This window comes from Myceligenerans pegani (assembly GCF_014892515.1).
GTDB classification, from domain to species: domain Bacteria; phylum Actinomycetota; class Actinomycetes; order Actinomycetales; family Cellulomonadaceae; genus Myceligenerans; species Myceligenerans pegani.
Genome location: NZ_JADBGR010000109.1, coordinates 1 through 57,671, shown reverse-complemented (window position 1 = coordinate 57,671; position 57,671 = coordinate 1). Strand labels below are relative to the sequence as shown.

The window sequence follows — 57,671 nt, the reverse complement described above, 5'->3', positions numbered from 1 at the left end:
CGCGCTCCGCGCCTCCGCCGCCGCGACCCACAAGCGCCTCGGCGGTCCCGGCCGCTGGTTCCTCGCGCTGCCCGCCACCCATGTCGCGGGTCTCCAGGTGATCTCGCGGTCCGTCGTCGCCGGCACGCGCGTCGGCGGGGGAGCGGCCGGGTCGTTCACCGCGGACGGCTTCGCCGCCACGGCCGGGGCGTTCCTGTCCGACGACGGCGGCAGCCGCGCCTACGTGTCCCTCGTGCCCACCCAGGCCCACCGCCTCGTCGAGGCGGCCGACGACGGCGCACCCGCCGGCCTGGACACGCTCGCCCGCTTCGACGCCGTCCTGCTCGGCGGTGCCGCCACCCCGCTCCCGCTCCTGGCCCGCCTCCGCGACGCCGGCGTCCGCGCCGTCACCACCTACGGGATGTCCGAGACCTGCGGCGGCTGCGTGTACGACGGCGTTCCCCTGGCGGACGTGCGCGTCCGCCTCGCACGCGACGACGCCGGGCGTGACGCCGGACGCAACGACACCGCACGCAACACCGCACGCGACGCTGGACGGGACGACGGACGCGACAGCGCCGGCCGCGACGCCGTCGGACGCGACGCGGACGACACGGGAGACACCGGGGCCGCGACCGGCGGGCCGGGCGACCCCCAAGGCTCGGTGCCCGGCGTCGTCGAGATCTCCGGTCCGGTGCTCGCCACGGGCTACCTCGGGGAGGCGGCCGCCACGGCCGCCGTCTTCCGCACCGACCCGGACGGCACCCGCTGGTTCCGCACCTCCGACCTCGGCGCCGTCGACGCCGACGGTCGCCTCACGATCCTCGGCCGCGCCGACGACGTCATCGTCACCGGCGGCGTCAACGTCGCCCCCGCGGCGGTGGAAGCGGCGCTGGCGGAGCTCGGCGAGGTGTGCGTGGTGGGAGTCCCGGACCCGGAATGGGGCCAGGTGGTGACGGCGGTCCTGGCCCGCCCGTCGGCAGAACGTCGAGTGGTCGGCCCGACGTCGAGCGGTCGGTCGCCCGAGCGACCGACCGCACCGACCTCCGACCGACCACTCGACATCCGGCCGACCACGACGCCGACCCGGGTGGCGCCCGCTCCGGCGGAGCTGGCCGAGCGAGTGCGGTTGCTGGTGGCGGACCGGCTGGGCCGGGCGGCGGTCCCGCGCCGGGTCTTCGTCACGGACGCCATCCCGCTCCGCGGCCCGGGAAAACCGGACCGCCGAGTTCTGACCGAGGCCCTGACGGCAGCTGTGGGGTGACTCAGCAGGGCCTCGCAGATCTTTCGAGGCCGTTCGGATGGATTCGAAACCCTGACGAACCCGAGTCGGTAGTGGTGGGCAGCGCCGGGTGTGTCCGGTCGAAGTCCCGGGCGTGTCCCGTCGGAGTCAGAAGTAGTACGGGAACCGGCTCCAGTCCGGGTCGCGGCGCTCCAGGAAGGCGTCGCGGCCCTCGACCGCCTCGTCCGTCATGTACGCCAGGCGGGTCGCCTCGCCGGCGAAGACCTGCTGGCCGTTGATGCCGTCGTCGGGCAGGTTGAACGCGAACTTGAGCATGCGGATCGCCTGCGGAGACTTCGTCGCGATGGTGCGCGCGTAGTCGATCGCCAGATCCTCCACGCCGGCGTGGTCCGCGACCTCGTTCACCGCGCCCCAGCGCTCGGCGTCGTCGGCGGAGTACTCCCGGGCCAGGAAGAAGATCTCCCGCGCCCGCTTCTGCCCCACCTGGCGGGCCAGGTACGCCGAGCCGTAGCCTCCGTCGAACGAGCCGACGTTCGCGTCGGTCTGCTTGAACTTCCCGTGCTCCCGGCACGCGATCGTCAGGTCGCACACGACGTGCAGCGAGTGGCCTCCCCCGGCGGCCCAGCCGTCCACGACGGCGATCACGACCTTCGGCATCGTCCGGATGAGCCGCTGCACCTCGAGGATGTGCAGGCGGCCGGCACGGGCCGGGTCGACGGCGTCGGCCGTGGCGATCTCGCCGCCGCCGTCGGGCGCGGTCGTGTACCGGTACCCGGACCGGCCGCGGATGCGCTGGTCGCCGCCGGAGCAGAACGCCCACCCGCCGTCCTTGGGCGAGGGACCGTTGCCCGTGAGGAGGACGGTGCCGACGTCGGACGTCATGCGCGCGTGGTCCAGCACGCGGTACAGCTCGTCCACGGTGTGCGGGCGGAACGCGTTGCGGACGTCCGCGCGATCGAACGCGACGCGCACCACGGGCAGGTCACGCCCCGTCGCGTGGTCGTGCCCGCGGTGGTACGTCATGTCGGTGAGGTCCCCGAACCCGGTGACCTCCCGCCACCGCCGTGGATCGAAGGTCTGGGAGACCTGGCGGGGGAGCTGCGGCTGCGCGGACGGGGTGTCGGCTCGGTCGGTGCTACTCACGAGGGAAGCGTAGTTCGTGCGCGCCGGCCTCTCCGATCGGCTGGTCGGTCGCCGACGCCCGACGAGTCGCACACGAACGGCTGCAAGAGAACGACACGGACCATGCCGTCACCTCGTGCTCGGCGCCGGCGGGTGCCGCACCGCCCGGGCCGGGCTCGCGACCGCCTCGGGCGCGGTGTGCGGCGTGGCGGCGACGGCGCCGCTAGCCTGGCCGTATGCCTGACAACCCCGCCTCGGTCTGCGCCGCGCGCGGCCTGATCTCCGAGCTCGTCGCGCACGGGGTGCGCGACGTCGTGCTGGCGCCCGGGTCGCGGTCCGCGCCCCTCGCCTACGCCGCCGCCGAGGCCGCGGAGGCCGGCCGGCTCACCCTGCACGTACGGATCGACGAGCGCACGGCGGGATTCCTCGCCCTGGGACTCTCCCGCGGCAGCGCGTTGACCAGGGACGGCGACCCCGCGGCGGATCGAGGCCACGAGGAGCCCGATCGCGGGTCACCGGACCAGGCGGGGGCGCCGACCGGGTTCCTCACACCCCTCGTCGGGCACCCCGTCGCCGTGATCACCACGTCCGGGACCGCCGTCGCCAACCTGCACCCGGCCGTGCTCGAGGCGCACCACACCGGCGTCCCACTGATCCTGCTCACCGCCGACCGCCCGCACGAACTGCGCGGCACGGGCGCGTCGCAGACCACCCACCAGCCCGGCATCTTCGCCGGGGCCGTGCGGTACGAGGCCGACGTCCCCGCGCCGTCGGGCACGGACCTCGCGACCCGCGCGACGGAGACGCGCGACCTCGCCGCCCTCGCGGCCCGGGCCGCCTCCGCCGCCCTCGGCCTGCGCGACGGCACGCCCGGCCCGGTTCACCTGAACCTCTCCTACCGCGACCCCCTCCACCCCGCCGCGCCTCCGCCGGACCCCGAGCTCGCCGCGACCACCCCCGCGCCCGACGCCGCCGTTTCCACCACCGCACCCCGTGCCGAGGCCGAACCCCGCCATCCGGCCGCCCCGGACGGCTCCGGCGGCGCAGCCGAACCCGGTTCCGACCCCGTGGCCCCGGAACCGGGCCGGCCGTCCGCCGGCCTCCGCCAGGACCCGGGCGTGAGCCGGCCCGTGACCGTCGTCGTCCCCGGCACCGTCCGGCACCTCGCCTCCCCGGCACTCCCCGGGCATCCCGGCCGCACCGTGGTCGTCGCCGGTGACGGCGCCGGGCCCGCGGCCCGGCGGCTCGCCGAGGCCCAGGGCTGGCCGCTGCTGGCCGAACCGTCGTCGGGCGCCTGCGGGGGAGCGAACGCGATCCCCGCGTACCGCCTGGTGCTCGGCGAGGACGGACTCGCCGGGGAGATCCAGCAGGCCGTCGTGCTCGGCCGCCCCACGCTCTCCCGCCCCGTGCAACGCATGCTGTCCCGGCCCGACGTCGTCGTCACCGTCGTCGCACCCGGCGGCCTGCCCTGGCCCGACGCCGCCCGCAACGCCGCCCAGGTGGTGCCGGGCCTCGCCCCGGAATGGTACGAGCCGCGGGACGAGGCGGACGGCGACTGGCTGCGGCGCTGGCAGGCAGCCGGCCGCGCCGCAGCCACGGTGATCGACGAGGTGACCCGCGACGACGCGGTCGCCGACGGCCCGACGGCGCTGTCCGTCGCCCGCGCCGTCGCCACGGTCCTCGGGGACGACGACGTGCTCGTCGTCGGCTCGTCGAATCCGGTGCGCGACCTCGACCTCGTGCTCGGCACGGACGACCTCGGCAGCGTCCCCGCCGTGATCGCCAACCGCGGGCTCGCCGGGATCGACGGCAGCGTCTCGACCGCGACCGGGGTGGCGCTCGCCGCCGCGCGCGCGGGCCGGCGCACCCGCGCGCTGCTGGGCGACCTGACGCTCCTGCACGACGTCGGCGGCCTGCTGCGCGGCCCCGGCGAGCCCGCCGTCGACCTGGAGATCGTCGTGGTGAACGACGACGGCGGATCGATCTTCGCCACCCTCGAGCACGGCGAGCTGGCGGCGACGTCGGACGCGGCGGGCGCCCGGTTCGAGCGGGTGTTCGGCACGCCGCACGGCGCGAATCTCGCGCAGCTCTGCGCGGGCTACGGCGTCGACCACCAGCTCGTGAAGGACGTGCCCAGCCTGCGGCACGCGCTCCAGGCACCCAGCCGTGGCGTGCAGGTCATCGAGGTGCAGGTGCCGCGCGCCGCGCGCCACGCCGAGGCACGAGACCTGGCCCACCGCGTGGCCGACGTCGTCCGCGGCGTCGTGTGACCACCGCCGCGCGCAGGGAACTCACAGGCACGGTCAAGGGTCGCTTGAGAGAACGGGTGTGTAGTGGTTCACGGATGAAGGAGGGCACCGTGAACACCGAGCAGAACCCCACCACCCCGCAGGGCCAGGAGCCGGAGGCAGCCGACGCCGTCGCGCCGCACCGGCCGGAGCAGCCGGAGACTCCCGCCCCGACCCCCGCCGCGGAGGCTCGGGCGGCGCAGGTCCCGGCCGCCGGGGCGCCGACGACGCAACTGCCGGCCACTCCCGCCCCGGGCGGGCCCGCGCCCGTGGCACACGCACCGGCGCCGACCCCGGACGTGACCGGCGGAGCCGAGGTCACGCCCGCGGCGCACGCGCCGGCCGGCTTCGGACCGCAGGCGACACACTCGTCCGGCGACGGTCCGTCGTCGGACATCGGGACGGCGTTCGGCAACCCCTACGCCGCCCCGGCGAGCGCGACGACGCCGCCCCGCAAGGACCGCCGCTGGGTCCCCGTGGTGAGCGCCGCGGCGGTGGCCGCGCTCCTCGCGAGCGCGGGCACGGCGGGCGCGATCGCGCTGCTGGACGACGACACGCAGTCGGCGTCGCTGGCGGACGTCGGCCGGTCGGAGCAGCAGGCGGTGCCGGTCTCGTCGAACGGTGACGCCCCCGACTGGCAGGCCGTCACGGCCGCGGTCTCGGAATCGGTGGTGTCGATCCAGGTGGCCACGCAGCAGGGTGAGGGCGAGGGCTCCGGCGTGATCATCGACTCCGACGGCCACATCCTCACCAACAACCATGTCGTCTCGGGTGCCGAGCAGGTCCAGGTCACCCTCGCCGACGGGCGCCTCTTCGAGGCGGACGTCGTGGGCACGGACCCGACGACGGACCTCGCCGTCGTGCAGCTCACGGACGCCCCGGACGACCTGTCCCCCGCGACGCTCGGCGACTCGAACGCGGTCGACGTGGGGGACCCCGTGATGGCGGTCGGCAACCCGCTGGGCCTCGCGGGCACCGCCACGACGGGGATCGTCTCGGCGCTCGACCGCCCGGTGTCGGCGTCGTCGCGCTCCGGGGGCGACGTCGTGGTCACGAACGCCGTGCAGACCGACGCCGCCGTGAACCCGGGGAACTCGGGCGGCCCGCTGTTCAACGCCTCGGGCGAGGTCATCGGGATCAACTCGTCCATCCTGACGCTGTCGAGCGCGACGCAGCAGTCCGGATCGATCGGTCTCGGGTTCGCGATCCCGTCGAACCTGGCGTCCAGCGTCAGCGAGCAGCTGATCGACGACGGCTCGGCCGACCACGCGTTCCTCGGGGTGTCCCTCTCGGACGGCACGGCGACGGCCGACGGCGTGACCCGCCTCGGCGCGCAGGTCGAGCAGGTCGTGGCGGGTTCGCCGGCCGAGGAGGCCGGGCTCGAGCCGGGGGACGTGATCGTCGCGATCGGCGACGACCCGGTCAACGGCTCCGAGTCGCTCACCGCCTTCGTGCGGGAGCACGCCGTCGGCGAGGAGGTCACCCTGACCGTGGTGCGCGACGGCGAGACGCGGCAGGTGAACACGAGCCTCGCCATGCGCGACGACGAGGAGCTCGCCCAGGAGCAGCAGGGACAGGGCCAGCAGGGTCTGCCCGGACAGGGGGAGTCGGGTGACTCCGGCTCGAACGGCTCCGACCCGACCGACCCGGGCAACATCCCGGACTGGCTGCAGGAGCTGTTCGGGAACTGAGCCGTCCTGTCGACGGTCGCCGGAGCGCCGAACCGCAGCCCCGTCGGGTTGCGGTTCGGCCGCGGCTGTCGGCCCTGTGCCGGCCTGCTGTGTCGGCTCCGTGAGTGCCGGCCCTGTGGCCGACTCCGCGCGCGCGGGCTCTTCAGGATGCCGCGGAAGACGCTCAACGGGTCGCAAAGGGGCAAAAGTGTCTTTAGGGAATTACCACTAACGCGCATAGTAAATAGCCCGATCGAGTACTACCTTGAGGCGCGTGATTGGGACCTATGACGTTGTGCGGACGCGCGGCCGATCAGATGCTGCCCATGACATTCTCGGCGAACTGCCCGAATGGTTCGGGCTCGAGAAGTTCACCGACGAATATGAGGAAGCCGCCCGGAAGTTTCCCAACTATCTCGCCGTGAACACCCGCTTCACGGGCGACGCGGGGCCCGGCGAGGGCGTCGTCGACGGCACGCGGGTACCCATCGACGACGTGACGGGCATCCTTCTCCTCGACCCGCGGTACGACAGCACGGCCGAGGTCCACCTGCTCGCCGTGCGGCGCAAGCTGCACCGCACGGGAATCGGGCGGGCCCTCCTGCGGCGTGCCGAGGACGACATGCGTGCCCGCGGCGTGCGCCTCCTCACGGTCAAGACCTTCGGACCGTCCAGCCCGGACCCGGGATACGAGCAGACGCGGGCCTTCTACGAGGCGGTCGGATTCCTCCCGGTCGAGGAATTCCCCGACATGTGGGTCGAGAATCCTTGTCTGCTGATGGCCAAGGTGCTCTGAGCCCGCCGTCGCCGCCCGTCGCCGTCAGGTCGTCGCCGCCAGCGGCCCCGCGTCGAGCTGCGCCCCCGTGGCGCTGACCACGCCGAACATGCTGCTTTCCAGGTAGGCGATGAGCTCCTCCGCCGGGATGTCGGTGTTGAGGCCGCCGTCGACCAGCGCCTGCTCGGCCAGCGCCACCCACGACCGCAGCGCCATGCGCAGCATGGGCGTGTCCTCGACACCCATCTCGGTGACGGCGACGACGGCGCGCTCGGTCTGCTCGCGTCGCGCGCTCTCGATGAGCTCCCGCACCTCCTCGTCACCGCTCGCCGCGCCCCGCACCAGGGAGTAGAACGTCGGCCCGTGCTCGCGGACGTAGTTCACCAGCCGTTCGAGCGTGTCGTGCAGGCGGTCGAGCGGGGGGAGGTCCGGCCTGGGCTCGCTCGCGTGCAGCATCGAGTCGCGGGCCCGCAGCACGATCTCGTGGTGCAGCCCGTTCTTCGAGCCGAAGTAGTAGTACACGAGGCCCGTCGAGACGTCGGCTTCGGCGGCGATCTCCTCGACGGTGACCTCGGAGAGCGGGCGGTTGGCCAGGGTGGCCACTCCGAGGGCCACGAGCTGGTCCCTGCGTTCCTCCGGGCGGAGACGGGTTCTGCGGCTGGTTGCCATGTCGTGAGCATATCTACCCACCTGGGCGATGCCTGGGTGAATCGTCCGGGGTTCGGGCTGCTCGCACCAGGTACCGGGCCGTTGTCGGGGCGTGGGGGTCCGGTTACCACGTCGAGACAATTGACTGTCACTCAGTAGTCCGCTACGGTCGCGCTCGACGACGAAGGAGTCGCCTCGATCTGTGTCCAAAGGGGAATCACATGAAGCTCAGCAACCTGACGAAGACGCGCAAGGGGCGCGTCGCGCTCGCCGCCGTCCCGGTGGCGGCGGCGGCCAGCCTGCTCCTCGGTGGCGTGGCACAGGGTGCGGTCCCGGTTTCGTTCGCCATCGCCGGCGGTGAGTTCAAGATCGCGGCCGACCGGCTCGAGGGCGTCGGGTTCTCGCAGTACGCCGGGCAGGCGACGGCCGCCGACGGCACGCATCACCCCGCCGCCATCGCGAACATCAAGGACGCCAAGCTCTACAACCTCTGCCAGACCGTCGTGCAGGAGACCGCTCTCGGCAAGGTCGGCCTCAAGATCACGGCCGGCGACGGCGAGGAGCCGGCCAAGGCGACCGACCTTCAGATCGGCATGACGGACCTCTCCGGTACGGCGACCTTCCGCGATATCCGTATCGGCGTGGACGCGTCGAAGGTCAACACCACGAGCAAGGGTGACCAGGGCGACTTCGCCATGGACTCCGACTCCATCGACATCGACGGCCTGCAGCAGGTGTCGTGGAGCACGCAGGCCGCGGTGTTCCAGCTGACCGATCTGAAGCTCCAGCTCACGGACGGCGAGGAGTGCTTCTGAACCCGGGGGACGGTCAGGCCGGTGCCGCCCGCCCCGGGCTGAGGGGCAGGCTGGACGCCGCGCGACGCGCGTTCGGCCCGTGGCGCAGACAGCGCCCGTTCGTCGGCGGCGTGCTCGTGATCCTGGCCGGCCTGGAACTCCTGCTCTCCGGCCCGATCGATCTGGGCGGGCTCGCCGACACGTTCGGTATCGGCGGCGTGCCCGACCTGACGCTCGGGGTCGGCATCGAGGGCTTCCAGGCGACCGTCCTGCCCATCGCCCTGATCCTGCTGGGCGTGCTGTCCGTGCTGCAGCCCGTCCACCGCGTCTTCTACGGCGTCATCATCCTCGCCATCTCGGTGTACACCCTGTCAGGGGTGAACCTCGGCGGCTGGGTGGTCGGCTTCCTGCTCGGCGCGATCGGGGGTGTCGTCGTCGTGTCGTGGTCGCCGGCGGACGCCGCGTCCGCGCAGGACCGGTCGGACGACGACGCGACGAGCACCGCCACGAGCGACGGCATCTTCGAGGTGTCCGACGGCGGTCCGCCCGGTGGCGCGGAGTCCGGTGGCGCGGCGCCTGGCGGCCCTCCCGGTGGCGGCGTGTCCGACGGTGCGCCGTCCGGTCGTGGTCAGTCCGGTGGCGCGGCCGCCGGCGACGGCCCGCAGGCGCCCGGCGGTCTCCACGTGGTCGACGGCGGCGGGAACAGCCTGCCCGCCAAGTCGGCGGCGGTCGCGCTGGCCGGTGCGCTCGTCCTGGGCGGCATGCAGCCGACGGCCCTGCGCACGGCGGAGGAGGACTGCTGGGACCCGATCTCCTGGATCCCCATCATCACGTGTGACGAGGAGGGCGGCGACGCCGACCCGTCCGAGTCGCCGTCGTCGTCCCCGAGCACCTCTCAGTCGGGCGACCCGGACGGCGGCGTCGTGGACGACGTGACGGACGGCGTCGGGGACGTCGTCGACGGTGTCACGGGCGGTTCCGGCGACGACTCGCCGGGCGGCGCGAAGGACGAGGGCTCCGGCGGGTCCGGGGACGGCGCGTCGTCCGACGAGTCGGACGCGGCGGCGGACGAGCTGTTCTCGACCGACGAGTCCGAGCGGGGCCTCTCGATCGGCTACGTCTGCGACGGCGAGAAGCGGAACGTCACCCTGCCCATGATCCCGGCCGGCGAGGACAACCGGAACACGTTCTCGCTGCCGGCGGACCTGCGCACCAAGGACCTCGAGATCAGCGGGATCCGGTCCATCGCGCTGGTCTCCGTTCCCGTGACGCACGAGGTGCAGCGCCGCGACGCGATCCGGATCGTCGCCGACCACGTGAAGGTCCCGGGCTTCTGGCTCAAGACCTACGCGTACGACGAGGGCACGGAGGCCGGGACCGAGACGGGCGCGGGTTACGTCTCCATGGACGGCAACGCGACCATGTACCTCTCGGGGATCAACCTCGGCTGTCCCGACTTCGAGGACATCGCCGACGAGCCGCCGCAGTCGATCATCGCGTGGCTGCTCGCCCTGTCGGGCGCGCAGATCGACTTCCTGGGTGCCACCTCCGACGTCCAGGTCTGGTCGAACTTCCGCGAGCAGGTGTGGGGCGACCCCCTCCACCCGATCGGCCGGGGCCCGGAGGCGGGCGACCCGTAGGCCGGCCCTCCGCCCGGCGCCGCACTGACCGGTGGGCGCCGGTGCCGGCGTGTGGTCGGGGGATTGCCGTGTGGTCGGTCAGGTGATTGCCCGACCACACGCCAAACACCCGACCACACGGAACCCCCCGACCACAGCACGCCGCACCATCCGCGCCGTCACCCGCGCGGCCGCGGGCCGGCGGCCGGTGTGATGTCCGTTGCACGGGGGTCGGACGGCGGCGGAACCGGCCTATTCTGGGGAACGATGACCATCACCGCACCTCCGCTCGCGCCGCCGCGCCTCATGGTTCGCACCTCGCGCGTCGACGACCTGCCGCACGACCTGACGGCGCTCGTCGACCTGCTGCCCGACGCCCGCCCGCTCGCCTGGGTGAAGCACGGTGACGGCGTCGTCGGCTGGGGCGAGGCGCTACGGTTCGAGACGTTCGGCCCCGGCCGGTTCGCCGATGCCGAGCACGCCTGGCACCAGGTGCTCGTCGGCGCCTCGGTGCACGACGACGTCGTCCTGCCCGGTACCGGGCCGATCGCGTTCGGGTCGTTCGCCTTCGACGACGTGGTCCCGGGCGACGAGGCCGAGGACCCCACCCGCGCGAGCGGGGCGCTGATCGTGCCCCGGGTCGTCGTCGGCCGCCGCGACGGCGTGTGCTGGACGACGACGATCGAGCTGCTGGGCGACCGCGCCGCCCCGGCTCCGGAGACGCTGCCCGACGCCTATCCCCGCACGCCGGTCACGGCGCCGGGCCGGGTCGTCTACGCCGACGGGTCGGTCGGCCCGGAGGACTGGAAGGGTGTCGTCGCCGAGGGCGTCGCGCGGATCACGGAGCGCGAACTCGACAAGGTGGTGCTGGCGCGCGACGTCGTCGCCACCGCCGAGCGCCCCGTGGACCCGCGCCACCTGCTCCGGCGCCTGGCCGAGGCGTACGAGGCGTGCTGGACGTTCAGCGTCGACGGGCTGGTCGGCGCGACGCCGGAGCTGCTCGTGCGCAGCGAGAAGGGCCTGGTCACGTCCCGCGTGCTGGCGGGCACGATCCCTCGCGCCGAGGGCCCCGACCACGAGGCGTCCGACGTGCTCACGGCCGCGCAGCTCGCCCGCTCGTCGAAGGACCTGGAGGAGCACCGGTACGCGGCGCACTCCGTGGCGGCCGCCCTGGAGCCGTTCTGCTCGTCGATGAACGTGCCGGACGGGCCGTTCGTGCTGCACCTGCCGAACGTCATGCACCTGGCCACGGATGTCACGGCGGTGCTCGACCTGTCCGCCGGAGCGCACGGCGGACACCCGGCCGGCCCGTACGACGGGCGCGATGCCGGGCACGGGCGGTGGAACACCGAGGCCGGCGGCGGGCCTGACGCGACCGCACCACGACCGCCGTCGTCCCTCTCGCTCGCCGCCGCCCTGCATCCGAGCGCCGCCGTGTGCGGCACGCCGACCGAGGCGGCCCGCGCCCTGATCCGCGAGATCGAGGGCATGGACCGGGCGCGGTACGCGGGGCCGGTGGGCTGGGTCGGTGCCGACGGCGACGGCGAGTGGGGCATCGCGCTGCGCTCGGCCGAGATCTCCGAGCGGAATCCGCGCCACGTGCGCCTCTTCGCGGGCTGCGGGATCGTGGCGGCGTCGGACCCGGTGGCGGAGCTGGCCGAGTCGGAGGCCAAGCTGGAGCCGATGCGCTACGCGCTGGCCGAGGACTGAAGCGGCCGTCCCGCGACGGCGATATCCCCGCGACGGGCGTGGGACGATGACCCCATGTCTCGCGCCAGCCTGGAGAAGCAGCCTGCCGAAGTCGCGTCGATGTTCGACGGCATCGCCAAGCGCTACGACCTCACCAACGACCTGATCTCGCTGGGGCAGGACCGCCGCTGGCGGAAGCTGGTGCGCGAGGCGGTCGGGGCGAAGCCGGGAGACCGGGTCCTGGACCTCGCCGCCGGGACGGGCACGTCCAGCGAGCCGTTCGACGCCGACGGCGCGCTCGTGGTGCCGTCCGACTTCAGCCTCGGCATGCTCCGGGTCGGCAAGGAGCGGCGCCCGGACCTGCCGTTCGTGGCGGGCGACGCGACGCGCCTGCCGTTCGCGGACGAATCCTTCGACGCGGTGACGATCAGCTTCGGCCTGCGGAACGTCGTGGACACCTCGGCGGCACTGCGCGAGATGCTGCGGGTGACGCGGCCCGGCGGGCGCGTGGTGATCTGCGAGTTCTCCACGCCCACCTGGATGCCGTTCCGGGTGCTGTACCAGGAGTACCTGATGCGGGCCCTGCCCGTGGTCGCCGGGGCGGTCACGCGCGACAAGGGGTCCTACGACTACCTCGCGGAGTCGATCCGCTCCTGGCCCGACCAGGTCGCCCTGGCCCGCCTGATGCTCGACGCGGGCTGGAAGCCGGTCCACTACCGCAACGCGAGCGGCGGGGTCGTCGCCCTCCACCGAGGCACCCGCCCGGCCTGACGCCCCCCAACCACGGCGTCCGGCGAGGGCCGCCCCGGAGTACGCCGCGGCCACGCCGGTGTGCGTGCCGGGAGCTCTCCCACCACGCACGACGGATGGTCGACGACGGGCGACCCTCGGGCGTGACGCGGATCACCGCCCGAAGTTAGGTTCGCCTTGCTACCCAATGTCCGTCTCGTGTGGCTAGGGTGGCGGTGTTGTGACAGGGTTCACAAGGACCTGTCATCACACCCAGCAGCGAGTTCACAATCGGGGGTGAGCACGTGAAGCGACGCGACGACGACGCTGATGTCATCGTGGTGGGCGCCGGCCCGGCCGGCTCGTCCACCGCGCACTGGTGCGCGTCCGCGGGCCTCGACGTGCTGCTGCTCGAGAAGGCCGAGTTCCCCCGCGACAAGATCTGCGGCGACGGCCTCACGCCGCGCGCCGTCTCGGAACTGGTCCGCATGGGCGTCGACACCGACGAGCGCGACGGCTGGATCCGCAACCGCGGCCTCCGCGTGCACGCCACCGGCCGTTCCTGGGAGCTCGACTGGCCGGACCTCACCGCGTATCCCGGGTACGGGATGGCCCGCGCCCGCGTGACGCTGGACCAGACGCTCGCCCAGCACGCGCAGGCGAGCGGCGCCAAGCTTCTGACCAGTACCAAGGTGACGGGCGCCGTCACCGACGAGCGCACCGGCCGCATCACCGGCGTCAAAGCCCAGCCGCTGGACGGCCGTGGCCGCGCCGAGGGCCCGGAGCGTACGTTCCGGGCGCCCGTCGTCGTCGCGTCCGACGGCGTGAGCTCGCGCCTGGCGACCGGCGTCGGGCGGATGCGCCGCGACGACCGGCCCATGGGGACCGCGGTCCGCGCGTACTACACGACGCCGCGGCACGCCGACCCGTTCATGGAGTCCCACCTGGAGCTGTGGTCGGGCGAGCCCGGCCGCTCCGACCTGCTGCCCGGCTACGGCTGGGTGTTCCCGCTCGGCGACGGCACCGCGAACGTCGGCCTGGGCAGCGTGCACAGCACACCCGCTCGGCAGTCCCGGGCGGGTATCGACTACCGGGCGCTGCAGGACACCTGGCTCACCCACTCCGCTCCCGAGGGCTGGGAGATCGGCCCCGAGGCGGCCACCGGCAAGGTCCGGGGCGCGGCGCTCCCCATGGGTTTCAACCGCGGCCCGCTGTACGCCGACGGCCTGCTGCTGGCGGGCGACGCCGCGGGCATGGTGTCCCCGTTCAACGGCGAGGGCATCGCCTACGGCCTGCAGGCCGGCCGGGTCGCCGCCGAGGCGATCGCCGCCGCCCGGCACAAGTCCACCGACGCCGCGCGCGAGGCCGCGCTGGCGACGTACGCCGACCGTATGCGGGCGGACCTCGGCGGTTACTACACCCTGGGCCGTTGGTTCGTGCGGCTCATCGAGCACCCGCAGGTCATGCGGGCCTGCGTGAAGTACGGGCTGCCGCGCAAGGTCGTGATGCAGTTCGTCCTCAAACTCTTGTCCGACTGCTACGAGCCGAGCGGCGGCGATTGGATCGACCGCACGATCGCCGGCTTGACGAAGGTGGTGCCACGCTCGTGAAGGAACTGTCGAGGGCAATCTGGAAGGCAGCAGCATGAATCCCTACCTGCCCATCCTGATTCTCATGGGGATCGGGGCGGTGCTCGCGCTGGGCGGTGTCGCCGCGAGCGCGGTCATCGGTCCCAAGCGCTACAACCGGGCCAAGCTCGACGCGTACGAGTGCGGCATCGAGCCGACGCCGAACGCCCTGGGCGGCGGCCGCCTGCCGATCAAGTACTACCTGGTGGCGATGACGTTCATCGTCTTCGACATCGAGGTGGTCTTCCTCTACCCGTGGGCGGTCGACTTCACCACCCTCGCCACGTTCGGACTGGTCGCGATGTTCACCTTCCTGGCGCTCATCACGGTCCCGTTCGTCTACGAGTGGCGGCGCGGCGGGTTCGACTGGGTATGACATTGACGAAGAGCGCAGCGAGGGCGTCTGCCGAGGCACGAGGCAGCCGCCCGGAGCAAGCACGAGGAAATGTCAGCCAGGGGCACTGAGAGGAGAGACATGGGTGTCGAGGAAGCGCCGTCGGGATTCCTCCTGACGACGATCGAGGACTTCGCCGGCTACATGCGCAAGGCGTCGATGTGGCCGGTGACGTTCGGCCTGGCGTGCTGCGCCATCGAGATGATGGCCGCGGGTGCGCCCCGTTACGACCTCTCGCGCTTCGGCATGGAGGTCTTCCGCGCGTCGCCGCGTCAGGCCGACCTGATGATCGTGGCCGGGCGCGTGAGCCAGAAGATGGCGCCGGTGGTGCGGCAGGTCTACGACCAGATGAGCGAGCCCAAGTGGGTGCTCTCCATGGGCGTGTGCGCGTCGTCGGGCGGCATGTTCAACAACTACGCGATCGTGCAGGGCGTGGACCACGTGGTGCCCGTCGACATCTACCTGCCCGGCTGTCCGCCGCGGCCGGAGATGCTGATCAACGCGATCCTCGCGCTGCACCACCAGGTCCAGAACGCCCCGCTGGGCGCGAACCGCGCCGAGGCGGCGCGGGCGGCCGAGGCCGCCGCCATGGAGGCCACGCCGACCTTCGAGCAGAAGGGGCTGCTGCGGTGAGCGACGAGAACGACCAGGCGACCCAGGACGACGCGACCCCGGACAAGGTGACCCCGGACAAGACGGCCCAGGACAAGGCCGCGCTGGACAAGGCGGCGCAAGGCAGGGCCATCCAGGACAAGGCGGCGCAGGGCGCGGGCCTGCCCGGCTCCGGTGCCGGCGGCCGGCCGAGCGATCTGGAGCGCGTCGGCTCGCACCTCGAGGTCGTGGAGGTGCGGCACGGCATGTTCGGCGCGCACGGCTCCGGGGACACGTCGGGATACGGCGGCCTCGTGCGGCCCGTGGCGCTGCCGGGCCCGTCGCCGCGCCCCTACGGGAGCTGGTTCGACCGCGTCGTCGACGTGCTGACCGAGGTCCTGCGTACCGGCGGCGTCGACCCGGACGCGGCGATCGAGAAGGTGGTCGTGGACCTGCACGGCGCCGACTCGGCCGAGGCGCCGCAGGCGGAGCTGACGCTCTACGTGGCGCGCGAGCACGTGGTCCCCGTGTGCCAGGCGCTGCGGGACGACCAGGATCTGCGGTTCGAGCTCTCCCTCGGCGTCTCCGGGGTCCACTACCCGCACGAGACCGGCCGCGAGCTGCACGCCGTCTACCACCTGGTGTCGGTGACGCACGGACGTCGCCTGCGCCTGGAGGTGACGGCCCCGGACGAGGACCCCCATATCCCGTCCACCACGTCCGTGTACCCCGCCAACGACTGGCACGAGCGCGAGACGTACGACTTCTTCGGCATCGTGTTCGACGACCATCCCGGCCTGGCGCGCATCGAGATGCCGGACGACTGGGAGGGCCACCCGCAGCGGAAGGACTACCCGCTGGGCGGCATCCCGGTCGAGTACAAGGGGGCCACGATTCCCCCGCCCGACACGAGGAGGGTCTACTCGTGACCGCGACAGCAGAACACCCCGCCGGATCGGCCGGCGCGTCCGGCGGCCCGGCCCGCGCCACCCGGCCGATCGACGACGAGACCGCCCGCGCGATCCGCGGGTTCGAGGCCTACGGCGACGGCGACTGGGACGAGATCACCCGCGAGGCCATCGGCGAGGAGCGCATCGTCGTCAACATGGGCCCGCAGCACCCGTCGACGCACGGCGTGCTCCGCCTCATGCTGGAGATCGACGGCGAGACGGTGACCGAGGCCCGCGCCGGCATCGGCTACCTGCACACCGGCATCGAGAAGAACATGGAGTTCCGCACCTGGACGCAGGGGCCCACGTTCTGCACCCGGATGGACTACGTGGCGCCGTTCTTCCAGGAAGTGGCGTTCTGCCTGGCCACCGAGCGGCTGCTGGGCATCACGGACGACGTGCCGGAGCGCGCCTCGGTGATCCGCGTGCTGATGATGGAGCTCAACCGGATCAGCTCGCACCTGATCGCGATCGGCACCGGCGGTAACGAGATGGGCGCCACCACGGTGATGACCATCGCGTTCACCGCCCGCGAGGAGATCCTGCGGTTGTTCGAGGCGGTCACCGGCCTGCGCATGAACCACGCGTACATCCGGCCGGGCGGCGTGGCGGTCGACGTGCCGGAGGGCTTCACCGACCAGGCGCGCGAAGCCCTGAAGAAGGTCCGCGGCTACCTCAAGGACCTCGGCGACCTGATGCTGGCGAACCCGATCTTCAAGTCCCGCCTGACCGACGTCGGCGTGCTGAACCTGGCCGGATGCATGGCGCTCGGCGTGACGGGGCCGGTGCTGCGGTCCACGGGCCTGCCGTACGACGTGCGCAAGTCCGCCCCGTACTGCGGGTACGAGACCTACGACTTCGACGTGCCGGTCTCGAAGAACGCCGACAGCTACGACCGCGTCGTGCTGCGGCTCGAGGAGTGCTACCAGTCCCTCGGGATCGCCGAGCAGGCGATGTCCCGGCTCGACGCGAGCGAGGGCGAGCCGGTGATGGTGGCGGACAAGAAGATCGCCTGGCCGGCCCAGCTCGCCATCGGGAGCGACGGCCAGGGTAACTCGCTGGAGCACATCCGTAAGATCATGGGCACCTCGATGGAGTCCCTGATCCACCACTTCAAGCTGGTCACGGAGGGCTTCCCGGTACCGGCAGGGCAGGCGTGGCAGACCGTCGAGCACCCGCGCGGCGAGCTCGGCGTGCACGCCGTGTCCGACGGCGGCACGCGCCCCTACCGCGCGCACTTCCGTGACCCCTCGTTCAACAACCTCCAGGCCGTGTCGGTGATGTGCGAGGGCGGCCAGGTGGCCGACGTCGTCGTCGCCGTCGCGTCCCTGGACCCCGTGCTGGGAGGTGTGGACCGATGACGGCCGAACCGGTGGAGACCAGGGCGTCCTACGACGGCGAGACCCTGGCGTCCCTGCGAGCCGACGCCGCCGAGATCATGGCGCGCTACCCGGATCCGCGCTCGGGCCTGCTGCCGATGCTGCACCTCGTGCAGTCGGTGGACGGGTACGTGAGCCGGGACGGGATCCTGTTCTGCGCCGAGCAGCTCGGGATCACCGCCGCCGAGGTGAGCGCCGTCGCGACGTTCTACACGCAGTACAAGCGCAAGCCGAACGGGAAGTACACCGTCGGCGTGTGCACCAACACCCTGTGCGCGGTGATGGGCGGCGACGCGATCTTCGACGAGCTCAGCGAGCGCCTCGGCGTCGGGCACGACGAGACGACCGAGGACGGCGCGATCACCCTGGAGCGGGTGGAGTGCAACGCGGCCTGCGACTACGCGCCGGTGATGATGGTCAACTGGGAGTTCTTCGACAACCAGACCCCGGAGTCCGCCGCGGAGGTCACCGAACGGTTGCGGGCGGGCGAGGACGTGGCGCCGACCCGCGGCGCGGACAGTGTCTGCTCGTTCAAGGAGATGAGCCGGATCCTCGCCGGGTTCCCCGACGGCCGGGCCCACGAGGGCGTGGGCGCGGGCGAGCCGTCGCTCGCCGGGCTGCGGATCGCCCGCGAGCAGGGCCTGCAGGAGCCGGGTGGCCCCGAGGCCCCGGAGGATGGGAGGAGCCGTCCCCGTCCGGGCGAGCCGGGTTCGAGCGCCGAGCGCAAGCCCGCGACGCCGGCCGACACCGAGCTCGGCAAGGACAAGAAGCCCGGGGAGGAGGCGCGATGACTGATCTCGTTCCCGTCCTCACCGACACCTGGGACTCGCCGCGGTCGTGGCGGCTGTCCACGTACGAGAAGCACGGCGGGTACGCCGGGCTCAAGAAGGCGCTGCGGATGTCGCCGGGCGACCTGGTGCAGGCCGTGAAGGACTCCGGCCTGCGTGGTCGTGGCGGCGCGGGGTTCCCCGCCGGCATGAAGTGGGGATTCCTGCCCCCCGACGACGGCGGCCCGCGGTACCTGGTCGTGAACGCGGACGAGTCCGAGCCGGGCACCTGCAAGGACATCCCGCTGATGATGGCGAGCCCGCAGCACCTGATCGAGGGCGTGATCATCACGTCGTACGCGATCGGCTGCAACCACGCCTTCATCTACGTGCGTGGCGAGGTGCTGCACGTGTACCGGCGGCTGCTGGAGGCCGTGGCCGAGGCCCGGCGGGTCGGGTATCTCGGCACGGACATCCTGGGCTCCGGCTTCGACCTGGAGGTCACGGTGCACGCGGGCGCGGGCGCCTACATCTGCGGCGAGGAGACGGCGCTGCTGGACTCGCTCGAGGGACTGCGCGGCCAGCCGCGGCTCAAGCCGCCGTTCCCCGCGGTGGCGGGCCTGTACGCGCGGCCGACCGTGGTGAACAACGTGGAGACCGTGGCGAGCGTGCCGGGGATCGTGGCGAACGGCGTCGACTGGTTCACCGGCATGGGCACGGAGAAGTCGACGGGCCACGGCCTGTTCTCCCTGTCGGGGCACGTCACGCGGCCCGGGCAGTACGAGGCCCCGCTCGGTATCACGCTGCGCGAGCTGCTCGAGCAGGCCGGCGGGATGCGCGGCGGGAAGCCGCTGAAGTTCTGGACGCCGGGCGGTTCGTCGACGCCGCTGTTCACGGCTGAGCACCTGGACACGCCGCTCGACTACGAGTCGGTGGGGGCGGCCGGGTCGATGCTCGGCACGCGCGCGCTGCAGCTCTTCGACGACACGGTGTGCGTGGTCCGGGCGGTGAGCCGGTGGACCGACTTCTACGCGCACGAGTCGTGCGGCAAGTGCACGCCGTGCCGCGAGGGCACCTACTGGCTCAAGCAGATCCTGCACCGGATCGAGGAGGGGCAGGGCCAGGACCAGGACATCGACCTGCTGCTCGACCTCTGCGACAACATCCTCGGCCGGTCGTTCTGCGCGCTGGGCGACGGCGCCACCTCGCCGATCACGTCGAGCATCCAGTACTTCCGGGAGGAGTACCAGGCGCACATCGACGGGCACGGCTGCCCGTTCGACCCGTCGGCGTCGGCCCTGTTCCCGTACACCCCGAAGACGCGAACGCCGGGCGCCCTCGCGGGCGCCGGCGCGGGAGGTCACTGATGACCGTCACCACATCGAAGCCCGAGGGCGAGGTGGCCGAGCCGAAGATGGTGACCTTCACCATCGACGGGATCGAGGCGCAGGTGCCCGAGGGCACGTTGATCATCCGGGCGGCGGAGCAGCTGGGGATCGAGATCCCACGGTTCTGCGACCACCCGCTGCTCGCGCCCGCGGGCGCGTGCCGGCAGTGCCTCGTGGAGGTCGCGATGCCGGACCGCGAGGGCAACGTGCGGCCCATGCCCAAGCCGCAGGCGTCGTGCACCATGACGGTCACGCCCGGCATGGTGGTCAAGACCCAGGTCACGTCGCCGGTCGCGGACAAGGCGCAGCAGGGGGTCATGGAGCTGCTGCTCATGAACCACCCGCTGGACTGCCCGGTGTGCGACAAGGGCGGCGAGTGCCCCCTGCAGAACCAGGCGATGACCAACGGCCGGGCCGACAGCCGGTTCGAGGATGTCAAGCGCACCTTCCCCAAGCCGGTGCCGCTGAGCGCGCAGATCCTGCTGGACCGGGAGCGCTGCGTGCTCTGCCAGCGCTGCACGCGGTTCAGCGACGAGATCGCGGGGGACGCCTTCATCGCCTTGCAGATGCGCGGGGCGAAGCAGCAGATCGGCCGCTTCGACGAGAAGATCCTCGGCTTCGAGTCCCCGGGCTGCGGCTGCGGCGGCGCGGAGCACGACGAGTCGGCGGCGCCGTCCGGCCCGGCCGCCGTCGCGGATTCCCAGGCCCGGGACAACGCCGTGGTCGGGGCCGACGCCGACGCGGCGAAGGGGAGTGCGGAGACCGACGTCAGCGGGCAGGGGTTCTCCTCGTACTTCTCCGGCAACACCGTGCAGATCTGCCCGGTGGGGGCGCTGACCGGGTCCTCGTACCGGTTCCGGTCGCGGCCGTTCGACCTGGTGAGCACGCCGAGCATCGCGGAGCACGACTCCTGCGGGTCTGCGATCCGCATCGACCACCGCCGCGGCCAGGTGCTGCGCCGCCTGTCCGGCGAGGACCCGGTGGTCAACGAGGAGTGGATCACCGACAAGGACCGGTTCGCGTTCACCTGGCAGTCCGCGCCGGATCGCCTGACGACGCCCCTGGTGCGGGACCGCGACGCGGACGGCGGTCGCGGCGAGCTGCGGCCGGCGTCGTGGGCGGAGGCCCTCGAGATCGCCGCGCGGGGTCTCGCCGAGGCGCGCGACACCGGCGGCGTCGGGGTGTTGCCCGGCGGCCGGCTCACCGTCGAGGACGCCTACGCCTGGTCGCGGTTCGCGCGACAGGTGCTCGGCACGAACGACATCGACCAGCGGGCCCGCGCCCACTCCGCCGAGGAGGCCGCGTTCCTGGCCCACGCCGTGGCCGGGACCGGTGTCGGCGTCACGTTCTCCGACCTCGAGAAGGCGCCCGCGGTCCTGCTCGTCGGCCTCGAGGCCGAGGAAGAGGCGGGTGTCACGTTCCTGCGGCTCCGCAAGGGTGTCGCGAGCAACGGCACCCGGGTGTTCGGCGTCGCGCCGTACGCCTCGCGCGGCTTGACGAAGCTGTCCGGCACGCTGCTCCCTGCCGTTCCGGGCGCGGAGGCCGGCGTGCTGGCGTCGCTCCGCGACGCGGCCGGTTCCGCAGCGACGGCGGACGGTACGACGACGCCGACCACGACGCCGACCACGACGACGGACGGCGCGGCGACGGCAGGCGACCTGACCGCGGCCGCGAGCGCCCTGCGCTCCGCCGGCGCCGTCATCCTGGTCGGCGAGCGCCTCGCCGCCGCACCCGGCGCCTACGCGGCCGCGCTCGCACTGGCCGAGGCCACCGGCGCGCGGCTCGCCTGGATCCCCCGCCGCGCCGGCGAGCGGGGCGGGGTCGAGGCCGGCCTGCTGCCGAACCTGCTGCCGGGTGGTCGTCCCGTGACGGACGCGGAGGCCCGTTCCGAGGTCGCCGAGGTCTGGGGGCTGAGCACCGACGCCGAGGACGGCGCGACGGCGGCGGACGCCGACGGTACGACGACGGAGTCCGGCGGCATCGTCACGGCTCGGGGCGTCTCGCGGATCCCCGCGGCCCCCGGCCTCGACACGGCCGGCATCATCGACGCGCTCAGCGTCGGGCACCTGTCGGGTGCACTCGTCGGCGGCGTCGAACTGGCGGATCTGCCGGATCCCGAGCACGCGCGCAAGGCGCTGGCCGCAGCCGGATTCGTCGTGTCGCTGGAGGTGCGGCGGTCGGAGGTGACCGAGCTGGCGGACGTCGTCCTGCCGGTCGCCCCGCCCGTGGAGCGCGCCGGCTCCTACTGGAACTGGGAGGGCCGCGTGCGGTCTTTCGGCGCCGCGCTCGACTCGCCGGCGCTGCCCGACCACCGTGCGCTGCACGCGCTCGCCACCCAGATGGGCAGCGACCTGGGCGCGGGGACCTCGGCAGAGGCGCACCTGGCGGTCGCCGCGCTCGGCGCCTGGTCGGGTGCGCGGGCCGGGGCCCCCGCAGGCGCGTCGTCGGCGTCCGACGACGGATCCGCCACGGCGGGCCGCGAGGCGCGGGCGTTCGCGGCTCCCGAGCCCGGCGCGCCGGCGAAGGTGGCCGGTGCCGACGGCACGGCCGTTCTCGCGTCGTGGCGCATGCTGCTCGACGACGCGCGCGGGCAGGACGGCGAGCGCCACCTCGCGGGCACGGCCAAGCGGCCGGTCGCCCGCGTCTCGGCGGCGACGGCCTCCGGCCTCGGCCTGAACGACGGCGGGAGCGCCGAGGTCAGCACCGGCCGCGGGGCGATCACGCTGCCGGTGGTGGTCACGGGGGACATGGTCGACGGCGTCGTGTGGGTCCCGCTCGCGAGCACGGGCAGCCGGGTGCACGACGCGCTCGGCGCGACGCCGGGCGACGTCGTACAGGTTCGGCCGCTCGGGAAGGAAGAGTCATGAACGGGGTGATCCTCGCGGCCGCCGAGGGCGGCGTGGCCGCCGACTTCTCGGCCGAGCCGATCCTCGCGTCGGTGGTCAAGGCGGTGCTGATCGTCGTCTTCCTGCTGACGTCGGTGCTGTTCGCGATCTGGTTCGAGCGCAAGGTCGTGGCGAAGATGCAGCTGCGGCCCGGCCCGAACTGGCACGGCCCCAAGGGCATGCTGCAGTCGCTCGCCGACGCGATGAAGCTGCTGCTCAAGGAGGACGTCAACGTCACGCGGGCGGACCGGGTGGTCTACCTGCTGGCGCCGATGCTCTCGGTGTCGGCCGCGCTGCTGGTGTTCGCGGTGATCCCGTTCGGGCCGAGCGTGACCATCCCGTTCACGGACTTCTCCACACCGGCGCAGCTCACCGACTTCCCGGTGGCGGTGCTCTACATCCTCGCGGCGGCGAGCGTCGGCGTGTACGGCATCGTGCTCGGCGGCTGGTCGTCGGGGTCGACGTACCCGCTGCTCGGCGCGGTGCGCTCGACGGCGCAGGTGATCAGCTACGAGCTCGCCATGGGGCTGAGCCTGGTCAGCGTGTTCATCATGGCGGGGTCGATGTCGACGTCGCAGATCGTGAACAGCCAGACGCAGGTGTGGTGGTTCATCCCGCTGGCCCCGGCGTTCGTGGTCTACATCATCTCGATGGTGGGCGAGACCAACCGGCTCCCGTTCGACCTGCCCGAGGCCGAGGGCGAGCTCGTGTCCGGCTACATGACCGAGTACTCGTCGATGAAGTTCGCCTGGTTCTTCCTCGCCGAGTACATCAACATGCTCAACGTCTCGGCCGTGGCGGTGACGCTCTTCTTCGGCGGCTGGCGCGCACCCGTGCCGGACGGGTTCCTGGGCGACGCCCTGAACACGGGCTGGCTGCCCATCGTCTGGTTCGTGGTCAAGGTCTGGGCCGTGATGTTCTTCTTCGTGTGGGTGCGCGGCACGCTGCTGCGCCTGCGCTACGACCAGTTCATGGTGCTCGGCTGGAAGATGCTCATCCCGGTCGCCCTCGGCTGGGTGGTGGTGCTGGGTGGCGTGCAGTGGGCGCTCACCATCGCCGAGCTGCCGCGCTCCACGTTCTTCTACCTCGCCGCCGGCGTGGTCGTCCTCGTGCTGATCCCGATGCTGTTCTGGCCGGAGAAACGCCGCAAGGCGGAACCGGCCGAGCCCGAGACCATCGACGCCTTCGCCGACGGGTACCCGGTGCCACCCCTGCCGGGTCAGAAGCTTCCCGCCTCCGAGCGGTTCGGAAAGGAGGTCGCCGGCAGTGACCGATGACATGCACGACGAGACCGGCTACCAACCGCTACGTCCCCAGGCCAAGGGCCTGGGAGAGTTCCTCGCGCCCGTCGCGGGGTTCGGGGTCACGTTCGCCTCGATGTTCAAGCCGGTCGTGACCGAGGACTACCCGCGCAAGAAGGTCGCGCCGCAGGGCCGCTACCACGGCCGCCACCAGCTCAACCGGTACGCCGACGGGCTGGAGAAGTGCATCGGCTGCGAGCTGTGCGCCTGGGCCTGCCCGGCCGACGCGATCTACGTGGAGGGCGCGTCCAACGCGGACCTGCCCGAGAACGCGGACGCCGCACCGGGCACCCTTGCCGCCGACTCGCCGGACGGGGCGCACATGAGCCCCGGCGAGCGGTACGGACGCGTCTACCAGATCAACTACCTGCGCTGCATCTTCTGCGGGCTGTGCGTCGAGGCGTGCCCCACGCGGGCCCTGACGATGTCGAACGACTACGAGCTCGCCGGGAACTCGCGCGAGGGCATGATCTACGAGAAGCAGGACCTGCTGGCCCCGCTCAGCGAGGGCATGCTCGCCGCACCGCACCCCATGGTCGAGGGCACCACCGACACCGACTACTACCGGGGTGACGTCCTCGCCGCCACGCAGGCCCAGGTCGACTGGGTCCGCGAGCGGCGTCCCGACGACGAGACCCTGGACGCCGCCGAGGCCGTCGCCACCGGCAAGTTGCCCGCGCCGACGCTCCGGCAGCACGAGATGCGGCCCGACGCCGGGCCGGGCGAGGCGGAGAAGGCCGCCGGCGCGGCCGCCGTCGGCTCCGTGCGCGCTCCCGCGACCGGCGCCACCACGACCGCCGTCGGCTCCGTGCGGCACGAAGGGGCGGCACGATGACCCCCGACGAGATGGCCGGGATGACCACCTCCGGCGGCGAGGCGTTCCTCTTCTGGGTGCTCGCACCTCTCATGGTGCTCGCCGCGCTCGGACTGCTGTTCGTCCGGCGCGCCGTGCACGCCGCGCTGTGCGTCGTGTTCGTCATGGTGAGCCTCGCCATCATGTACATCGCCTCCTCGGCGCCGTTCCTCGGCGTCGTCCAGGTCGTCGTGTACACGGGCGCCGTCATGATGCTGTTCCTGTTCGTGCTGATGCTGGTCGGCGTCGACGCGTCCGACTCGCTCACCGAGACGATCCGCGGGCAGCGCTGGATCGGGCTGCTCCTCGGCCTCGGGCTGGCGATCGTGCTGATCGGCGTGGTCTCCCAGGCCACGTTCCGGGCCGGCGCGCCACCGACCGAGGACCAGGTCGCCAACCCGGTCGGCCTGGCCCGCATCCTGTTCGGGGACTACGTGCTCGCGATGGAGACCGTCGGCGTGCTGCTGGTCACCGCCGCGATGGGCGCCCTCATGCTGACCCACCGGCGCCGGCTGGAGCCGAAGCGGACGCAGCGGTACGTCGCCGAGCAGCGGGTCAAGGCGCTCGCCGAGGGCGGCACGCTCACGCCGCTGCCCGCCCCCGGCGTGTACGCGCAGTCCAACGCGATGGACACGCCGGCACTCGGGCCGGACGGCCGGCCGCTGGAGCACTCCGTCTCGCGGGTGCTGCGCATCCGCGGGCAGGAGAAGGCGGCTCCGGCGACGCTGGTGGAGACGTCGCCGGTGGCGACGTCGTCGTCGGTCGAGCAGACGGCGATCGAACCGGCCGGCGAGGTCTCGCCGGTCTGGGGAACCGGGCGCGACGGCGGGGAGGACTCCTGATGGACATCACCAACTACGTCGTCCTGGCGTGCATCCTCTTCGCGATCGGCGCGACGACGGTGCTGCTGCGCCGCAACGCCATCGTGGTCTTCATGGGCGTGGAGCTCATGCTCAACGCGACCAACCTCGCCTTCGTGACGTTCGCCCGGATCCACGGCGACCTCACGGGCCAGGTGCTCGCGTTCTTCGTCATGGTCGTGGCCGCCGCCGAGGTCGTGGTGGGCCTGGCGATCATCGTGACGATCTTCCGCACCCGGCGCTCGGCCTCGGTCGACGACGTCAACCTGCTCCATGGGTGAGGCGGAGGTGCAGCGGAGGGTGAGGGCCGAGGAACGAGGCACTCGCCCGCAGCGGAACCGACGACTCAACCATCTAGAGGCCTTCTGAGGGGGGACTGGGAAAGTGAACGACGTGATCGGGTACGCCCCCTGGCTGGTGGGCTTTCCCCTGATCGGCGCGGCGATCCTGCTGCTGGGCGGGCGCGCGCTGGACAAGTGGGGCCACTGGATCGGCGTGCTCGCCTCCAGCGCCTCGGCGGTGCTGGGGATCTGGCTGCTGTTCCGCATGATCGGCGCGGAGCCCGTCGAACGGGTCGCGGACCACCACCTGTCGACGTGGCTGTCCGCGGGCGGCCTGGACGTGGACCTCGGGCTGCGGCTGGACCCGCTGTCGATGACCTTCGTGATGCTCGTGACCTTCGTGGGCACGCTCATCCACTTCTACTCCGTGGAGTACATGGCGCACGACGCCCACCGGCGCCGCTTCTTCGCCTACCTGAACCTGTTCATCGCGGCGATGCTCGTGCTCGTGCTGGCCGACTCCTACCTGGTGCTGTTCGTCGGCTGGGAGGGCGTGGGCCTGGCCTCGTACCTGCTCATCGGGTTCTGGGACCACAAGCGTCCCAATGCGGTCGCCGCGAAGAAGGCGTTCGTGATGAACCGGGTCGGCGACATGGGGCTCATCGTCGCCATGGCGCTGCTGTTCGCGCACACCGGTGCGCTCGACTTCGGCACGCTGTTCGGCAGCGGCGCGGCGGGCGAGGGCATCGCCGCCGCGGCGGGCGTGAGCGCGCTCGACCAGGGCACCGCCACCGCCGTCGGCCTCGCCCTGCTGCTCGCCGCGTGCGGCAAGTCCGCGCAGTTCCCGCTGCAGGCGTGGCTCGGCGACGCGATGGCCGGCCCGACGCCGGTCTCCGCCCTCATCCACGCCGCCACAATGGTCACCGCCGGCGTCTACCTGCTGGTCCGCTCCGGGCCGATCCTCGACGCCGCACCCACCGCGCAGCTCGTCGTCGTGATCGTCGGCGCCGTGACCCTGATCTTCGGGGCGATCGTCGGCTGCGCCAAGGACGACATCAAGAAGGCGCTGGCCGCCTCCACGATGTCGCAGATCGGGTACATGATGCTGGCCGCCGGGCTGGGCCCGGTCGGGTACGCCTTCGCGATCTTCCACCTGCTCACGCACGGCTTCTTCAAGGCGGGCCTGTTCCTCGGCGCCGGCTCGGTGATGCACGGCATGAAGGACGAGGTGGACATGCGCGGCTTCGGCGCCCTGAGCCGCGTCATGCCGCTCACCGCCTGGTCGATGATCTTCGGCTGGCTCGCGATCCTTGGCATCCCGCCCTTCTCCGGCTTCTGGAGCAAGGACAAGATCATCGAGGCGGCCTTCGTCGGCGAGGGCTGGCAGCCCTGGGTCTTCGGCGGGGCCGCGCTGATCGGCGCCGGCGTGACCGCGTTCTACATGACCCGCCTCATGACCATGACGTTCTGGGGCCGGCCGCGCTGGACCGAGCCCGAGTACCACCCGCACGAGTCGCCGGCCCTCATGGTGTGGCCGCAGGTGATCCTTGCGGTCGGCTCCATCGCACTGGGCGGCGTGCTCGCCTTCGGCGACATCTTCAGCACCTGGCTGGAGCCCAGCGTGGGACACGCCGAGCACCACGAGCCGGTGCTGGCCGTCCCGGTGCTGATGGGCGCCACAATCGCCGTCGTCGTCCTCGGAGCACTGGTCGGGTACCTGATGTACCGGCGCGACGTGCCGGCCGAGGCGCCACGCGGGTCGTTCCTGACGCGTGCCGCACGACGCGACCTCTACCAGGACGCGGTCAACGAGGGCCTCGTCATGAAGCCCGGCCAGGGCGTCACGGCCGTGCTCGTCACCGCCGACGAGGGCGTGGTCGCGCGCGGTTGGGGCGCGCTCGCCGCGGGCGTCGCCGGGTTCGGCGCCTGGCTGCGCCGGGCGCAGACCGGGTACGTGCGCGCGTACGCCGCCTCCATGGCGGCGGGCGTGCTGATCATCGGCGTGGTGGTCGTGCTCGTCGCGACCGTCGGGCAGACGGCCGGAGCGTAAGGAGACATCGAGATGACCTTTCCCTGGCTGACCACGCTCGTGGTGTTCCCGCTGGTCGCCGCCGCGGCCGTGTGGCTGCCCGGCCTCGTGCGGACCCGGCGCGGCAGCGCCGGCGGCGCGGGCCTGGCCAAGACGACGGCGCTCGTCGCCGCGCTCGTCGAGGTGCTGCTGCTGATCGGCGCGTTCTTCGAGTTCGACACGGCGACCGCCGCCGAGTACCAGCTCGCCGAGACCTACCCGTGGATCCCGCAGATCGGCGCCTCCTACGCCCTCGGGGTGGACGGCGTGAGCCTCCTGCTGATCGCGCTCGCGGTCGTGCTGGTGCCGCTCGTGCTGGCCGCCGCCTGGCGCGAGCAGGGCGACGACGGGCTGCACCTGCGCCGGTACACGGCCCTCGTGCTGATCCTCGAGGCCCTCATGGTCGCCGTCTTCGCGGCGCGCGACGTGTTCCTCTTCTACGTGCTGTTCGAGGCCGTGCTCATCCCGGCGTACTTCCTCATCGGCGGGTTCGGACAGGGCCCGCAGCGCCGGCGGGCGGCCGTGAAGTTCCTGATGTTCTCGCTCGCGGGCGGGCTGATCATGCTGGCCGCGGTGATCGCGCTGTACTTCCAGGTGCCGGTGGACCCCGAGACGGGGCTGCGGCCCGGGGACGCGTTCCTCACCGCGAACCTCACCGGGCTCGAGCTCGACACGGTGGCCGGCAGGCTGATGTTCGCGGGCTTCTTCATCGCGTTCGCGATCAAGGCGCCGATGGTCCCGGTGCACTCGTGGCTGCCGGACGTCGCGGGCAACGCCACGCCCGGTACGTCCACGCTGCTGATCTGTGTGCTGGACAAGATCGGCACCTTCGGGATGCTGACCCTGTGCCTCCCGCTCTTCCCCGAGGCGTCGCGCTGGGCCGCCCCGCTGGTGATCGGACTCGCCGTGGTGTCGGTGCTCTACGGCGCGATCGCGGCGATCGGGCAGACCGACCTGCTGCGACTCGTGGGCTGGACCTCGGTGAGCCACTTCGGCTTCATCATCCTGGGCATCTTCACGTTCACCGAGCTCGGCACGGCCGGGTCGGCGTTCATGATGCTGAACCACGGCCTGGCGACCGGCGCGCTGTTCCTCACGGCCGGGTTCCTCATCGGGCGCCACCCGGCGAAGTCCCAGGTCATCACCGACTACAGCGGCCTGCGCACGGTCACCCCGGTGCTCGCCGGGACGTTCCTCGTGGCCGGGCTGGCCACGCTGTCGCTGCCGGGCCTGGCGACGTTCGTCTCGGAGATCATGGTGCTCGTCGGCGCCTACGGCGACTCGCCCGGCTGGGCGCTGGCGGCCGTGCCCGGCGTCGTGCTCGCCGCGCTGTACATCCTGCTCACCTACCAGAAGATGTTCACCGGCGACGTCGCCGAAGGGCTCGACCGGATGCCCGACATCGGCCGGCGGGAACGGCTCGTCGCCGCGCCGCTCGTGATCGGGCTGCTCGTGCTCGGCCTCGTGCCGCAGCTCGCGCTCGACTACGTGGACGCCCCGGCGACCCAGGCGGTCGCCACTGTCGAGGCCGGGGCCGACGGCGTGGCCGACGACGGCGCGGCGGGCGCGGACGACGCCGGTGCCCCCGCGGAAGGGAATGAGTGATGGTTGATATCACCGGGTTCACAGCTCCGGAGATCGAGTGGGCGGCGCTGGCGCCCCTGCTGATCGTGCTCGGCACGGGCGTGATCGGCGTCCTGGTGGAGGCCTTCGTGCCGGAGCGCGCGCGCCGCGTGACGCAGATCGTCCTCACGCTCGTCGCACTCACCGGCGCGCTGGTCGCCGTCGCCGTGCTGTGGGGGATGCTGCAGCGGTCCCTGACCGGGGCGCCCGGGGAGGAGGCCGCGCTCAACCCGGAGGTGCTGGGCGGCACACTGTTCCTCACCCCGTTCGCGCTCGGGGCGCAGGGCATCATCGTGATCCTCGCGTTCCTCGGCGTGCTCGTGGTGGCGGACCGTACGTCGGCCGGCGAGGACGCCTTCGCCCCCACGGCCTCCGCGGTCCCCGGCACCCATTACGAGGACCTGGCCCGCGAGGCCGGGCTGCGGCAGACCGAGATCTACCCGCTGCTGCTCTTCGCGGCCGGCGGCATGATGTTGTTCGCCTCGACCGACGACCTCATCGTCATGTTCATCGCGCTCGAGGTGCTGTCCCTCCCGCTGTACGTGCTGTGCGCGACGGCGCGCCGGCGCCGGCTCCTGTCCCAGGAGGCCGCGGCGAAGTACTTCCTGCTGGGCGCGTTCGCCTCCGCGCTGTTCATCTTCGGCGTGGCGCTGATCTACGGGTTCGGCGGGACCGTGCTCCAGGGCGGCGACCCGTCCGCCGTGGGCGTCCGCCTCGCCGACGTCGCCACGGCGTCGCAGCAGCTCATCGCGCAGACCGGTGGCCTGCCCGAGGGCATGGCCACGCTGTACCTCGCCGGCGTGGTGCTCGTCGTCGTGGGCCTGCTGTTCAAGGTCGGCGCGGTGCCGTTCCACGCCTGGACCCCCGACGTCTACACCGGCGCGCCCACCCCCATCACCGGATTCATGGCCGCGGCGACCAAGGCCGCCGCCGTCGTGGCGCTGGTGCAGGTGCTGTGGAAGGCGGGCTTCGGGATGCCGCCCGAGGTGCTGGAGCGGCTCCAGCTCGCCGTCGTCGTCATCGCCGTGCTGACCATGGCCGTCGGCACCGTCGTGGGTGCCGTGCAGACCGACGTGAAGCGCCTGCTGGCGTACTCGTCGATCGCGCACGCAGGGTTCCTCGTCACGGGCGCGGTCGGCTTCGCGACGCTGGTGGACGGCGGCGCGGTCGTCTCCGCCCGGCAGACCGCCGAGGGCAACGTGTTCGCGGGCGAGGTCATCCAGGGCGTCCTGTTCTACCTGGTGGCCTACGGTGTGGCGACGATCGGCGCGTTCGCCGTCGTCACGCTCGTGCGGGAGCGGTCCGCCGACGGCGTGGTCCTCGGCGAGGCCACCGATCTGGCCGCCTGGCGCGGCCTGGGCCGCCGGGCGCCGTGGCTGACCGCCGCCTTCGCGTTGTTCCTGCTGTCGATGGCGGGCATCCCGCTGACGGCCGGGTTCGTGGCGAAGTTCGGGGTGTTCTCGGCGGCCGTCGCCGCGGGCTACTGGTGGCTCGCGGTGGTGGGCGTGCTGGCCTCCGTGGTCGCGGTGGCGTTCTACGTGCGGGTCATCGTCGTCATGGTGATGACGCCGAGCAACGCGGACACGGCCGCGGCCGGAGCGGGTGCCGAGGCGCCCGGTGGCGAGCTGGTCGGGACGGCGGCCACCCCGGCGGGCGACGCCGACGCAGGCGGGGAGGCCGTCGACGCGTCGGGAACCGCGGGTGGCGCCGTCGGCCGCGACGCGACGCCCCCGGCCGGTGCTCCGCGCGAGGGCGCCGAGGTGGAGGCCGCCGGTGGCGGGCTCGCCACGGTGACCGTCTTCGGGGAGGAGCGCGAGGAGGCGGCCGAGGAGGCCGCCACCGACGCCGTCGTCGTAGGTTCGCGCGGGCCGGCCGCGGTGGCCATCGCCCTGTGCGCCGTGGCCACGCTCGGGCTCGGGCTGTTCCCGTCGCTCGTGCTCGACCTCGCCGAACAGGCTACGCGGTACGTCCCATGACCGGCGGCGGGTCGGCGGCCGGCCGAGTGTGGGGGAGGCCACTCCACCCGGGTTCCCGCAGAGTTCCGCGAACCGGGGCCGTACGAAGTAGGTTCGTCCCGTGACTTCTGCACCCCACGAGACCGACGCCGCGGCGGCGGCGCTGACCGACTCTGCCGCGGCCGCCGCGACGCTGGGCTTCCCCGTGCAGGACACCGCCCTCGCGAACCGGCTCGCCGACCGGCTCACCGAGGTCGACGAGGCTCTCGAGGCGGCGGTCGCCCAGGCCGACGCACTGGCCGACGACGTCGCCCGGCATCTCGTGCACGCGGGCGGCAAGCGGTTCCGCCCGCTGCTCACGCTCCTGTGCGGCGAGCTGGGCGACGGGACGCGCCGCGAGCTGATCGACGCGGCGATCGTCGTCGAACTGACGCAGGTGGCCTCCCTCTACCACGACGACGTCATGGACTCCGCCCCCGTGCGTCGCGGAGCGCCGTCGGTGCACTCGGTCTGGGGCAACTCGGTGGCGATCCTCGTGGGGGACATGCTGTTCGCCCGCGCGTCGCAGCGCGTCGCCGAGCTGGGGCCGGAGGCCGTGCTCATCCAGTCGCGGACGTTCGAGCGGATGTGCCTCGGCCAGCTCCACGAGACCACGGGGCCGGACAAGGGCGAGGACGCCGTCGCGCACTACCTGCGGGTGCTGAGCGACAAGACGGCGAGTCTGCTGGCGACGTCGGCCAAGCTGGGCGCGATGTTCGGCGGCGCACCCTCCGACCAGGTCGAGGCCGTGGCCGCGTACGGCGAGAAGGTGGGCGTCGCGTTCCAGCTCGCCGACGACGTGCTCGACATCGCCTCCGACGGCTCCGTCTCCGGCAAGACCCCCGGCACGGACCTGCGCGAACACGTGCCCACGATGCCGGCCCTCCTGCTCCGCCGACGCGTCGCGGATGACGACGGCGTCCGGGGCGGGGACGACGCCCTGGGCGACGCCGCCCCGGCGGAGGCCGGCCGGCGCGACAGCGGGTCCTCACCGGCCGACGCCGCCTCGGCGGGTGCCGCCGACCGGGAACTCCTGGCCGACCTGGAGGGCGACCTGTCCTCCGACGACGCGCTGGCCGACGTCGTGCGGCGGCTGCGGGAGCACGAGGTCCTCGCGGAGACGCGCGAGCTGGCGCGCACCTGGGCGCAGGAGGCGGCCGACGAGCTCGCCCCGCTCCCGCCGGGCCCGGTCAAGGACGCGCTCATGGCCTTCGCCGAGGCGGTCGCCAACCGCACCGTCTGAGAGCCTGTCCTGCTGGAAGCTGCTGTAAAACTGCGGCAGCAGATCCGCGTGCCCCTTGGGGTGGGTCGGGTCTCGCGGCTCGGGTGTCGGTACGAGCGGCGCGGGCTGGGATAACGTCGGCGCATGATCATCACCGGGCTCGTGCTCGCGGGCCTCGCCGCCGTCGTGCACGTCTACATCTTCTACCTGGAGTCGGTCGCCTGGCGGAGTCGCCGGGCGCGGGCGACGTTCGGCATCAGCTCCGACGAGGCGGCGCAGGTGACCCAGCCGCTGGCCTTCAACCAGGGCTTCTACAACCTCTTCCTGGCCGTCGAGGTGGCGCTCGGCATCGTGCTGATGGCCGCGGGGACGACGGCGGTCGGGGCGACGCTCGTGTTCGTCGGCGCCGGGTCCATGGTGGCGGCGGCGCTCGTGCTGGTGCTCTCGAACCCGTCGATGGCGGCTGCCGCGGCGAAGCAGGGCGCGCTCCCGCTGCTCGGCGTCGTCGCGCTGGCGGTGGGCCTGGCCGTGTAGGCCGCGCGGCCCGTGCCGGCGGGCCGGGAGCGTGGACATGAACGGTCCTTTCGACTTCATCACGGCGTCATCCGATCGCGAGTTGCCCGGCTACTCGTCCAGGAACGTCTCGTCGCGATCCTCCTCCTCGTGGATCAGCTCGAACCGGACCACGTTCCCGTCGCCCGGCCGGCTGTAGTTGCCGGCGAAGGACCAGTTGATGTAGCCGCCGTCGCCCTTGCGGGTCACCTTGCCCGAGTCGAGGGCGACCACGTAGAAGTTCTCCACCTCGGCCAGGTATTCCCTGCCCTTCACGTCGGGTGCGAACTCCAGGTCGATGTCCCGGTGGTAGACGATGATGTTCTTGTCCGGGAACGCCTTGCGGTACTCCGTCACGAGGGACTTGCTGATGTCTCCGCGGTCCCCGGGTACGTCACCGTCGAAGTCCGTGCCCGGGTACGGGCCGTCGCTGTCGTCCTCGTCGTACACCGGGTTGCCCTCGTCACCCCCGGCACCCGTCTTCTGCTTGCCGTTGGTGTAGTAGTCGTCGTCCGGCACGAATTCCTCGTGCTTGCAGCGCGGGGCGGGCTTCACGACCTGCCTGTCGCCGTTGACGTCGGTGATCTCGAAGGAGGACTCCTTCAGGACCCGCTCCTCGTCCACGGTGATCCACTCGCTGCTGAACAGGTCGATCCCCTGCCAGCCGATGTTCACCTCGCCGAGGTCCTCGACCTTCGTGTCGTCGTACGTGAGTTCCCGGACGTTTCCGTGGTCCTTGAGCGCGTTCTCGATGTCGTCGTCCACCGAGTCCTTCTCGTGGATCTCGATGTCGCCCTTCTCGAGCTCCCCGGTCTCGTCGCGCGGGAACAGTTCGTCGACCATCGGGGCGAACGTCTTGCGCAGCTCGGGGTACTGGTTGAAGTCGAGGATGAACTCCTGGACGGTCGAGCTCCCCTCCTTCTCCGAGTGGAAGCCGCCGCCGCCGACGGTGAAGCCGTACGGCAGTTCCGCCTCGACGTCGATGCCGGCCTGGTAGAGGGTCTGCAGGGCCTGCTGGTCGATGGTGATGTACATCTGCACGATGTCGCCGAGCCCGTCGCCGTCCTCGTCCTCGTTGCCGAAGTACACCGTCGTCTTCGTGGAGCCCTTCCACTCCCCTCCGGCGCCCGCGCTCGCGCCGCCGCTGCCACCGCCCGACTTGCCGCCCTTGCCGAAGGACTTCCCGCCGCCGAGGGCTCCGCCGATGAGGAAGCCGCCGATGTCGGTCGAGGTGTAGCTCACCTCGTACAAGCCGTTGTCCCACATGCGGTCCTCGACCATCACCTCGCCCTCGTAGCCCCCCTCGATGCCGCCGCTGAGCGGGCCGTTGCTGTTGTCACCGTTGAGCGTGATGCCGCCGTTGAAGGTGACCTTCTTCGTCTCGGAGTCGGCCTCGGTGACGATGTGGTGGTCCGGCTCGTCCTCGAGGAACTCGTCGTAGTCCTGATTGGCCCCGTGGCAGCCGGCACCCATCCTGGTGTTGCAAGCGGAGTCCCGCTTGCGCTCCATGCCGGATTCCCGTTCCTTCCAGTCGATCCAGTTCTGGGCGTCCTGCCGGTTGACGAACTCGTAGGTGGTGTCCTGCACGTCTCCCTCCAGCGCCGAGACGCCGAAGGAGATCGGTGAGTTGAAGATCTCGTCGGCCGAGGCGCCGAACCCGAGGCTGTCGCCCTTCAGCATGTGGACGCGAACCCGCCCGTCACCGAGCTCCTCGATCATCACACCCTCCGAGGAGCTGAACTTGAAGAAGAGGAACTGGCTGCTCGCCTCCTCCATGTGCGTGTTGATCTGGATGTAGCAGTCGGGCTCCATGTTGTCGTACGCGTCGGTGACGCATTTGTCGAGAATGCCTGCGGCCCCCGCCCGATCCCGTCCGGGCTCGGCGTTCTTGTACGCGTCCCACTCGGCGTCGCACACGTCCTCGGGAACGGGAAGCCACTTGCAGCCGATCCGGACCTTCGGTGGGTCCAGGCTGACGTCCTCGCTCGACGGCTTGGTCCTGTTGCAGCTCTCGTCGTCCGGGTCGTCGCTCGGGTCGCCCCAGCCCGTGGTGATGCAGCCGGCGAGCTCCTCCAGCTCCTCGCGCTCGTAGGCCGTCTCCTCGTCGCCGAACAGGTCGCGGATGTCGTCGTCGACGCAGCTCTCCGGCACCGGGTACCAGACGCAGTCGATCTGGATCACCGCGGGGGTCTTTGCCTCGTCCTCCCCGTCGAGATCGATCTCGACGACGTCGGTTGTGATCGTCTCCTCGCACGGGCCGTCCGGCTCGTCGCCCTCGTCGTCGGGGCCGGCTTCGCCGTCATCGTCCGGACCGTTCTCCCCACCGCCCGCTCCTTCCACGCACTCCCGATGCCCGTCCGGATCGCCGATCGACTGGACCGCGCACACGAGTTGCCGTCCGATGTCGGCTCCGACGGGTGTCGCCAGGCCGACGATCACGATGACGATCAGGAGAACGACACCGACGATGCCGACATACTCGGTCAGACCCTGCCCGGCCTCGGGATCGTGCGGACGCGGCCGGCGACGGACCGACGGCAGCGGGAGGTCAGGAAGGTCACGACGAGACACGCGCCTCAACGTACGGAGCAGGAGGGCGTCGCTGCGACAGACCAGGGACCCACCGTGACCTGGGCCTATGACGTCTGGGCGGTGGGCCCGCGGGCCCAGTCCGGGTTAAGCAGGCGGCGGGTTCACACGCCGAGCAGCGCCAGCGGGACGACGGCGATGCCGTCCTCGCGACGATATGCGGCGGGCCCGCTGGTGACGACGACGGCGTCGAGCAGGTCGTCTCCGAGCTTGTCCTGGAGCCACCGGAGGTGCTTGACGTCGTTGCCGTCCGGGAGTGCTGTCAGCTTGACCTCGACCGCCACCACCTTGCCGTCCCCGCGTTCGACGATGAGATCGACCTCATGGTCACCACGATTGGTGCGCAAGTGGGACACGCGTGCGCGGTTCGCGTCCGCATACACCTGAATGCTCTGCGTCGTGAGGCTCTCGAAGAGGGCACCGACCAGGGAGCCGTTCCTAGGCAACGGGATGGCCGACGGGTTTGCTTTGGTGAGCAGCGCATCGCCGGAGACGTTGAGGAGTCGTGCGGCGAGGGCCGGGTCGCACAGCTGGTGCTTGGGCGCCACGCCGAGCGCGGTCATGATGCTCCCCAGTCCGGTCCAGGCGGGTATCTCTTCGGCGAGCCACATCCGCTGCAGCAGTTCGCGGTAGGTGGTCGTCGTGGTGCGTGCCGGCTTGTCGGCGTCGCCCGGTGTCGCGGCCTCCAGGATCGAGTTGTAGGAAGCGGTCGTGGATGTCGCGGCAGCGAACGCGCGCAGCCAGGCCCGGAGGCTCCCGGGCCGACGAACTGTGTGGCCGAGTTCCTGGAAGTCGCGGTCCACCACAGCGTTCAGATACCCGTCGAGGGCGTCAGCGCGAAAGCGTGGAGCCAACTGGCGGATCCCAGGGAAGCCGGATGCGACGATCTCGTCGACGTAGCTCTCGAGACCGACCGTAGAGTCACCTGAGATATCGGGCCGAGTGCCCGAGAGCAGTGCGGCAAGAGAGACCGTTGCCTTCGCGATCCCGCGTTCCGCGAGAGACATCGGCCGCATCCGCAGCTGCACGATCCTGCCCGCTCCGGAGTGCATGGGCTTCTGGGACGGCGATGCAGAGCCGGTGAGCAAGAAGTCGCCAGGACCGGCGCCGCGGTCTACTGCCCGGCGGACCGTGTCCCAGATCGGTGGATGGACCTGCCATTCGTCGACGAGCACAGGTCGTTCGACGCGGGTCAGGCGCTGTGGATCTGTTTGGGCGAGACGGAGCTCGAACTCATCACCCAGGTCCAGGATGGTCTTGGCGCGACGGGACGCAGTCTCGGTCTTTCCGACTGCTTTCGGGCCGACGAGGGCGATCGCCGGGAGACCCTCGAGCAGGTCGTCCAGCTGCTGGTCGACGATTCGGGGAAGGTAGGTCACACTCCTACACTACCGTTACTCGGCATCCTGTCATACCGTTTCTCGGATCTCTACCAGACTGTTGCTCAAAACTCTATCGGACCGTTACTCGCCGTCGTAGCGAGACCGCCGGGTTCACTCGCTCACGGTCGCTGTCCACGCCGCGATCCATGCCTCGCGGTTCTCCGCGATCTCCTCCGGGTCGAGCTCGTGCGGGTCCTGCGGGCGGGGTGCCCGTCTGCTCCCGGTGTCGGGCAGCTTGATGTCGTCGTCCGCCGGGTACAGGGACATCGAGGCCGGGAGGTCCTGCTGGACCGCGTCGGACGTGAGGAACCACAGGAGCTCCTGGCCGCCCTCCCGGTTCGGCCCGCCGGTCAGCAGGCCGGCGTACTCCTCGTGCCGGAAGCAGGTCTCCGGCAGGGCGGTCGTGGGGGGCTCGCCGTCGTCCCCGACCGTGCCTGCCGGCGAGGTCGAGTACGAGACGACGAGAGGACGGTCGCCGTCGCCGCCCCCGGCGGTGAAGGCGGCGCCGTAGGCGTCCTCCCAGGAGCCGGCGACCGCGACGTCGTTCTCCCGCAGCGCGGTCCAGTAGTCCCCGACACCTGTGTCGCCGTACTCGTCGACGGCGGCCAGCAGGAACGCGAGCCCGAGTGACGACGTCGCCGGGTCGGGCACGACGAGCAGGCCCTGGTAGCGGGGTGCGATCAGGTCGTCGAGCGTTCGCGGCACCGGGAGACCCTGCTCGGCGAACCACGCCCTGTCGGCGTTGACGCAGACATCCGCCTCGCCGACCTGCCACAGGTAGTTGACCTCGGTCGCGCCCTCGTCCTCGACTCGCGACAGGAACGTGTTGTCCACGCCGAACACGACGTCCCCGGGCGGGACCTCGGCCGGCGGCACGAGCGCGTCCGCGAGCGCACCGGAGTCGCCCACGACGTTCACCTCGACGGTGAGTCCGGACTCGTCCTCGAACCGTTCGAGGACGCCGTCGCTCAGCGCGAAGGAGTCGTGCGTGACGAGCGTGACCGTGTCCGACGCCGCCGGCGGTGCCGCGTCGTCGTCCTGCTCGTGATCGGGCTGGCCGGTGCAACCGGCCAGCAGGAGCGCGGCGACCGCCGCCGTGGCCACCGCGGTACGGCGGGCCGTGGGTATCGACAGGGTCACGGACATCAACCATCCTTCCGACTTCGTCACTGGTGTCACCGACGTCGATCCGTCCCTGGCTACTCGTCCAGGAACCTCTCGTCGGGTTTCTCGTCCTCGGATTTCGGCTTGAAGTGCACCACGTTGTCGCTGCCGGGCCGGTCGTAGTAGTCGGGGGAGGCGTAGAAGGCCCAGTTGATGAAGCCGCCGTCGCCCTGGCGGGTGACGGTGCCGGAGTCGATGGCGACGACGCGGAAGTCACCCACCGTCGCGAGGTGCTGCTTCCCCTTGACGTCCGGACCGAACTCGAGGCCGATGTCCTCGTGCACGACGATGACGTGCTTGTCCGGGAAGGCGTTGGCGTACTCGAAGGCCAGGGACTTGGCCTTTTCCTCGCGGTCGCCCGGCACGTCGCCGTCGAAGCCGGTGCCCGGGTAGGGCCCGCCGTCGTCGTCCTCGTTGTACCTGGGGTTGTCCCAGTCGCCGCCGGCTCCCGTCTTGTCCTTGCCGTTGGTGTAGTAGTCGTCGTCCGGCTCGAACCTCTCGTGCGAGCACCGCGGCGCCGGGTCGATCACGACCCTGTCGCCGTTGACGTCGGTGATCTCGAACGTGGAGCTGTTGAGGGTCCGCACCTCGTCGGAGGTGATCCACTCGTTCTTGAACAGGTCGATGCCCTGCCAGCCGATGCCGAACTCGCCGGACTCGGTGGTCTTCGAGTCGTCGTAGGTGAGCTCGCGGACGTTGCCGTACTTCTCCAGCGCGTCGCGGAACTCGCCGCCCGGGTCCTGGTCGGACGGTTGGATCTCGATGTCGTCCTTCTTCAGCCTCCCGTTGGCGTCGCGGGGGAAGAGCTTGTCGACGATCGGCTCGAACTTCGCCCTGAGCTCCGGGTACTGGTTGAAGTCGATGATGAACTCCTGGACCGAGGACTTGCCCTCCTGCTCGTTCTTGCTGTAGCCGCCGCCGATCGTGAACCCGTACGGGAGCTCGGCCTCGATGTCGATACCGGCCTGGTAGAGGGTTCTGAGGGCTTGGTCGTCGATGGTGATGTAGATCTGTACGAGATCGCCGCGGTCGTCGGGGTCGTCGCCGTCCTCGCCCCAGTACACCGTCGTCTTGGTCGAACCCTTCCACTCGCCGCCGACCTTGGCGCTTCCCTCGACCGAGCCGCCCCCGCTCTTGCCGCCCTTGCCGAAGGACTTGCCGCCGCCGAGCATCCCACCGATGAGGAATCCGCCGATGTCGGTCGACGTGTAGCTGACCTCGTAGAGGCCGTTGTCCCAGAGCCGGTCCTCGACGATCACCTCGCCTTCGTAACCGCCCTCGACGCTGCCGCCCAGACCCCCGACGGCGCCGTCCAGCCCGCCGTTGAACGTGACGGTCTTCGTGTGCTGGTTGGCGTCGTGGACGACATGATGGTCCGGCTCCTGCCCCTCCAGCTCCTCGAGCTTGTCTCGCCGGTCGCTGTTGTCGCAGCCGCCGGTCCACTGCACCCTCGCGCCCGAGCAGTTCCCCGTGGACCTGTAGACCTTGTCGTACTCCTCCTTCCAGTCGATCCACCGCTGGGCGTCCTCCATGTTCACGAACTCGTACGTCGTGTCGTCCGTCACGCCGTTGATCCCGGCGACACCGAACGAGATCGGTGAGCCGAAGAGGTTCTCGGCGGACACCCCGGCGCCGAAGCCTGAGCCCTCCAGAATGTGCACCCGGACGCGGCCGTCGCCGAGCTTTTCGATCAACACGGCCTCGGTCGAGCTGAACCGGAAGAAGAGGAACGACGTCGTCTCCGTCTCGCTGTGGGTGTTGATCTCGATGTAGCAGTCCGGCTCCATGTTGTCGTAGGCGGTGCGGACGCACTGGTTGAGAGGTCCCGCCGCCGCGGCTCGCTCGCGTCCGGGCTCGGCGTTCTTGTACGCCTCCCAGGCGCCGTCGCAGACCTCCTCGGGGACGGGGCGCCACGTGCAACCGATCCGGACCCTCGGCGGATCCAGGCTGATGTCCTCACTGGACGGCTTGGTCTTGTTGCAGCTCTCGTCGTCCGGGTCGTCGCTCGGCTCGCCCCAGCCCTTGGTGACGCAGTTGGCGAGCTCCTCGAGCTCCTCGCGGTCGTAGACCGCCTCCTCGTCGCCGAACAGCGTGTCGCCGCCCGCGTCGACGCAGCTCCACGGCACCGGGTACCAGACGCAGTCGATCTGGATCACCGCGGGGGTCTTCCGCTCCGTCTCGCCGTCGTTGTCGGTGTCGATGTCGATCTCGACGACGTCGGTCGTGATCGTGCCCTCGCACGGGCCGTCGTCGGAGTCGTCGTCGGAGCCGGGGCCATCGCCGTCGCCCGGGCCGTTCTCCCCGCCGGGGCCGTCGCCCTCCGCCACGCAGTCCTGGAAACCCTCGGCGCTGCCGATCGACTGCACCGCGCAGACGAGCTGGCGGCCGATGTCGGCCCCCACCGGCGTCGCCAGGCCGACGATCAGGATGACGACCAGGATGACGATGCCGACGACGCCGACGTACTCGGTCAGGCCCTGCCCCGCCTCCGGGTCGTACGGACGCGGGCGGCGGCGCACCGACAGCAGCGGGAGCTCCGGAGATTCACGACGAGACACGCGCCCCAACCTAGGGAGCGGCGTGATGCCGGGCGACAGGCCAGAGACCCACTGCGGACCCACTGTGACCTGGGCCTACGGTTACTCCGCCAACTGGGTCCGCGGGCCCAGCGCGGGCTGGGTCGGAGGACCGTCGTCGGCGGACGGGTCGCTTCCTAGGGTGGACGGGTGGCCCGCTCTCACACCGCACGCCCCCGCCGACCGGCGCGTGCGTGCCGGTACCCGGCCGAGAAGTCGTTAGGAACGAGCGCAGGGTGTCGACGACCCTGACCCGGGGCCCCGCTCGAGCCCCCGAGCGGTCGCCCGCTCCGGACCTCGCCCGCGGTTTCATGCTGCTGCTGATCGCCATGGCGAACACCACCTGGTACCTGTGGGGCCGCGAGCACGCCGTGGGCAGCGGCCATCCGGTCGACGGCTCGCCGCTCGACAGGGCGACCGACGTCGTCCTGATCGTGGCCGTCGACATGCGCGTCTACCCGATGTTCGCGTTCCTGTTCGGCTACGGGATGGTGCAGCTGTACTCGCGGCAGGTCACCGCCGGTACGTCGCCGGCGAGAGCCCGGCGTCTGCTGCAGGCGCGGAACCTCTGGCTCCTCGCCTTCGGGTTCGTGCACGCCGCCCTGCTCTGGATGGGTGATGTGCTCGGCGCGTACGGCGTGGCCGGGCTGCTGCTCGTGTGGATGTTCTTCCGGCGCGCGGACGGCACGCTCCTTGCCTGGGCCGGCGCCCTGCTCGGCCTGCTCGCGGCCGGGACCGCGGTGACCGCCGTCGGCGCGTACGCCGCCGCCCGGATCCCGGCGGCCGAGGCCGCACCGGTCCCCGGTTCCTTCGTCGATCCGTCGATCTCGCTGACCTCGTACGCGGCGTCCGTGCCGGAGCGGCTCGACCAGTGGGTGTACACGACGCTCGGCCAGGGGATCGCGGACCTCGTCGTGCCGATGATGATCCTGCTCGCCTTCTGGGCCGCCCGCCGCCGCGTCCTCGAAAATCCGGGCGACCACCTCCCGCTGCTGCGCCGGGTCGCGGCGACCTGCGTCCCGCTCGGTCTGTTCGGCGGCTTGCCGAACGCCCTGGACCACGTCGGCGTGCTGGGCGTGCCCTCGCACGCCGAGGGCTTCTTCCTCTTCGTCCAGATGGTCACGGGCTTCTTCGGCGGCCTGGGCTACGTTGCGCTGTGGGGCCTGGCAGGGCATGCCGTCGCCCGACGACGGGGCCTGGCCGGCTCTGCCGTTGCCCGACGTCGAGCCGACGTGCCCGCGGCCCGGGAGCCGGTCGCGCGGGTGAGGGTGTCCGGGATCCGGCCCGGCGGCGCGCTCGCCGTCGACGGGCTCGTGGCCGGCGCGCTCCAGGCAGTGGGGCAGCGCTCGTTGACCTGCTACCTGCTGCAGTCGGTGCTCTGCGCCCCGGTGCTGGCCGCGTGGGGGCTCGGACTGGGGCAGCACCTCAGCTCGTTCACGATGCTCCTGTACGCCGCCGCGGTGTGGGGACTCACGGTGTTGTTCGCCGCGTGGCAGGAGGACCGGGACGCGCGCGGCCCGGCGGAGATCCTCCTGCGCCGCCTGACGTACCGGTCGTGACGACACCGGGGCTTCGGCACGAGCATCACGCGCGGAGCGTCTCCGGGTGAGGGTCAGCCGGCCGGCGTCGGGACGCCTGCCTGCGTCAGGGCCGTCTGAAAGATGCCGAAGTTGCCCGTCATCCAGACGGCCGTCAGCTTGACCGCGGCGATCCGCCAGCCGTCCCGGGTTCGCTCGAAGCGGTTGGTGTAGTACCCGTAGACGGTCTGGTCGCTGTCGCCGGTGGGGTTCGGGCTGTGATGGCTGGCCCGGACGTACGCGATGCAGGTGGCGTGATCGTTGTCGTCGAACGTGATGACCTGATTCGTGATCATGTGCTGCGTGGCCGTGAAGGACTCCATTCTCGGCGCGGTCCCTGCGACCCACTCGTCTGCCGTGAGGCGCACGACGGGCTGGCCGAAGCCCTCGCTGAAGTCGATCTCGACCTCGTCGGTAAAGCAACTGCGGAAGAGCTCCCAGTCGCGGGTGTCGGTTCCCGTGGCGTAACGGAGCTGGACATCGCTGATGTCGGCGCGATCCAGCAGGCGCCGCAGGCGATCGTCGTCGGACGGTCGTTCGTGTGACATTGTCATACGAACGACTGTGGAGCATTCATGTGACACTGTCAAGTAACCTGGTGGCATGGTGACGCGTGCCGAGACCGCGGCGGCGACGCGGCGCGCTCTCGTGCGTGCCGCGTCCGAACTGCTCGACGAGGGTGGAACCGACGCGGTGACCCTCCGCGCCGTCGGTGCCCGCGCCGGGGTCTCGCGCGGCGCCCCCTACGGGCACTTCGAGAACAAGGAGCGCCTGCTGGCCCGCCTCACCGTCGACGCCTGGAACTCCCTGGCGGACGAGGTGGAACGACTGCGAGCGGTTCCGGGGAGGCCCGGATCGCGGCTCGAGCGGGCCGTCCTGGCACTCGTCGGCATCAGCCGTCGCCGACCGCACCTGTACGCCCTGATGTTCAGCACCCCGGCGGACACCCCGGAGGCTGCCGCCGCCGCGAGGCGGCTGGAGCGCGCGTTCCTCGCCATCGTGGCCGATGTCGTGGGAGAGGCCGACAGCCTGCGCTACGGCGCACTCCTGATGTCGAGCGCGCACGGGATCGCGGGCCTGGAGCGCACAGGTCACCTCGCGGAGGAGAAATGGCGGATCAGCGGCGATCAGCTCGTGAGCATGCTGATCGACGGGATCGTCCGGTCAGGTGCGCGGAACACCGGATCTGCTCGCGGGATGGCGCCCGGCTGAAGCGCCGAGGCCATGGGGCAATGGGTGGCCGGAAGGGGACCCTCATCTACCCTTCCGACCACCCAGTTCGTGGGTGCCGCGTGGCCCGCCGCGCGACACGTGTGTCCCCTCAGTCGACCAGGACGACCTCGCTGCCGAACCCGGCCACGTCGGGGAGCCGCACGTCGTCGTCGCCGCGTGGCATGAACCTCACCACGTTGTCGTCCCGCTCGAAGCGGCCGTAGAAGGCCCAGTTGATGTAGCCGCCATCGCCCCGGCGGGTGACCGTTCCCTCGTCGAGGGCGTACACGTCGAAGCCGCTTTCCCTCGCGAGCTGCTCCAGCCCTTGGACGTCCGAGCCGAAGTCGACGCCGATGTCCTTGTGGATGACGACGATGTTCTTGTCGGGGAGCTCCCTGGCGTACTTCGCGGCCAGGTATTGGCTCATCTCCCCGCGGTCGTCGGGAGGGTCCCCGACCTCGGGAAGGACCTCGGCGTCGTCGTCGCCCTCACGCGGCTCGGTCACGCACTCACCGTCGACCCTCCAGCCCAGGCCGTCCTCGCCCAGGCACAGGCCGCCGGTCAGCCGGATCTGCGCCGTCGCCGACGCCTCCGAGCGGATCTCCGCGACGGGGATCTCGTCCAGGTGCCGCACCTCGGCGGTCACCTGGAGCCGGGACGGGTCGATCCGGAGGTCGGTCAGCTCGGCGCCGTTGCGCTCGGCGTACAGCTCCGCCGCCTCGTACATCTCCGCCCGGACGTCGCCGGTCAGCGGCGGTGCGTCGAGGACGCCCCAGAACGAGAGGAAGTCGAGCGCCCCGAGGTGCAGTCCGCTCAGGATGCCCAGGTGGTCGTCCCACTCCTGGGCCGCCGCGAGTGCCGCGGCGTCGGCCGCCGAGCCGGTCGCACGGCGGTCGTCGGTGGCGGACCCGACCATCGCGATGACCAGCACGGCGCCGGTCACGAAGGCGACGGCGGTCGGGATGGTCATGACGTGGAGGGACCCGCGCTCGCCGTCGTCGGGCCGCCCTGCCCGGCCGACGACGGCGGGGGCGTCGCGTCCTGTGCCGCACGTGTTCCCGCGTCTCATGTCAGTCTCCTGTCCCCTCGGTCACGGGGATGCCGGTGATCCGGAAGCGGTCCGGGGCATCGACGGTCACGGTGTCCTGGCCGGTGTCGGGCCAGACGACCGTGATGCGGGTGCTGCGGCCCGTGTCGAGGGTGGGGATCTCCTCGCTCCCGAGGAGCCGCCGCAGCGGGAAGTCCTCGATCACCCCGCGCGCCTCGTAGTCGAACGGCAGGACGCGCTCGGACGCACCGAGCAGGGCGAGGTTGTGCGCTCCGGAGGCCTCGGCGGCGGTACCGAACTTCCGATCGCCCACCACCTTGTTGTTGGCGGGGAGGAACCACGCCGGATCGGTCGAGTCCCCGCTGGTCCGCTCGGCCGTCAGCGTCCCGACGATCGCCCCCGGCCTGCGGACCATCGACGTCACCTCCACCGCGTACTCGCCGCCGAGGCTCGTCATGGTGACCGGGCCGTTGTCGACGGTCGGAGCGTCCGTCTCCGGCAGACCGCCGGCGTCGTGCTCCACCACGAGGTGGCCCTGGAACTCGATCTCGACACGGCGGTTCGCGGCTCGCGCCTCGGTGCTCGTGCCCTCCGCGACCGGTTCGGACTCGCCCCGGCCCTCCTCGGTGATCGTGTACTCGTGGCCGAGCGCGGCCTCCAGGCGGTCGGCGACGGACGCCGCGCGGCGTTCGGAGAGCTGCTGGTTGTAGGCGTCGGAGTCGACGTCGTCGGTGTGCCCGACGACGTGCACATCGCCGGAGTCGGCCTGGTTCGTGATCGACGTGGCCGCCCGGTCGACGACGGCCCGGGCCTTCTTCGACAGGGTGTGCTCGTCCGGGTCGAAGAGCACGTCGGACGCGAGGGTGACCGTCACCCGGTCCTCCTCGGCGGAGGTCGACGACTCCTCGTCGTAGGAACGGGTGAAGGCGCGGAGCCTTCGGGTCTCCGCGTCATCGACGCCGCCGACCAGGTCGGCGGCGTCGGCGAAACTCTCCCCGGCGTCGATCACGGGGACGTCGAGCGCGGCGCCGAACCGGGGGAACAGCACGTCGGCGGTGTCGCCCTCGGGTGCGGCGAAGACCGCCGTGCCGGTGCCCGTGAGGGTGGCGCCGTCGCCGTCGCCGCGCTCGATCGTGGCCGCGGGGCCGCCGTCGTCCGTCTGGGCGACCGGGTGGACGAGGCCGGCTCCCGTGTCGAAGAGCCGGACGCCCCGGCCGTCCGTGACGGAGTTGCCGAGCCCGCCGAAGCTGAGCGCGAGCGTCGACCACATCGGGGATCCGGAAGGATCGTCGGGCGTGGCCGTGATGTCGTAGCGCAGGACGGCGTGGTCGCCGTCGGTCTCGATGGGGTGCACCGCGAGGTGCAGCTGGGTTCCGGCCCAGGCCGTGTCCACGGGAACGACCCCGTCCGAGGGCTCGGAGTCCTCGGACGGGGTCGTGGGGGCCGGTGCGCCGGACGACGCTCCGCCGTCGGGAGCGGGTTCCTCGGGTCCGAGGATCCCGCATCCGGTCGACACGCCCACCAGGGTGGCGATGAGCATGGTGAGTGCGGTCCGACGCATCGACTTCCTCCGTGGCTTTCTGGTTGTCCGTTACTCGCCGCCCTCGCCGCCGATGTCGTTCACGGCGTTGGTGAGCTGCGTGACGATGGCCTTGCCGACCTCGTTGTTGGCGGCGATGACGACACCGACGATGGCCACGACCAGCAGGATGGCGCCGACGTACTCGACGGTGCCCTGGCCGGACTCATCGCCGCGAGCGCGGGTGGTGAGGCGGTCGGCGTGAGCGGTGAGTGCCACCCGGGCCGCGATCGCCTTCTCCATGAGCTTGTGCATGACTTCCTCCACGTTGCGGTTCTGGTCCCGGCTGCGGAACTCCACCGCAGCACGAGGACGAATCTATGGAGGGACGGTGCCCCTTCCCAGGGCATGAGGTCCCAGGTCAGGGCCCGTCTTCGTTGGGTCCCCAGGCCTATCCGGGACAGGGCCGTGGCCCCGTCGGAGCCACAGGACGATGGCCTGGCTCCGCGTCGTGACACCGAGCTTCGCGAACAGGCTGTTCACGTGGTTCTTCACGGTCTTCTCGGAGACGAAGAGGCTGTGCGCCACCTCGCCGTTCGACAGCCCGTCGGCGACGAGGTCCATCACCTCCGCCTCGCGCGGCGAGAGCAGGCCCCGCACGGACGGGTCGTGCCCGGGCACGGGATCGTGCCCGACCGCGGGCGATCCGGCCGTGACGCCGGAGACCACCTGGCTCCCGCCCTGGCACAGGCGCATGGCGTCGACCATGGCGTTCGGCTCGAGCGCACCGTGCACGAGGTACCCGGCGGCGCCGGCGGCCATCGCCTCGGCGACGGTCGCCGGGTCGTCGGTGTGCGTCAGCATGACCACGGTCGCGCCGCCGGCCAGCCGGGGCAGCAGTTCGAGGCCGCTGACCGCGGGCATGCGTACGTCCAGGAGGACGACGTCGACCCAGCCGGCGAGCACGTGGGCCACGGCCTCCTCCGGGTCGCCGGTGTCGATCACCGAGGTGACGCCCTCGGCGCCCTCCAGGAGGGTTCTCAGGCCCATCCGGATGATCGGGTTGTCGTCCACGGCGAGGATTCGCATCAGAACACCTCCGCGGTGCGTCCGCCGTGGACGTGCGGCGTCCGCGGCGGTTGACGGGGCACGACGCCGGGCGCGTCGTCCGTGGGGTCGCCCGCCGGGTGATCGGGCTCGGCGGGCAGGAGAACGCGCACGGCCGTCCCGCCTCCGGGCGCTGGTGCCCAGATGACGTCGCCGCCGCACAACGCGGCCCGTTCCCGGATGCCGCGCAGGCCGTACCCGCTCGTCGCGGGCACGTCGTCGGGAAGGCCGCGGCCGTCGTCGGTGACGAGCAGCTCGGCCGCCAGTCCGGTGGTGGTGACGAGGACGTCGACGCGGGAGGCGTCCGCGTGCTTGCGGATGTTCTCCAGGAGCTCGGTGATCACGGCGCGGATGTGCCGGGCGCGTCCGGGACCGATGATCTCGTCCGCGCCCGCGCGCACGGTGACGTTCGCGGGGATCCCGGTGCGTTCCGACCAGCGCCGGGCGATCTCGTTCACGGGCCCGGTCACGCCCCGGGAGTCGTCGCGCAGTTCGCCGAGAGCGCTCCGGGTGTGCCGGTGCGCGGTCTGGACGGCGTCGCTGAGCCGGCGGGCCACGTCGACGGTGCCCGGAGCGGCGCCCTCCCGTTCCAGACGGTCGGCGAGGCCGCGCGTCGTGAGGGAGAGGCCGGCGAGATCTCCGGCGACCGTGTCGTGCAGGTCGCGGGCCAGGCGCAGCCGCTCGGCAAGGACGGCCTCGTGCTCACGCGCGGTCGACAGCTCGGCGGTGGTGACGGCCTGGTTCCGCAGGCGCCGGCCGAGCATCGTTCCCGTCCAGGCCATCGCGGCGGTGAGGGCGGCGCCGGAGACGCCGGTGACGAAGCCGCGCCACGAGGGCTCGTACGCGGTGATCTGGAACAGGCACAGGGGCACGGCCATGACGAGACCGAGGCGCAGGCCGGCGAACAGGCCCCAGAGCGCGGCGGTCGCGGCGGCGTAGACCGCCTGGAGCGGAGACCCGGCGAGGGGGATGAGGGCGACGACGGCGACCACGATGTCGGACGCGAGCAGGATGCCGTTCCGGGCGTAGACCCGGCCGCGCGATTCCCAGTTCAGCGCCGGCACGAAGGAGAAGGGCGCGGCGAGGACCACGAGGAACACCCCGAGCCAGCCGGTGCCGTCGAGCGTGGCGAGCACGAGGGCGAACGCGAGGACCACGAGCCGTACCTGGCACAGGAGGCGCACCGCGGGACCGATCGCTCGCTGGGCGGCCACGTTCATGCCGCGCCGCGGCCGGGGGGTCCGCTCAGAAGATCCCACCGAGCACCCCCGCGTTGGCGATGAGGACCGCCGAGACGATGAGGATCAGCGCGCCGGGCAGGATGGTGACGGTGACGGCGAGCGAGACCATGGGCGCCGCGCGGGCGGCCCGCTGGCGCACGTTCTCCGCGTGCTCGCGGCGGACGTCGGCGGCGATCGAGGTGAGCGCCTCGGCCAGCGGCACACCCAACTCCTCGGCCTGCAGCAGCGCGGTGACGAACGTGCCCACCGCACGGGACCTGTTGCGTTCCCGCAGGGCCTCGAACACCTGACGGCGGGACGAGCCGACGTTCATCTCCCGCAGAGCGGTACGCATCTCCGCGGCCAGCGCGCCGCCGTGGAACTCGCACACGCGCTCCAGCGCCTGGCGGAAGCCCAGCCCGGCGGTCACCGTCACGGCGAGCACGTCCAGGAAGTCGGGCAGCTCCCGGTCGACCTGCTGCTGCCGCTTGTTCGCCTCCAGGTGCAGCCAGACGCGCATCCAGGTGCTGAGGGCGAGGAACAGCACCAGGCCGATCTGCCAGTAGCCCTGGAGCGCGAACAGCAGGCCGAAGAGAATTCCCAGCAGGACGAGCGCGGCCTCGCGGCGCACGAACATCGTCAGCGTCACGCCGTCGGGCCGCCCGGCCCGGCGCAGCACCGTGTCCAGTCGCTGCAGGCGGGACCGCCCGCGCAGGCGCACCGCCGTGCGCTGCAACGGCGACCCGAGCACGTCGAGCAGGGCGGCGAACCCGCGTGCCCGCTTCACCTCCTCGGGCGCGTACTCGGCCTCGACGTCCTCCAGGCCCGTACTGGTCACCAGGCGGTACCCCGTCATGCCCAGCACGGCGACGCCGGCGGCGGCAAGCGCGATCAGGATGCCGAACACGTCACACCTCGCTTCCTTGGGTCGGTGTGTGTTCCTGGGACTCCGTTCCCGGCACGTGCCTCGTTCCTCGGCCCGTACCGTCCACTGCGCCCCACGTCACACCTCCACCTTGGCCAGGCGACGGACCAGCACGTAGCCGAAGACGAACAGGCCGGTCGCGACGAGCAGCACGAGCTGGCCGACGAGGTTGGTGATCATCTCGTCCACCACACCAGGGCTGAACACGTTCATGAGCGCCACCGCCCCGAACGCCAGGAAGATCACCGTGTACCCGGAGAACTGGGCGCCGATCGTGGACGTGGCCACCTCACGGCGGAGCCGGCGCCGCTCCTCGAGCGTGCTCCCGATCCCCGACAACGCGGTGACCAGAGCGCCCCCCGCCCGCCCCTGAATGGACAGCGTCTGCACCAGCACCGACAGCTCCCGCGACGGCAGACGGTCGCTCAGGCTGTCGAGAGCCTGCTGCAAGGACCGGCCCAGCGCCATCTCGGCGCTCACCTGCGCCACCTCCGACCGGGCGGGCTCGGGCATCTCGTCCGCCGCCATCTCCAGCGAGCGGCGCACCGCCAGGCCGGCCGACGCACCGTTCGCCAGGAGCCGCGCCAGCTCCGGCAACTGCGCCACGAAGCGGTCCACGCGCTGCTTACGGCGCCGCTCCAGCCAGCTCCGCACGGCAACGACGACCAACAGCACCGCCAGCGCCGCCGTCGCACGGCCGAAGAGAGGAAGCACGACCAGCCCGACGGCGAGGGCCGCCGCCGTCGTCGCCGCGAGGAACATCGACGGCGACCAGGCCGCCAGACCCGAACCGGCCAGCAGGGACTGCAGGCGCCGACCCCAGCGGACGCGCTGCAGCCGCTCGTCGAGCCGGACGAACACGCCGACGCGCCGCTTGCCGTCCAGCTCGGCGGACTCCACGATCCGCCGCTCGACCTCCGCGTTGCTCGCCCACGTCGCCACGGTGGCGGCGGCCATCATCAGCGTCACGAGCAGGCCCGCGGCCACGAGGAGCAAGATCATCGAGGGTCACCTCCGTCGTGCAGGGCCCGGGGCGCCGTCGGCCCGGATGGTGTTGCCGGCCGGGACACCGGCGTCGGCGCGGACACCGCTGTCGCCACCGACCCCGCGACCACCGCCGTCGGCCCCTGCACGCTCTCGCCCGCGCGGCGCAACCGCTCCACGAGGTCGCCCGGCGGCTGCGACGGCACGAACCGGCCGGTCACGACGCGATCCGGACCGATCGGATCGGGCACGAACTCCACCAGCGGCGTCAGCGCGTACTCCTCACGCCGCCGCGACGTCACCGCCCGCACCTCGACCACACGACGCGAGCCGTCCTGCGCCCGCTCCAGGTGGACGACCACGTCGATCGCCGAGTTGATCTGATCGCGCAGCGTCGCCACCGGCAGCTCGACCTCACTCATCGACGCCAGCGTCTCCAGCCGGCCCAGCGCGTCCCGCGCCGTGTTCGCGTGCACGGTGGCGATCGACCCGTCGTGCCCCGTGTTCATCGCCTGCAGCATGTCCAGCGTCTCGCCGCCACGGACCTCACCGACGATGATCCGGTCCGGCCGCATGCGCAGCGCGTTGCGCACCAGGTCGCGGATGCTGACCGCGCCACGCCCCTCGACGTTCGCCGGGCGGGACTCGAGCCGCACCACATGCCCCTGCTGCAGCGACAGCTCCGCGGCGTCCTCGATCGTCACGATGCGCTCGTGCTCGGGAATCATCCCCGACAACGCGTTCAGGAACGTCGTCTTCCCCGAGCCCGTACCGCCCGACACCACCACGTTCAGCCGCGCCCGCACGCACGCGCCCAACAGCGCCGCCGTGTGCCGGTCGAGCGTGCCCCGGTCCACCAGCTCGCTCATCCGGAACGGCGTCGGGAAACGCCGGATCGTCAGTGTCGGACCGTCCAGCGCCAGCGGCGGAATGATGACATTCACCCGCTCACCGCTCGGCAGCCGCGCGTCCACCATCGGCGACGACTCGTCCACCCGGCGGTTCACCTGCGACACGATCCGGTCGATCGTCTGGTAGAGCTGGTCCGACGACGGGAACCGCGTCGGCACCCGCTCCACCTTCCCGTACCGCTCCACGAACACGTCCTGCGGCCCGTTCACCATGATCTCCGTGATGGACTCGTCCGCCAGCAACGGTTCCAGCACACCCAGCCCGAGCGCGTCGTCGACGATCCGCTGCACCAGCGCGCTGCGCTCGCGCGCCGACAGCACCGGCCCGTCCACCGACAGCATGCGAGACAGCACCCGCTCCAGCCGGACCCTGCGCTGCGCCGGGGCGAGCCGGGAGAGCTCGTCGACATCGATCTCCTCGAGCAGGCGCTCGCGGTAGACCTTGGCGAGGTCGTTGTCCTCGTCGTGCCGTTCGTCGGCGGCGAGGCGGTCGCGCAGGGCCATCAGCCGTCCTCCCCGGTGGGTCCGTCGGCCGGGGCCGGCTCGGCGTCGTCGGTCACGTCGGGCAGACCGTCGATCGGGAACTCGGCCGAGCGGGTGAGCGAGACGTCGGTGACCGCCACCTCGCCCAGCCCCAGGGGCGCGGACACGGTCACCCGCACGCGCGCGGTGCCGCCGGAGGTGTCGGACTCGGCGTCCTCCAGCTCCAGCCCGTCGGGAATCTGCTCCGCCACCACGGCACGCCAGTCGTTCCCCAGGCTCAGCGCCCGGGCGCCGTTCCGGGCGGCCTCCTGCGTGATCGACGCGGTCTGCGCGACCGTGATGCCCTGGATCGCGAGCAGTGCGACCAGCACCACGGCGAAGACGATGCCGACGAGCTCGACGGCCGCCTGACCGCCGTCGGCTCCGCTCCGGCCGCCGTCGGCCCCGCGTCGGAGGGCCGACGTCCCGCCGTCGGCCACGAGGGCCGTCCGGATCCGCGGTTCGGGTCCGTTCTCTGCCTTGCGCTCTGGGGTGGGAAGAGTCATCTCAGCCTTCCGAGTACACGGGGGCGGTCGAGGACGCGGACAGCTCCACGCCGGGAAGGATCGTCCGGACGGTGACGCGCACGCTCACCTCGTCGGGCGAGATGGCGATGTCGGAGTCACGGACCGCGTCGCGCATCGCGTCGGGCAGGCGGTCCCGCACGTCGTCGCGGATGCGGTGCTCGAGGAGCGCGCGATGCGGGTCCTCGATCGGGCCCGGGCCCTCGTCGTAGTCGTAGCCGACGATGCCGGCCGTGCGGGCGCCCTCCTGCGCGGCGGCGCGGGCGGCCAGCAGGCCCGAGGCCCAGCCGATGCCCTGGATGCACAGCAGGATCGTCATCAGGGCGATGGCGACGAACACCGGCAGCTCGACCGTCGCCTGGCCCGCCTCCCGGGCGGCGTCGCGGCGCGCCGACCGGTGGTCGTCCCGCTTTCTGCCGTCCTTCTCGCCGGCCTTGCGGTCGCGGCGGTGCGGGCGGCGGGCGGAGCCGGCCACGAGCGCCTCCACCTCGGTGGGACCGTCCGGCGTGTCCGACGGCGCGGCGGTGGCCTCCTCGCGGATCGCGGCCGCTCCCACCTCGGCGACGGCCTTGTGCACGGGCGTGGGGGACTCCAGCAGCGTGGCGGTGTTGACCGCGGCCGCGAACGCGGCACCGCCGTCGGGCACCGTGAACGCGACCGGGCGCTCCACGATGCGCTCGGCGAGCTGGGGCGTGATCTCGTCCTTCGACGTGCGGCGATTCAGCACCAGCTCCACCGACGTCGGCTGACGGATGGCCAGGCGCTCCCACTGCGCGAGCGCCCGGCGGGCGGATCGCAGGGACGGCAGGTCCGGGGTGCTGACGAGCAGCACGCGGTCCGCGAACTCCAGCGCGGTGGCGCGGGCCTCGTCGAGGTGGGTGCCGACGTCGAGCACCGCGAGGTCCGACTCGAAACGGAGGCCCGCGAGGACGGACCGGACCGCGGCGGCGGAGACCTCTTCACCCCGTTCGCCGTCGGCCGGGGCGGGGAGCAGCCGGACGCCTCCGGGCACCTCGTACGTGGTCTCCCGGAGCATGCGGCCGGTGATCTCGCCCTCGACACCGGCCAGGTCGACGATCGAGCGGCGGGTGCGGACCCCGGAGTACGCGGTGAGGTCCCCGGCGCCGACGTCGAGGTCGACGAGCGTGGTGTCACCCGTGCGGCCGGCCCGGGCCAGAAGGAGGGCCAGCACGGACGTGCCGACGCCGCCCTTGGCGCCCGCCACGGCGACGACCCGCCCGCCGCGCCCGCCGGTGCGTTCCGCGGAGACGGCGGCCTGGGCCACCGCCGACCACGACGCGACGGACTCGAACCGGGTGAGCACCTCCTCCAGACCGGCGTTGCGGGCGATCACCGAACGCGCCCCCACCTCCATGGCGGCGGCCATCGCCGCGCTCATCTCGGCCGCGTTGTGCGCCTCGACGACCATCACGATGCCGATGAGCGGGACCGCCATGCCGACGGCGCGGGTCAGGGCGTGGCCCCGGCCGTCGTCGGCGGCCTCGTCGACGACGATGAGACCGACATCGGGGTGGCGGTCCAGCGCCGTCATGACACCGGGGGTGTCGGGCACCGCCGCGGCCAGCTCGAAGCCGTCCGACTCGGACAGCACGTGTCCCAGGTGATCGCGGACCTCGTGCGACGCCGTCACGAGCAGGACCTTGGTGGCCACGGTCAGCCCTCCTGCTTCTTCTGCTCCGGCTTGGCCACGGTGCCGTTGAAGGTCCGCTTCTCGAACGGGATGTCCTCGTCGTCGCCCGCGCCGCGCAGGGCGATGCGCATCTTCTCGGAGAAGGTCTCGACGTAGGCGAGCGTCAGCGCGTCCTCGGTGCTCAGCGCGAACGTCACCGGGAGGCCCCGGCTGGGGGCGATGTCGTCGGGCTCCTCGACGGTGGTGGGGATCCCCACCTCGACCACCAGCGCGTTCGACACCCACACCCGGGCGAGGTTCTTGGCGCCGCCACTCGCCCGCATCGTCGCGATGACGTCGACCCGGTCGCCGGGCCTCACCTTGCCCGCCACACCCGTCTCGGCGTCGACGACGACGGCCACCTCGCGGAACCCCGGCTCGACGATCGGGCGCTCGACGAGCATCCCGGCCTGGACCATCGCGCCCCGCTCGTACGCGGTGGCCGCGACGAGACCCTCCGCCTCCGCCTTGTCGTGGAGGGCCGACTCCGGCGCCCAGCGCTCCGGGATCTCGACCTCCTCCAGCATCGCCGGCTCGATCGGCTCCTGGGCCTCCACCGCGCGGCTCAGCTGCAGCACTGTCGTCATCGGGCCGACCTGGGTGCTCACGGTGCGCACGTAGTACAGGACACCGGCGAACACGGCGACCGCGAGGACGGAGGTGACGACGAGGAGAAACACTCCACGTCGCTGCCGGGGGTTCAATTGATCGCCTCCAAGGGCTCGGGACGGTGGGTGGGTCCTGCGACGCCGCCGCGCGGACCGGTCCGGGCGGACCGCGCGGCGACATCGCAGAACAGGCACGACTCCGGGGCGGCGCGGCCGCAGACGTCGCAGGCCGGCCAGCGGAAGAACCCCGAGGCCACGTTGGTGATGGTGGAGGTGAGCGGGGCGTCCAGGCTCGACACCTCGAACCACCGCGGCGCCGGCCACTCGGCCGCTCTGAGCCCGTGCGGTCCGCCGAGATCGACGTCGGCCGGGTGGGGGAGCAGGCCGTCCGCCTCGGGCACGACGGGCTTGGGGGACCGGGCGACGACGATCATCTCGCCGTCCGGCACACCGAGGTGGCCGAGGAACCGCCCCACGGTGCCGCGGCCGGGATCGACCACGAACGCGGACGTGGGGAGGAGGCTGCCGGCGTGCTGGCGGAACGTCGGCGCGGGCTTCTCCAGGGAGGCCACCGTCGATACGACGGCCCGGGTGAACACGTGGGAGAGCACGTCGTCGGCCACCGCCCGGGCCGACGCCGCCGGGAGGGCGGGGGTGGTCAGGCCGGCGAGGACGACGGCCCAGGCGGTGAGGTGCACGTCGAGGTGCAGCAGCGCGAGGCGCTCGGACCCGAGGACCAGGCGGGCGGAGCGGGCGACCCTGCGGGACTCCTCGTCGCGGGTGGCGAGGACGAGGTCGTCCACGGGGAGGCGGCGGATGGCGGCGACCACGGACTCGAGTGTGGGGTCGGCGCGGTGGACGGAGGTGTGGACGCCGTCCGGCGCGCCGATCGCGACGACGAGCACGATGTCCCCCTCCTGTTCGCCGGACCCTTGCCGGAACCTGTGGTCGGAACTTGCGGCTGGAACTTGCAGCCGGAGCGCAGCTTGCTAGTGGAACTAACAAACCCGAGGCCGGGAATTCCCGGGTCTGCGGGCCTCGTATTCCGGGGAGTCGTCGTCCTGGCTTCGCCTGGCTGCTCTGCCGAGCGTGGAACTGTGACCGAGGCCATTCCGGCGGCTCCATGACGGATGCTGGCGTTCGAGTTGCTGACCGTCAAGCATGCGCCTGACGGAACGGTCATCGATTCGGGGGAAGCGGGCAGGGAAGACCGGTGGGGAGGGGCCGGCGCGGACCGGCTCGAAAACGATAGCGATCCCGGAATCGCACCAAGAACTCCCGACCGCCCGGAACCGGTCCACGCCGGCAGACCGGTCACGAAGTGCACACGACAGGCGCCCGATCGGTCACGGATGAAGGCGCTTTCCGCTGTGTGTGACAGGTGGAGAACGTGCCCGGCGAGGTGCGCGGTGCCGCGCTCTTATCCCGCACTGCCTCCGCATGGTAAAAAGTTCGTCGCCGATCGAGAAATTGCGCGTGAATCACGTCGAACGCGCGGTCGTGAGCAGGAAAGGAGCGCGATGAAGCAGCGCATGCTCGTCGTCGACAGTCGTCCGGTCGCCCGGGCCGAGGTCGCCGATACGGTGCTGACCCGCGCGCGAGGGCTGCTGTTCCGGCGCGAGCTCCCCGAGGCGCTGGTCCTGCGCCCCTGTTCCTCGGTGCACGGCGCGTGGATGCGCGTGCGGCTCGACGTCGCGCTGCTGGACCGGGAGGGCGAAGTGGTGCACGCGCAGGTGCTGCGGCCCTGGGGGTTCTCGGCGATGCGGCGTGGGGTGAAGGACGTCCTGGAGGCGCCGGCGGGGAGCTTCGAGCTATGGGGGCTGGAGGTCGGCAGCCGGATAGAACTGACGGGCCGGTAACTTGGACGGGTGTACACCAGAGCGGCGCCGCCGATGTTTCGGGCAGAGCCGAATCGACGGGTGGCGGTGACTCTCATATACCCCAGGACTATGTAGATCCTGCGGATGGGGAGATCTCCCCATCCGTTTTTTCTGTCCGTGTGTCAGTGCCTCCTTGTAGGGTGAACTCTGGAATCTGGGTGTGGACCAACCAGATGATTCGGACGGGTCGGCAGCGGGTAGCGCGGCGAGCGGGTTCCCGCGCCCAGCCAGACCACCACAACGTCGTAGTCGAGGAGGAGACTCGTGTCCCTGGTGTCACGCCTCATGGAGAACAAGCGCGCCGTCGCGTCAGCAGGCGTCGTCACCATCTTCTCGGGCGCCCTGCTGGGTCTCGCGCTCTGGTACGACGGCGAGGCGACGGCGGACGTCGTGCTGAACGACTCCGGGATCTGGGTGACCAGGGCGAGTCACGGCGAACTCGGTCGGTACAACTTCGAGGCCGGCGCGATCGACGGCATCATGGACACCAACTCCACGACGTTCGACGTGTCGCAGGACGGCGGCCGCGTCCTCTTCGACAACGACGGCGCCTCCGAGGCCAGTCCCGTCGATCCCGCCCACCTGCAGTTCGGGGGCACCCTTGCGCTGCCCACCGGCGCACAGGTCGCCTCGGGCGGCGCCACCTCCGCCGTGTACGACGGCGAGTCGGGTCGCCTCTGGGTGCTCCCCTTCGACGGGGCGCAGGCGTTCGACGAGGAAGAACTCGAACCCACCGCCGAGATCGGCCACGGCGGCGAACTCGCCGTCGGCACGGACGGCACCGTGTACGTCGCCACGACGGCCGAGGGTGGCGAGCTGACGATCGTCCCGACGAGCAGCCGCGGCGTGCCCGGCGAGGTCGAGACCGAGCGCATCAGCGTTCCGGAGAACGCGACGTTGCAGGTCTCTGCGGTCGGGGACCGGCCGGTGGTGCTGGACCG

Annotated in this window: 47 protein-coding genes and 1 pseudogene (1 of these 48 running past the window's edge); 29 read left to right on the top strand and 19 right to left on the bottom strand. The window is 71.8% G+C overall.

Annotation, left to right across the window (positions count from 1 at the left end):
- Positions 1 to 1,243, top strand: the 3' portion of a protein-coding gene (locus tag IIE03_RS23245) for an AMP-binding protein (RefSeq protein ID WP_318843143.1). The gene continues 173 nt to the left of window position 1, outside the view; only the last 1,243 of its 1,416 coding nucleotides appear in the window; the start codon falls outside the window, past its left edge; it ends in the stop codon at positions 1,241 to 1,243.
- Positions 1,244 to 1,369: 126 nt separating this feature from the next.
- Here IIE03_RS23245 and IIE03_RS23240 read toward each other — a convergent pair whose 3' ends face one another.
- Positions 1,370 to 2,365 (bottom strand): 1,4-dihydroxy-2-naphthoyl-CoA synthase, encoded by a 996-nt coding sequence (locus IIE03_RS23240; protein ID WP_192865172.1) that lies wholly within the window; start codon positions 2,363 to 2,365, stop codon positions 1,370 to 1,372.
- 215 nt (positions 2,366 to 2,580) lie between these two features.
- On the opposite strand from IIE03_RS23240, the gene menD reads away from it, so the two are divergent.
- From menD to IIE03_RS23225, 3 genes are all read left to right on the top strand, one after another.
- On the top strand, positions 2,581 to 4,614 hold the full coding sequence (gene menD, locus IIE03_RS23235) for a 2-succinyl-5-enolpyruvyl-6-hydroxy-3-cyclohexene-1-carboxylate synthase (protein WP_192865171.1): 2,034 nt from the start codon (positions 2,581 to 2,583) through the stop codon (positions 4,612 to 4,614).
- A gap of 89 nt (positions 4,615 to 4,703) precedes the next feature.
- A complete protein-coding gene (locus tag IIE03_RS23230) occupies positions 4,704 to 6,323 on the top strand; it encodes a trypsin-like peptidase domain-containing protein (RefSeq protein ID WP_318843142.1) in 1,620 nt (539 codons plus the stop codon).
- 253 nt (positions 6,324 to 6,576) lie between these two features.
- On the top strand, positions 6,577 to 7,098 hold the full coding sequence (locus IIE03_RS23225) for a GNAT family N-acetyltransferase (protein ID WP_192865169.1): 522 nt from the start codon (positions 6,577 to 6,579) through the stop codon (positions 7,096 to 7,098).
- 24 nt (positions 7,099 to 7,122) lie between these two features.
- On the opposite strand, the gene IIE03_RS23220 is transcribed toward IIE03_RS23225, so the two are convergent.
- Positions 7,123 to 7,746 (bottom strand): TetR/AcrR family transcriptional regulator, encoded by a 624-nt coding sequence (locus IIE03_RS23220; RefSeq protein ID WP_192865168.1) that lies wholly within the window; start codon positions 7,744 to 7,746, stop codon positions 7,123 to 7,125.
- Positions 7,747 to 7,946: 200 nt separating this feature from the next.
- On the opposite strand from IIE03_RS23220, the gene IIE03_RS23215 reads away from it, so the two are divergent.
- The 21 genes from IIE03_RS23215 to IIE03_RS23115 all read left to right on the top strand — a co-directional run bounded on the left by IIE03_RS23215 (position 7,947) and on the right by IIE03_RS23115 (position 33,274).
- Entirely contained in the window at positions 7,947 to 8,540 is a 594-nt protein-coding gene (locus tag IIE03_RS23215; RefSeq protein WP_192865167.1) for a DUF6230 family protein, read from the top strand.
- Positions 8,531 to 10,159 (top strand): DUF6114 domain-containing protein, encoded by a 1,629-nt coding sequence (locus IIE03_RS23210; RefSeq protein WP_192865166.1) that lies wholly within the window; start codon positions 8,531 to 8,533, stop codon positions 10,157 to 10,159. Before IIE03_RS23215 ends, IIE03_RS23210 begins: the two co-directional genes overlap by 10 nt.
- 246 nt (positions 10,160 to 10,405) lie before the next feature.
- On the top strand, positions 10,406 to 11,848 hold the full coding sequence (locus IIE03_RS23205; RefSeq protein WP_192865165.1) for an isochorismate synthase: 1,443 nt from the start codon (positions 10,406 to 10,408) through the stop codon (positions 11,846 to 11,848).
- 54 nt (positions 11,849 to 11,902) lie between these two features.
- Positions 11,903 to 12,598, top strand: coding sequence for a demethylmenaquinone methyltransferase (locus IIE03_RS23200; protein ID WP_192865164.1), 696 nt, complete (start codon positions 11,903 to 11,905; stop codon positions 12,596 to 12,598).
- 263 nt (positions 12,599 to 12,861) lie between these two features.
- On the top strand, positions 12,862 to 14,166 hold the full coding sequence (locus tag IIE03_RS23195) for a geranylgeranyl reductase family protein (protein WP_318843141.1): 1,305 nt from the start codon (positions 12,862 to 12,864) through the stop codon (positions 14,164 to 14,166).
- Between the two features lie 34 nt (positions 14,167 to 14,200).
- Positions 14,201 to 14,560 (top strand): NADH-quinone oxidoreductase subunit A, encoded by a 360-nt coding sequence (locus IIE03_RS23190; RefSeq protein WP_192865163.1) that lies wholly within the window; start codon positions 14,201 to 14,203, stop codon positions 14,558 to 14,560.
- Positions 14,561 to 14,659: 99 nt separating this feature from the next.
- Complete coding sequence (locus IIE03_RS23185; protein ID WP_192865162.1) at positions 14,660 to 15,211, top strand: NuoB/complex I 20 kDa subunit family protein; 552 nt, start codon at positions 14,660 to 14,662, stop codon at positions 15,209 to 15,211.
- 140 nt (positions 15,212 to 15,351) lie between these two features.
- A complete protein-coding gene (locus IIE03_RS23180) occupies positions 15,352 to 16,098 on the top strand; it encodes an NADH-quinone oxidoreductase subunit C (RefSeq protein WP_408632869.1) in 747 nt (248 codons plus the stop codon).
- A gap of 68 nt (positions 16,099 to 16,166) precedes the next feature.
- A complete protein-coding gene (locus IIE03_RS23175) occupies positions 16,167 to 17,480 on the top strand; it encodes an NADH-quinone oxidoreductase subunit D (RefSeq protein ID WP_192865319.1) in 1,314 nt (437 codons plus the stop codon).
- Positions 17,477 to 18,289 carry an NADH-quinone oxidoreductase subunit NuoE gene (gene nuoE / locus IIE03_RS23170; protein ID WP_192865160.1) on the top strand — a complete coding sequence of 271 codons (813 nt, stop codon included), beginning with the start codon at positions 17,477 to 17,479 and terminating at the stop codon, positions 18,287 to 18,289. The genes IIE03_RS23175 and nuoE overlap by 4 nt, the downstream gene beginning before the upstream one ends.
- The gene (nuoF, locus tag IIE03_RS23165; RefSeq protein WP_192865159.1) at positions 18,286 to 19,632 is read left to right on the top strand and encodes an NADH-quinone oxidoreductase subunit NuoF; all 1,347 of its coding nucleotides are present in this window, start codon (positions 18,286 to 18,288) and stop codon (positions 19,630 to 19,632) included. The genes nuoE and nuoF overlap by 4 nt, the downstream gene beginning before the upstream one ends.
- Positions 19,632 to 22,520: an NADH-quinone oxidoreductase subunit G gene (locus IIE03_RS23160; RefSeq protein ID WP_192865158.1), complete on the top strand. Its 2,889-nt coding sequence runs from the start codon at positions 19,632 to 19,634 to the stop codon at positions 22,518 to 22,520. Before nuoF ends, IIE03_RS23160 begins: the two co-directional genes overlap by 1 nt.
- Complete coding sequence (gene nuoH, locus IIE03_RS23155; RefSeq protein WP_192865157.1) at positions 22,517 to 23,815, top strand: NADH-quinone oxidoreductase subunit NuoH; 1,299 nt, start codon at positions 22,517 to 22,519, stop codon at positions 23,813 to 23,815. The genes IIE03_RS23160 and nuoH overlap by 4 nt, the downstream gene beginning before the upstream one ends.
- A gap of 1 nt (position 23,816) precedes the next feature.
- On the top strand, positions 23,817 to 24,674 hold the full coding sequence (gene nuoI / locus IIE03_RS23150) for an NADH-quinone oxidoreductase subunit NuoI (RefSeq protein WP_192865318.1): 858 nt from the start codon (positions 23,817 to 23,819) through the stop codon (positions 24,672 to 24,674).
- Positions 24,671 to 25,534: an NADH-quinone oxidoreductase subunit J gene (locus IIE03_RS23145; protein ID WP_225998234.1), complete on the top strand. Its 864-nt coding sequence runs from the start codon at positions 24,671 to 24,673 to the stop codon at positions 25,532 to 25,534. The genes nuoI and IIE03_RS23145 overlap by 4 nt, the downstream gene beginning before the upstream one ends.
- Positions 25,534 to 25,833, top strand: coding sequence for an NADH-quinone oxidoreductase subunit NuoK (nuoK, locus tag IIE03_RS23140; protein ID WP_192865155.1), 300 nt, complete (start codon positions 25,534 to 25,536; stop codon positions 25,831 to 25,833). Before IIE03_RS23145 ends, nuoK begins: the two co-directional genes overlap by 1 nt.
- A gap of 112 nt (positions 25,834 to 25,945) precedes the next feature.
- Positions 25,946 to 27,883: an NADH-quinone oxidoreductase subunit L gene (gene nuoL, locus IIE03_RS23135; protein ID WP_192865316.1), complete on the top strand. Its 1,938-nt coding sequence runs from the start codon at positions 25,946 to 25,948 to the stop codon at positions 27,881 to 27,883.
- 12 nt (positions 27,884 to 27,895) lie between these two features.
- Complete coding sequence (locus IIE03_RS23130) at positions 27,896 to 29,506, top strand: NADH-quinone oxidoreductase subunit M (RefSeq protein ID WP_192865154.1); 1,611 nt, start codon at positions 27,896 to 27,898, stop codon at positions 29,504 to 29,506.
- On the top strand, positions 29,506 to 31,500 hold the full coding sequence (gene nuoN / locus IIE03_RS23125; RefSeq protein WP_192865152.1) for an NADH-quinone oxidoreductase subunit NuoN: 1,995 nt from the start codon (positions 29,506 to 29,508) through the stop codon (positions 31,498 to 31,500). Before IIE03_RS23130 ends, nuoN begins: the two co-directional genes overlap by 1 nt.
- Before the next feature lie 100 nt (positions 31,501 to 31,600).
- Positions 31,601 to 32,761 carry a polyprenyl synthetase family protein gene (locus IIE03_RS23120; RefSeq protein WP_192865151.1) on the top strand — a complete coding sequence of 387 codons (1,161 nt, stop codon included), beginning with the start codon at positions 31,601 to 31,603 and terminating at the stop codon, positions 32,759 to 32,761.
- Positions 32,762 to 32,884: 123 nt separating this feature from the next.
- The gene (locus IIE03_RS23115) at positions 32,885 to 33,274 is read left to right on the top strand and encodes a DUF1304 domain-containing protein (protein WP_192865149.1); all 390 of its coding nucleotides are present in this window, start codon (positions 32,885 to 32,887) and stop codon (positions 33,272 to 33,274) included.
- A gap of 90 nt (positions 33,275 to 33,364) precedes the next feature.
- On the opposite strand, the gene IIE03_RS23110 is transcribed toward IIE03_RS23115, so the two are convergent.
- From IIE03_RS23110 to IIE03_RS23095, 4 genes are all read right to left on the bottom strand, one after another.
- Positions 33,365 to 35,863: a hypothetical protein gene (locus tag IIE03_RS23110; RefSeq protein WP_192865147.1), complete on the bottom strand. Its 2,499-nt coding sequence runs from the start codon at positions 35,861 to 35,863 to the stop codon at positions 33,365 to 33,367.
- Positions 35,864 to 35,985: 122 nt separating this feature from the next.
- Positions 35,986 to 37,260: an ATP-binding protein gene (locus IIE03_RS23105; RefSeq protein ID WP_192865145.1), complete on the bottom strand. Its 1,275-nt coding sequence runs from the start codon at positions 37,258 to 37,260 to the stop codon at positions 35,986 to 35,988.
- Positions 37,261 to 37,374: 114 nt separating this feature from the next.
- Positions 37,375 to 38,409 (bottom strand): thiamine ABC transporter substrate-binding protein, encoded by a 1,035-nt coding sequence (locus IIE03_RS23100; protein WP_192865144.1) that lies wholly within the window; start codon positions 38,407 to 38,409, stop codon positions 37,375 to 37,377.
- 53 nt (positions 38,410 to 38,462) lie between these two features.
- Positions 38,463 to 40,985, bottom strand: a complete 2,523-nt coding sequence (locus tag IIE03_RS23095) for a hypothetical protein (protein ID WP_192865142.1) — start codon at positions 40,983 to 40,985, stop codon at positions 38,463 to 38,465.
- 254 nt (positions 40,986 to 41,239) lie between these two features.
- On the opposite strand from IIE03_RS23095, the gene IIE03_RS23090 reads away from it, so the two are divergent.
- Complete coding sequence (locus IIE03_RS23090; RefSeq protein ID WP_318843140.1) at positions 41,240 to 42,562, top strand: DUF418 domain-containing protein; 1,323 nt, start codon at positions 41,240 to 41,242, stop codon at positions 42,560 to 42,562.
- A gap of 53 nt (positions 42,563 to 42,615) precedes the next feature.
- Here the strand turns inward: IIE03_RS23090 and IIE03_RS23085 are convergent, their stop codons facing one another.
- Positions 42,616 to 43,134, bottom strand: a complete 519-nt coding sequence (locus IIE03_RS23085; RefSeq protein ID WP_192865141.1) for a nuclear transport factor 2 family protein — start codon at positions 43,132 to 43,134, stop codon at positions 42,616 to 42,618.
- Between the two features lie 49 nt (positions 43,135 to 43,183).
- On the opposite strand from IIE03_RS23085, the gene IIE03_RS23080 reads away from it, so the two are divergent.
- Entirely contained in the window at positions 43,184 to 43,792 is a 609-nt protein-coding gene (locus IIE03_RS23080) for a TetR/AcrR family transcriptional regulator (RefSeq protein WP_192865140.1), read from the top strand.
- Between the two features lie 109 nt (positions 43,793 to 43,901).
- On the opposite strand, the gene IIE03_RS23075 is transcribed toward IIE03_RS23080, so the two are convergent.
- The 12 genes from IIE03_RS23075 to IIE03_RS26950 all read right to left on the bottom strand — a co-directional run bounded on the left by IIE03_RS23075 (position 43,902) and on the right by IIE03_RS26950 (position 55,755).
- Complete coding sequence (locus IIE03_RS23075) at positions 43,902 to 44,861, bottom strand: hypothetical protein (RefSeq protein ID WP_192865139.1); 960 nt, start codon at positions 44,859 to 44,861, stop codon at positions 43,902 to 43,904.
- Between the two features lies 1 nt (position 44,862).
- Positions 44,863 to 46,401, bottom strand: a complete 1,539-nt coding sequence (locus IIE03_RS23070; protein WP_192865138.1) for an OmpA family protein — start codon at positions 46,399 to 46,401, stop codon at positions 44,863 to 44,865.
- A 30-nt stretch (positions 46,402 to 46,431) separates the two neighbouring features.
- Positions 46,432 to 46,674, bottom strand: coding sequence for a hypothetical protein (locus IIE03_RS23065; RefSeq protein WP_192865137.1), 243 nt, complete (start codon positions 46,672 to 46,674; stop codon positions 46,432 to 46,434).
- 63 nt (positions 46,675 to 46,737) lie between these two features.
- Positions 46,738 to 47,448 (bottom strand): response regulator transcription factor, encoded by a 711-nt coding sequence (locus tag IIE03_RS23060; RefSeq protein WP_192865136.1) that lies wholly within the window; start codon positions 47,446 to 47,448, stop codon positions 46,738 to 46,740.
- Positions 47,448 to 48,686: a sensor histidine kinase gene (locus IIE03_RS23055; RefSeq protein WP_192865135.1), complete on the bottom strand. Its 1,239-nt coding sequence runs from the start codon at positions 48,684 to 48,686 to the stop codon at positions 47,448 to 47,450. The genes IIE03_RS23060 and IIE03_RS23055 overlap by 1 nt, the downstream gene beginning before the upstream one ends.
- A 25-nt stretch (positions 48,687 to 48,711) precedes the next feature.
- Positions 48,712 to 49,593 (bottom strand): type II secretion system F family protein, encoded by an 882-nt coding sequence (locus tag IIE03_RS23050; RefSeq protein WP_192865134.1) that lies wholly within the window; start codon positions 49,591 to 49,593, stop codon positions 48,712 to 48,714.
- 96 nt (positions 49,594 to 49,689) lie between these two features.
- On the bottom strand, positions 49,690 to 50,613 hold the full coding sequence (locus IIE03_RS23045) for a type II secretion system F family protein (protein ID WP_192865133.1): 924 nt from the start codon (positions 50,611 to 50,613) through the stop codon (positions 49,690 to 49,692).
- Positions 50,610 to 52,010, bottom strand: a complete 1,401-nt coding sequence (locus IIE03_RS23040; protein WP_225998233.1) for a CpaF family protein — start codon at positions 52,008 to 52,010, stop codon at positions 50,610 to 50,612. Before IIE03_RS23040 ends, IIE03_RS23045 begins: the two co-directional genes overlap by 4 nt.
- Positions 52,010 to 52,534 (bottom strand): TadE family protein, encoded by a 525-nt coding sequence (locus IIE03_RS23035; RefSeq protein WP_192865132.1) that lies wholly within the window; start codon positions 52,532 to 52,534, stop codon positions 52,010 to 52,012. Before IIE03_RS23035 ends, IIE03_RS23040 begins: the two co-directional genes overlap by 1 nt.
- 1 nt (position 52,535) lies before the next feature.
- Positions 52,536 to 54,224: a P-loop NTPase family protein gene (locus IIE03_RS23030; RefSeq protein ID WP_192865131.1), complete on the bottom strand. Its 1,689-nt coding sequence runs from the start codon at positions 54,222 to 54,224 to the stop codon at positions 52,536 to 52,538.
- Between the two features lie 2 nt (positions 54,225 to 54,226).
- On the bottom strand, positions 54,227 to 54,922 hold the full coding sequence (gene cpaB / locus IIE03_RS26955) for a Flp pilus assembly protein CpaB (RefSeq protein ID WP_192865130.1): 696 nt from the start codon (positions 54,920 to 54,922) through the stop codon (positions 54,227 to 54,229).
- A 20-nt stretch (positions 54,923 to 54,942) separates the two neighbouring features.
- Positions 54,943 to 55,755, bottom strand: coding sequence for a hypothetical protein (locus IIE03_RS26950; RefSeq protein ID WP_192865129.1), 813 nt, complete (start codon positions 55,753 to 55,755; stop codon positions 54,943 to 54,945).
- A gap of 615 nt (positions 55,756 to 56,370) precedes the next feature.
- On the opposite strand from IIE03_RS26950, the gene IIE03_RS23015 reads away from it, so the two are divergent.
- Both IIE03_RS23015 and IIE03_RS23010 read left to right on the top strand, forming a co-directional pair.
- Positions 56,371 to 56,709: a DUF192 domain-containing protein gene (locus IIE03_RS23015; protein ID WP_192865127.1), complete on the top strand. Its 339-nt coding sequence runs from the start codon at positions 56,371 to 56,373 to the stop codon at positions 56,707 to 56,709.
- Positions 56,710 to 56,994: 285 nt separating this feature from the next.
- Positions 56,995 to 57,671, top strand: a pseudogene (locus IIE03_RS23010) (Ig-like domain-containing protein); the annotation flags it as partial.

Coding starts and splice junctions, on each gene's coding strand:
- IIE03_RS23060 (WP_192865136.1), bottom strand. CDS start 47,448: ATGCGAATCCTCGCCGTGGACGACAACCCGATCATCCGGATGGGCCTG.
- IIE03_RS23035 (WP_192865132.1), bottom strand. CDS start 52,534: ATGACTCTTCCCACCCCAGAGCGCAAGGCAGAGAACGGACCCGAACCG.
- IIE03_RS23115 (WP_192865149.1), top strand. CDS start 32,885: ATGATCATCACCGGGCTCGTGCTCGCGGGCCTCGCCGCCGTCGTGCAC.
- IIE03_RS23160 (WP_192865158.1), top strand. CDS start 19,632: ATGACCGTCACCACATCGAAGCCCGAGGGCGAGGTGGCCGAGCCGAAG.
- IIE03_RS23130 (WP_192865154.1), top strand. CDS start 27,896: ATGACCTTTCCCTGGCTGACCACGCTCGTGGTGTTCCCGCTGGTCGCC.
- IIE03_RS23185 (WP_192865162.1), top strand. CDS start 14,660: ATGGGTGTCGAGGAAGCGCCGTCGGGATTCCTCCTGACGACGATCGAG.
- menD (WP_192865171.1), top strand. CDS start 2,581: ATGCCTGACAACCCCGCCTCGGTCTGCGCCGCGCGCGGCCTGATCTCC.
- IIE03_RS23065 (WP_192865137.1), bottom strand. CDS start 46,674: ATGCACAAGCTCATGGAGAAGGCGATCGCGGCCCGGGTGGCACTCACC.
- IIE03_RS23070 (WP_192865138.1), bottom strand. CDS start 46,401: ATGCGTCGGACCGCACTCACCATGCTCATCGCCACCCTGGTGGGCGTG.
- nuoI (WP_192865318.1), top strand. CDS start 23,817: ATGCACGACGAGACCGGCTACCAACCGCTACGTCCCCAGGCCAAGGGC.
- IIE03_RS23100 (WP_192865144.1), bottom strand. CDS start 38,409: ATGTCCGTGACCCTGTCGATACCCACGGCCCGCCGTACCGCGGTGGCC.
- nuoH (WP_192865157.1), top strand. CDS start 22,517: ATGAACGGGGTGATCCTCGCGGCCGCCGAGGGCGGCGTGGCCGCCGAC.
- nuoE (WP_192865160.1), top strand. CDS start 17,477: ATGACGGCCGAACCGGTGGAGACCAGGGCGTCCTACGACGGCGAGACC.
- IIE03_RS23145 (WP_225998234.1), top strand. CDS start 24,671: ATGACCCCCGACGAGATGGCCGGGATGACCACCTCCGGCGGCGAGGCG.
- IIE03_RS23040 (WP_225998233.1), bottom strand. CDS start 52,010: ATGGCCCTGCGCGACCGCCTCGCCGCCGACGAACGGCACGACGAGGAC.
- IIE03_RS23055 (WP_192865135.1), bottom strand. CDS start 48,686: ATGAACGTGGCCGCCCAGCGAGCGATCGGTCCCGCGGTGCGCCTCCTG.
- IIE03_RS23080 (WP_192865140.1), top strand. CDS start 43,184: ATGGTGACGCGTGCCGAGACCGCGGCGGCGACGCGGCGCGCTCTCGTG.
- nuoK (WP_192865155.1), top strand. CDS start 25,534: ATGGACATCACCAACTACGTCGTCCTGGCGTGCATCCTCTTCGCGATC.
- IIE03_RS23205 (WP_192865165.1), top strand. CDS start 10,406: ATGACCATCACCGCACCTCCGCTCGCGCCGCCGCGCCTCATGGTTCGC.
- IIE03_RS23190 (WP_192865163.1), top strand. CDS start 14,201: ATGAATCCCTACCTGCCCATCCTGATTCTCATGGGGATCGGGGCGGTG.
- IIE03_RS23075 (WP_192865139.1), bottom strand. CDS start 44,861: ATGAGACGCGGGAACACGTGCGGCACAGGACGCGACGCCCCCGCCGTC.
- nuoF (WP_192865159.1), top strand. CDS start 18,286: ATGACTGATCTCGTTCCCGTCCTCACCGACACCTGGGACTCGCCGCGG.
- IIE03_RS23045 (WP_192865133.1), bottom strand. CDS start 50,613: ATGATCTTGCTCCTCGTGGCCGCGGGCCTGCTCGTGACGCTGATGATG.
- nuoN (WP_192865152.1), top strand. CDS start 29,506: ATGGTTGATATCACCGGGTTCACAGCTCCGGAGATCGAGTGGGCGGCG.
- IIE03_RS23215 (WP_192865167.1), top strand. CDS start 7,947: ATGAAGCTCAGCAACCTGACGAAGACGCGCAAGGGGCGCGTCGCGCTC.
- IIE03_RS23220 (WP_192865168.1), bottom strand. CDS start 7,746: ATGGCAACCAGCCGCAGAACCCGTCTCCGCCCGGAGGAACGCAGGGAC.
- IIE03_RS23015 (WP_192865127.1), top strand. CDS start 56,371: ATGAAGCAGCGCATGCTCGTCGTCGACAGTCGTCCGGTCGCCCGGGCC.
- IIE03_RS23200 (WP_192865164.1), top strand. CDS start 11,903: ATGTCTCGCGCCAGCCTGGAGAAGCAGCCTGCCGAAGTCGCGTCGATG.
- IIE03_RS23085 (WP_192865141.1), bottom strand. CDS start 43,134: ATGACAATGTCACACGAACGACCGTCCGACGACGATCGCCTGCGGCGC.